At 58.9% G+C, this 55,748-nt stretch carries 58 protein-coding genes (2 of these 58 cut by a window edge); 30 read left to right on the top strand and 28 right to left on the bottom strand.

Annotated elements, in window-relative coordinates; genetic code table 11:
• From ACR3E6_RS09100 to ACR3E6_RS09085, 4 genes are all read right to left on the bottom strand, one after another.
• Positions 1–970: the 5' portion of a trimethylamine methyltransferase family protein gene (locus ACR3E6_RS09100; RefSeq protein WP_480486810.1), read on the bottom strand. Its footprint begins 575 nt before the window's first position; the window shows 970 of its 1,545 coding nt (coding positions 1–970); the start codon lies at positions 968–970; its stop codon lies beyond the left edge, outside the window.
• 2 nt (positions 971–972) lie between these two features.
• Entirely contained in the window at positions 973–3,375 is a 2,403-nt protein-coding gene (locus tag ACR3E6_RS09095; RefSeq protein ID WP_209834859.1) for a GcvT family protein, read from the bottom strand.
• Between the two features lie 111 nt (positions 3,376–3,486).
• A complete protein-coding gene (locus ACR3E6_RS09090) occupies positions 3,487–4,116 on the bottom strand; it encodes a glutathione S-transferase family protein (protein WP_480486808.1) in 630 nt (209 codons plus the stop codon).
• A gap of 18 nt (positions 4,117–4,134) precedes the next feature.
• Positions 4,135–4,656, bottom strand: a complete 522-nt coding sequence (locus ACR3E6_RS09085) for a class I SAM-dependent methyltransferase (protein WP_171636701.1) — start codon at positions 4,654–4,656, stop codon at positions 4,135–4,137.
• 209 nt (positions 4,657–4,865) lie between these two features.
• Here ACR3E6_RS09085 and ACR3E6_RS09080 point away from each other — a divergent pair, with 209 nt between their 5' ends.
• The 5 genes from ACR3E6_RS09080 to ACR3E6_RS09060 are packed head-to-tail and all read left to right on the top strand — an operon-like array spanning position 4,866 to position 12,090.
• The gene (locus ACR3E6_RS09080; RefSeq protein WP_171636699.1) at positions 4,866–6,638 is read left to right on the top strand and encodes an ABC transporter ATP-binding protein; all 1,773 of its coding nucleotides are present in this window, start codon (positions 4,866–4,868) and stop codon (positions 6,636–6,638) included.
• A complete protein-coding gene (locus ACR3E6_RS09075) occupies positions 6,631–8,544 on the top strand; it encodes an ABC transporter substrate-binding protein (protein WP_171636697.1) in 1,914 nt (637 codons plus the stop codon). The genes ACR3E6_RS09080 and ACR3E6_RS09075 overlap by 8 nt, the downstream gene beginning before the upstream one ends.
• Positions 8,545–8,558: 14 nt before the next feature.
• Complete coding sequence (locus tag ACR3E6_RS09070; RefSeq protein ID WP_152457137.1) at positions 8,559–9,587, top strand: ABC transporter permease; 1,029 nt, start codon at positions 8,559–8,561, stop codon at positions 9,585–9,587.
• Positions 9,584–10,738, top strand: coding sequence for an ABC transporter permease (locus ACR3E6_RS09065; RefSeq protein WP_171724500.1), 1,155 nt, complete (start codon positions 9,584–9,586; stop codon positions 10,736–10,738). The genes ACR3E6_RS09070 and ACR3E6_RS09065 overlap by 4 nt, the downstream gene beginning before the upstream one ends.
• On the top strand, positions 10,735–12,090 hold the full coding sequence (locus ACR3E6_RS09060) for a CoA transferase (protein ID WP_480486804.1): 1,356 nt from the start codon (positions 10,735–10,737) through the stop codon (positions 12,088–12,090). The genes ACR3E6_RS09065 and ACR3E6_RS09060 overlap by 4 nt, the downstream gene beginning before the upstream one ends.
• 23 nt (positions 12,091–12,113) lie before the next feature.
• On the opposite strand, the gene ACR3E6_RS09055 is transcribed toward ACR3E6_RS09060, so the two are convergent.
• Positions 12,114–14,489 (bottom strand): mechanosensitive ion channel family protein, encoded by a 2,376-nt coding sequence (locus tag ACR3E6_RS09055; protein WP_171636692.1) that lies wholly within the window; start codon positions 14,487–14,489, stop codon positions 12,114–12,116.
• Positions 14,490–14,875: 386 nt separating this feature from the next.
• On the opposite strand from ACR3E6_RS09055, the gene ACR3E6_RS09050 reads away from it, so the two are divergent.
• The 7 genes from ACR3E6_RS09050 to ACR3E6_RS09020 are packed head-to-tail and all read left to right on the top strand — an operon-like array spanning position 14,876 to position 21,369.
• Positions 14,876–16,090, top strand: coding sequence for a glycosyltransferase family protein (locus tag ACR3E6_RS09050; RefSeq protein ID WP_480486802.1), 1,215 nt, complete (start codon positions 14,876–14,878; stop codon positions 16,088–16,090).
• A complete protein-coding gene (locus ACR3E6_RS09045; protein ID WP_171636688.1) occupies positions 16,087–17,334 on the top strand; it encodes a glycosyltransferase family 4 protein in 1,248 nt (415 codons plus the stop codon). Before ACR3E6_RS09050 ends, ACR3E6_RS09045 begins: the two co-directional genes overlap by 4 nt.
• Positions 17,334–18,410: a glycosyltransferase family 4 protein gene (locus ACR3E6_RS09040; RefSeq protein ID WP_480486800.1), complete on the top strand. Its 1,077-nt coding sequence runs from the start codon at positions 17,334–17,336 to the stop codon at positions 18,408–18,410. Before ACR3E6_RS09045 ends, ACR3E6_RS09040 begins: the two co-directional genes overlap by 1 nt.
• Entirely contained in the window at positions 18,407–18,991 is a 585-nt protein-coding gene (locus tag ACR3E6_RS09035) for a histidine phosphatase family protein (RefSeq protein ID WP_171636684.1), read from the top strand. The genes ACR3E6_RS09040 and ACR3E6_RS09035 overlap by 4 nt, the downstream gene beginning before the upstream one ends.
• Entirely contained in the window at positions 18,988–20,130 is a 1,143-nt protein-coding gene (locus ACR3E6_RS09030) for a glycosyltransferase family protein (protein ID WP_480486797.1), read from the top strand. Before ACR3E6_RS09035 ends, ACR3E6_RS09030 begins: the two co-directional genes overlap by 4 nt.
• On the top strand, positions 20,127–20,882 hold the full coding sequence (locus ACR3E6_RS09025; protein WP_480486795.1) for a polysaccharide deacetylase family protein: 756 nt from the start codon (positions 20,127–20,129) through the stop codon (positions 20,880–20,882). The genes ACR3E6_RS09030 and ACR3E6_RS09025 overlap by 4 nt, the downstream gene beginning before the upstream one ends.
• Before the next feature lie 10 nt (positions 20,883–20,892).
• Positions 20,893–21,369 carry a class I SAM-dependent methyltransferase gene (locus ACR3E6_RS09020; protein ID WP_171229514.1) on the top strand — a complete coding sequence of 159 codons (477 nt, stop codon included), beginning with the start codon at positions 20,893–20,895 and terminating at the stop codon, positions 21,367–21,369.
• Here the strand turns inward: ACR3E6_RS09020 and ACR3E6_RS09015 are convergent, their stop codons facing one another.
• On the bottom strand, positions 21,370–22,512 hold the full coding sequence (locus tag ACR3E6_RS09015; protein WP_480486793.1) for an alpha-D-ribose 1-methylphosphonate 5-triphosphate diphosphatase: 1,143 nt from the start codon (positions 22,510–22,512) through the stop codon (positions 21,370–21,372). It abuts the gene before it with no gap.
• A 52-nt stretch (positions 22,513–22,564) separates the two neighbouring features.
• Here ACR3E6_RS09015 and ACR3E6_RS09010 point away from each other — a divergent pair, with 52 nt between their 5' ends.
• Positions 22,565–23,248, top strand: a complete 684-nt coding sequence (locus ACR3E6_RS09010) for a DUF1045 domain-containing protein (protein ID WP_480486791.1) — start codon at positions 22,565–22,567, stop codon at positions 23,246–23,248.
• Here ACR3E6_RS09010 and ACR3E6_RS09005 read toward each other — a convergent pair.
• Genes ACR3E6_RS09005 through phnG form a run of 8 tightly spaced genes read right to left on the bottom strand, consistent with a single transcriptional unit; the run spans position 23,230 to position 28,823 of the window.
• On the bottom strand, positions 23,230–23,778 hold the full coding sequence (locus tag ACR3E6_RS09005; protein ID WP_171636676.1) for an AAA family ATPase: 549 nt from the start codon (positions 23,776–23,778) through the stop codon (positions 23,230–23,232). The two genes, ACR3E6_RS09010 and ACR3E6_RS09005, sit on opposite strands and share 19 nt — an antisense overlap.
• Positions 23,775–24,458, bottom strand: a complete 684-nt coding sequence (gene phnL / locus ACR3E6_RS09000; protein ID WP_209834838.1) for a phosphonate C-P lyase system protein PhnL — start codon at positions 24,456–24,458, stop codon at positions 23,775–23,777. Before phnL ends, ACR3E6_RS09005 begins: the two co-directional genes overlap by 4 nt.
• A 22-nt stretch (positions 24,459–24,480) precedes the next feature.
• Entirely contained in the window at positions 24,481–25,251 is a 771-nt protein-coding gene (gene phnK, locus ACR3E6_RS08995) for a phosphonate C-P lyase system protein PhnK (protein ID WP_171636672.1), read from the bottom strand.
• A complete protein-coding gene (locus tag ACR3E6_RS08990; RefSeq protein ID WP_171636670.1) occupies positions 25,248–26,108 on the bottom strand; it encodes an alpha-D-ribose 1-methylphosphonate 5-phosphate C-P-lyase PhnJ in 861 nt (286 codons plus the stop codon). The genes phnK and ACR3E6_RS08990 overlap by 4 nt, the downstream gene beginning before the upstream one ends.
• Positions 26,105–26,701 carry an HAD family hydrolase gene (locus ACR3E6_RS08985; RefSeq protein ID WP_480486788.1) on the bottom strand — a complete coding sequence of 199 codons (597 nt, stop codon included), beginning with the start codon at positions 26,699–26,701 and terminating at the stop codon, positions 26,105–26,107. Before ACR3E6_RS08985 ends, ACR3E6_RS08990 begins: the two co-directional genes overlap by 4 nt.
• Positions 26,698–27,786 carry a carbon-phosphorus lyase complex subunit gene (locus ACR3E6_RS08980; RefSeq protein ID WP_480486786.1) on the bottom strand — a complete coding sequence of 363 codons (1,089 nt, stop codon included), beginning with the start codon at positions 27,784–27,786 and terminating at the stop codon, positions 26,698–26,700. The genes ACR3E6_RS08985 and ACR3E6_RS08980 overlap by 4 nt, the downstream gene beginning before the upstream one ends.
• A 3-nt stretch (positions 27,787–27,789) precedes the next feature.
• Complete coding sequence (gene phnH, locus ACR3E6_RS08975) at positions 27,790–28,365, bottom strand: phosphonate C-P lyase system protein PhnH (protein WP_480486784.1); 576 nt, start codon at positions 28,363–28,365, stop codon at positions 27,790–27,792.
• Positions 28,365–28,823: a phosphonate C-P lyase system protein PhnG gene (gene phnG, locus ACR3E6_RS08970; protein WP_480486782.1), complete on the bottom strand. Its 459-nt coding sequence runs from the start codon at positions 28,821–28,823 to the stop codon at positions 28,365–28,367. Before phnG ends, phnH begins: the two co-directional genes overlap by 1 nt.
• A 103-nt stretch (positions 28,824–28,926) precedes the next feature.
• On the opposite strand from phnG, the gene phnF reads away from it, so the two are divergent.
• The 3 genes from phnF to ACR3E6_RS08955 all read left to right on the top strand — a co-directional run bounded on the left by phnF (position 28,927) and on the right by ACR3E6_RS08955 (position 31,385).
• Positions 28,927–29,646 (top strand): phosphonate metabolism transcriptional regulator PhnF, encoded by a 720-nt coding sequence (gene phnF, locus ACR3E6_RS08965; protein WP_210093582.1) that lies wholly within the window; start codon positions 28,927–28,929, stop codon positions 29,644–29,646.
• 160 nt (positions 29,647–29,806) lie between these two features.
• On the top strand, positions 29,807–30,496 hold the full coding sequence (gene rpe / locus ACR3E6_RS08960) for a ribulose-phosphate 3-epimerase (RefSeq protein ID WP_480486780.1): 690 nt from the start codon (positions 29,807–29,809) through the stop codon (positions 30,494–30,496).
• Positions 30,497–30,860: 364 nt separating this feature from the next.
• On the top strand, positions 30,861–31,385 hold the full coding sequence (locus ACR3E6_RS08955; RefSeq protein WP_480486778.1) for a hypothetical protein: 525 nt from the start codon (positions 30,861–30,863) through the stop codon (positions 31,383–31,385).
• A gap of 122 nt (positions 31,386–31,507) precedes the next feature.
• On the opposite strand, the gene tuf is transcribed toward ACR3E6_RS08955, so the two are convergent.
• The 3 genes from tuf to parC form a co-directional block, all read right to left on the bottom strand.
• A complete protein-coding gene (gene tuf, locus ACR3E6_RS08950) occupies positions 31,508–32,683 on the bottom strand; it encodes an elongation factor Tu (protein WP_171725214.1) in 1,176 nt (391 codons plus the stop codon).
• A gap of 112 nt (positions 32,684–32,795) precedes the next feature.
• Entirely contained in the window at positions 32,796–33,389 is a 594-nt protein-coding gene (locus ACR3E6_RS08945) for a hypothetical protein (protein WP_171637519.1), read from the bottom strand.
• 96 nt (positions 33,390–33,485) lie between these two features.
• Positions 33,486–35,834, bottom strand: a complete 2,349-nt coding sequence (parC, locus tag ACR3E6_RS08940; protein ID WP_171724866.1) for a DNA topoisomerase IV subunit A — start codon at positions 35,832–35,834, stop codon at positions 33,486–33,488.
• 203 nt (positions 35,835–36,037) lie between these two features.
• Here parC and ACR3E6_RS08935 point away from each other — a divergent pair, with 203 nt between their 5' ends.
• From ACR3E6_RS08935 to ACR3E6_RS08910, 6 genes are all read left to right on the top strand, one after another.
• On the top strand, positions 36,038–36,667 hold the full coding sequence (locus ACR3E6_RS08935) for an SH3 domain-containing protein (RefSeq protein ID WP_245218198.1): 630 nt from the start codon (positions 36,038–36,040) through the stop codon (positions 36,665–36,667).
• Between the two features lie 69 nt (positions 36,668–36,736).
• Entirely contained in the window at positions 36,737–37,564 is an 828-nt protein-coding gene (locus ACR3E6_RS08930; RefSeq protein WP_480486775.1) for an SDR family NAD(P)-dependent oxidoreductase, read from the top strand.
• Between the two features lie 78 nt (positions 37,565–37,642).
• Positions 37,643–37,846 carry a twin transmembrane helix small protein gene (locus ACR3E6_RS08925; protein ID WP_152457110.1) on the top strand — a complete coding sequence of 68 codons (204 nt, stop codon included), beginning with the start codon at positions 37,643–37,645 and terminating at the stop codon, positions 37,844–37,846.
• Positions 37,847–38,419: a cob(I)yrinic acid a,c-diamide adenosyltransferase gene (locus ACR3E6_RS08920; protein ID WP_152457109.1), complete on the top strand. Its 573-nt coding sequence runs from the start codon at positions 37,847–37,849 to the stop codon at positions 38,417–38,419. It abuts the gene before it with no gap.
• Positions 38,420–38,610: 191 nt separating this feature from the next.
• Positions 38,611–39,369 (top strand): electron transfer flavoprotein subunit beta/FixA family protein, encoded by a 759-nt coding sequence (locus tag ACR3E6_RS08915; RefSeq protein WP_171637528.1) that lies wholly within the window; start codon positions 38,611–38,613, stop codon positions 39,367–39,369.
• Positions 39,369–40,298 carry an electron transfer flavoprotein subunit alpha/FixB family protein gene (locus ACR3E6_RS08910; RefSeq protein WP_210093766.1) on the top strand — a complete coding sequence of 310 codons (930 nt, stop codon included), beginning with the start codon at positions 39,369–39,371 and terminating at the stop codon, positions 40,296–40,298. The genes ACR3E6_RS08915 and ACR3E6_RS08910 overlap by 1 nt, the downstream gene beginning before the upstream one ends.
• Before the next feature lie 50 nt (positions 40,299–40,348).
• Here ACR3E6_RS08910 and ACR3E6_RS08905 read toward each other — a convergent pair whose 3' ends face one another.
• Positions 40,349–41,152, bottom strand: coding sequence for a DUF6473 family protein (locus tag ACR3E6_RS08905; RefSeq protein WP_480486772.1), 804 nt, complete (start codon positions 41,150–41,152; stop codon positions 40,349–40,351).
• A 162-nt stretch (positions 41,153–41,314) separates the two neighbouring features.
• Between ACR3E6_RS08905 and ACR3E6_RS08900 the strand changes: the two genes are divergently transcribed.
• Complete coding sequence (locus ACR3E6_RS08900; protein WP_171637532.1) at positions 41,315–42,190, top strand: 3-hydroxybutyryl-CoA dehydrogenase; 876 nt, start codon at positions 41,315–41,317, stop codon at positions 42,188–42,190.
• Between the two features lie 74 nt (positions 42,191–42,264).
• Here the strand turns inward: ACR3E6_RS08900 and ACR3E6_RS08895 are convergent, their stop codons facing one another.
• The 8 genes from ACR3E6_RS08895 to ACR3E6_RS08860 are packed head-to-tail and all read right to left on the bottom strand — an operon-like array spanning position 42,265 to position 48,032.
• Positions 42,265–43,164 carry a lysophospholipid acyltransferase family protein gene (locus tag ACR3E6_RS08895; RefSeq protein WP_171637533.1) on the bottom strand — a complete coding sequence of 300 codons (900 nt, stop codon included), beginning with the start codon at positions 43,162–43,164 and terminating at the stop codon, positions 42,265–42,267.
• Between the two features lie 39 nt (positions 43,165–43,203).
• A complete protein-coding gene (locus tag ACR3E6_RS08890) occupies positions 43,204–43,473 on the bottom strand; it encodes an HPr family phosphocarrier protein (RefSeq protein ID WP_152457104.1) in 270 nt (89 codons plus the stop codon).
• Between the two features lie 16 nt (positions 43,474–43,489).
• On the bottom strand, positions 43,490–43,882 hold the full coding sequence (locus ACR3E6_RS08885) for a PTS sugar transporter subunit IIA (protein WP_152457103.1): 393 nt from the start codon (positions 43,880–43,882) through the stop codon (positions 43,490–43,492).
• A complete protein-coding gene (rapZ, locus tag ACR3E6_RS08880) occupies positions 43,879–44,760 on the bottom strand; it encodes an RNase adapter RapZ (RefSeq protein ID WP_480486769.1) in 882 nt (293 codons plus the stop codon). Before rapZ ends, ACR3E6_RS08885 begins: the two co-directional genes overlap by 4 nt.
• Positions 44,757–45,227: an HPr kinase/phosphorylase gene (locus ACR3E6_RS08875; protein ID WP_480486767.1), complete on the bottom strand. Its 471-nt coding sequence runs from the start codon at positions 45,225–45,227 to the stop codon at positions 44,757–44,759. The genes rapZ and ACR3E6_RS08875 overlap by 4 nt, the downstream gene beginning before the upstream one ends.
• Before the next feature lie 4 nt (positions 45,228–45,231).
• Positions 45,232–46,950 (bottom strand): ATP-binding protein, encoded by a 1,719-nt coding sequence (locus tag ACR3E6_RS08870; RefSeq protein ID WP_171724862.1) that lies wholly within the window; start codon positions 46,948–46,950, stop codon positions 45,232–45,234.
• A gap of 32 nt (positions 46,951–46,982) precedes the next feature.
• Positions 46,983–47,687, bottom strand: a complete 705-nt coding sequence (locus ACR3E6_RS08865) for a response regulator transcription factor (protein ID WP_171169148.1) — start codon at positions 47,685–47,687, stop codon at positions 46,983–46,985.
• Between the two features lie 21 nt (positions 47,688–47,708).
• Positions 47,709–48,032 (bottom strand): hypothetical protein, encoded by a 324-nt coding sequence (locus ACR3E6_RS08860; protein ID WP_171229123.1) that lies wholly within the window; start codon positions 48,030–48,032, stop codon positions 47,709–47,711.
• Between ACR3E6_RS08860 and ACR3E6_RS08855 the strand changes: the two genes are divergently transcribed.
• The 3 genes from ACR3E6_RS08855 to ACR3E6_RS08845 all read left to right on the top strand — a co-directional run bounded on the left by ACR3E6_RS08855 (position 48,031) and on the right by ACR3E6_RS08845 (position 50,857).
• Positions 48,031–49,629 carry a phosphoenolpyruvate carboxykinase gene (locus ACR3E6_RS08855; protein ID WP_209835297.1) on the top strand — a complete coding sequence of 533 codons (1,599 nt, stop codon included), beginning with the start codon at positions 48,031–48,033 and terminating at the stop codon, positions 49,627–49,629. The genes ACR3E6_RS08860 and ACR3E6_RS08855 overlap by 2 nt on opposite strands.
• Positions 49,630–49,987: 358 nt before the next feature.
• Entirely contained in the window at positions 49,988–50,278 is a 291-nt protein-coding gene (locus tag ACR3E6_RS08850) for a hypothetical protein (protein WP_152457096.1), read from the top strand.
• 24 nt (positions 50,279–50,302) lie between these two features.
• Entirely contained in the window at positions 50,303–50,857 is a 555-nt protein-coding gene (locus ACR3E6_RS08845) for a hypothetical protein (protein WP_480486763.1), read from the top strand.
• A gap of 4 nt (positions 50,858–50,861) precedes the next feature.
• Here the strand turns inward: ACR3E6_RS08845 and ACR3E6_RS08840 are convergent, their stop codons facing one another.
• The gene (locus ACR3E6_RS08840; protein ID WP_480486761.1) at positions 50,862–51,626 is read right to left on the bottom strand and encodes a sulfite exporter TauE/SafE family protein; all 765 of its coding nucleotides are present in this window, start codon (positions 51,624–51,626) and stop codon (positions 50,862–50,864) included.
• Positions 51,627–51,770: 144 nt separating this feature from the next.
• Between ACR3E6_RS08840 and ACR3E6_RS08835 the strand changes: the two genes are divergently transcribed.
• From ACR3E6_RS08835 to ACR3E6_RS08825, 3 genes are all read left to right on the top strand, one after another.
• Positions 51,771–53,462: an acyl-CoA dehydrogenase family protein gene (locus ACR3E6_RS08835; RefSeq protein ID WP_171724858.1), complete on the top strand. Its 1,692-nt coding sequence runs from the start codon at positions 51,771–51,773 to the stop codon at positions 53,460–53,462.
• Positions 53,463–53,713: 251 nt separating this feature from the next.
• Positions 53,714–54,268, top strand: a complete 555-nt coding sequence (locus tag ACR3E6_RS08830; protein WP_171637548.1) for a hypothetical protein — start codon at positions 53,714–53,716, stop codon at positions 54,266–54,268.
• Positions 54,269–54,308: 40 nt separating this feature from the next.
• On the top strand, positions 54,309–54,701 hold the full coding sequence (locus ACR3E6_RS08825; RefSeq protein WP_171637551.1) for an META domain-containing protein: 393 nt from the start codon (positions 54,309–54,311) through the stop codon (positions 54,699–54,701).
• Here ACR3E6_RS08825 and recO read toward each other — a convergent pair.
• Complete coding sequence (gene recO, locus ACR3E6_RS08820; protein WP_171169330.1) at positions 54,685–55,410, bottom strand: DNA repair protein RecO; 726 nt, start codon at positions 55,408–55,410, stop codon at positions 54,685–54,687. The two genes, ACR3E6_RS08825 and recO, sit on opposite strands and share 17 nt — an antisense overlap.
• 194 nt (positions 55,411–55,604) lie before the next feature.
• Here recO and ACR3E6_RS08815 point away from each other — a divergent pair, with 194 nt between their 5' ends.
• Positions 55,605–55,748 carry the 5' portion of a hypothetical protein gene (locus ACR3E6_RS08815; protein WP_171637553.1) on the top strand. The gene runs 108 nt beyond the window's last position, so the window shows 144 of its 252 coding nt (coding positions 1–144); the start codon lies at positions 55,605–55,607; the stop codon falls past the right edge of the window.

Below are 55,748 nucleotides of genomic sequence, written 5' to 3'. Positions count from 1 at the left end.
GCGACGGCGTCCCAAAAGCGGGCGCGCCGGACTTCATGTCCACGTTACTGGTGAACGTGCCATAGCAGACCGGCGCTCCAGGATTGGCAAGTTGGGTCAAAGTCAGCGCGGCAAGGGCCTCGGCATGAGACAAGGTGATCGCCCCGGCCACAGTAATCGGCGCCATCGCGCCCATCAGGGTAAACGGCGTGATGATCGACATCTGACCGTGGCGGGCAAAGTCGATCAGACCTTGCGCCATCGGGATGTCCAAGGTGCGCGGGCTGTTGGTGTTGATGATAGTATAGCAATGCGCATGGCCCCGGAACGCATCATCCGAAAGACCGCGGGCCGTGGTCAGCATCTCAAAGCAGTCCATCACCTGCGGGGTTCCGCGCGAAAAGAAGAACGGAAACTTGTCTGTCAGTTCCATCTGGGCCCGAGTCGTGAAGTAATGACGCAGATGGGTCGGCACATCTTGCGGCTCGACCTGTGGCGAAATCATCTGGAACACGTCGAAATGATGCGTGAGCTTCAAAAACTCCAGATAATCCTGACCTGTCGCCGGGCGCCGACCACGCTCAAGGTCGGTTGCGTTCGGCGCACCGGCTCCGGGTTGAAACACCAGCGAGCCCAGTTCGAGAGTAAAATCGCGACGCCGCGAGCCGGCGCGGCAGGCGATGGATTTGGGCGCTGACGCGACTGCGGCTTCAACCATCTCGCGCCCGATAAACACCATCTCAGTGTCTTCATCCACCCGCGCGCCGCCCTGTTTGAACAGTTTCCGCGCCTCGGGCAGCAGGGTCTTTACCCCCAACTCTTCCAGTGTCCGCAAGGCGGTGTCATGCATATCCGCGATTTGATCGGCCGGGAACACTTCCATCTGTGGGAAAGGGTTCCTGAGCTGGCGATAGTTCACATCGCGACCGGGCTGCGGGGCGGCTTCAGCCCCCCGCCCCCGCCGTCGGCGCCCGCGCTCTGCAGCAGTCATGATCAGCCTCGCATCGCTTTGCCTTTGGGGTCATAAGGTGACGGCGCGATCACACGCGCCGGACGTTCAACCCCCACCACGTGAACGGACAGTTCCGTGCCCGGTTCCGCCTTGTCCCGATCGATCAGGGCCATCGCCAGTGACTTACCGGTATAGTGCCCGTAGCCGCCCGAGGTTACGAACCCAACGCGTTCGCCATTGGCCCAGACCGGTTCGTATCCGCTGGCATCTGCGTCCAGAGCATCGATTTCCAGTGTCGCCTGAATTTGCGCGGGGCCGTTGCCGTCACGTTCGGCAAGCGCGCCCGCCTTTCCAACAAAGTCCTTGTCCCAGTCGATCCAGCGGTCCATTCCGGTCATGCCCGGTGTGTAGGCCTGCGTGAACTCCGCCGACCAGATGCCAAAGCTTTTCTCAAGCCGCGTGGACAGCATCGCGTTGAAACCGCATTCGCGGATGCCTTCCTCGGCCCCCGCTTCCAGCAGGAGGCGGCGCAGCTTGATATGGTCGCCATAGCGGCAGTTGATCTCGTAGCCCTTTTCTCCGGTCACCGACATGCGGGCGACGCGGGCGCGCACGAGGCCGATATCGAAATCGCCGCACCCCATGAACTTCAAGCCCGAGATATCCTGTTCCGCCAGTTTTTCCACAACCGCCTGTGACTTCGGCCCGACCACGGCAAAGCCGCAATATTCCTCGCCCAAATCACGGATATTGACGCCATCCATCATGTGATCGTCGAACCAGCGCATATGCCAGGCCCGCAGGTAATAGCTGCCCATGATCCACCAGGTCCCGTCGCCCCAATTCAGCACCGTCAGATCACCCTTCAGGCGTCCATCCTCACCCAACATCGGGGCCAGTTTCGCACGACCCGGGCCGGGGAGCTTGGAGGCCATGACATTGTCCAGCCAAGCTTCTGCGTTCGGACCGGAAACCTCGAACCGCGAAAAGCCCGAAATATCCAGCAGGCCCGCACCTTCGCGGATCACTTTGCATTCCTCGGCCACGATGTCATGCGCGTTCGAACGCTTGAGTGTCGGGGTTTCCTCGAACCCTTTCGGCGCGAAATAAAGCGGTACTTCGAGATCCCAGCTGACGCCCCATTTGCACCCTGCCTCGGTCATCGCATCATGCGCCGGTGCCATTTTCAACGGGCGTCCGGCGGGCAGTTGCTCGTTCGGATAGGTCATCACGAAGCGGCGGGAATAGAACTGGCCCGTCGTCTCGCGGATGTAGCGCTTGTTCTGTGCAAAATCGCCATAGCGCGCCACATCCATCGGCCACGCGTCGGCCTCGGGTTCGCCATGGATCATCCATTCGGCCAGCGTCTTGCCGACGCCGCCGCCTTGCAGGAACCCGGCCATCACCGCGCAGGCGGTCCAATAACCGCGCTTGCCCGGCACCGGACCGACCAGAGGGTTGCCGTCGGGCGAGAAGGTGAACGCACCGTTCACCCATGTCTTGATGCCCACGTTCTGGATCGCCGGATAGCGTTCGAACCCCAGCGTCAGTTCGTTTTCGATACGGTCCAGCTGCTCCTGGAACAGCTCTTCGCCATAATTCCACGGCGCGCCGTCCATGGCCCAGTGTTCGTGATCGACCTCGTAGATTCCGACCAGAACACCCTTCTGATCCTGCCGCATATAGGTGAAGCCCTCGAGATCCACGGTCATCGGCATCTCGAAATCGGCCGCTGCGACCTCGGGCACCGTGTCGGTGATCAGGTAATGGTGTTTCAGCGGCGAGACCGGCAGTTCGACCCCTGCCATGCGTCCCACCTGCTTGGCCCACAGGCCGGCGGCGTTGACCACATGTTCGCAGGTGATCGTGCCCCTGTCGGTCACCACCTGCCAGCCATCCGCCGTCTGGATCAGTTCCTCGACCTTGGTTTCCTCGTAGTATTCCGCCCCGCGCTTTTTCGCGGCGGTAGCATAGGCCTGCACGGTGCCTGTGGTGTCGATATAGCCTTCGCGGTCGGCCCACATCGCGCCCAGAATGCCGTCGGTGGACATGATCGGGCAGCGTTTCTGCGCCTCTTCAGGGCTCAGCAGTTCACAGTCATCAATGCCGATGGACTGGAAGATACGGTAATTGGCCTGCAACCACTCCCACCGCTCGGGGGTTCCCGCCAGCGTCAGACCACCGGTCATGTGCAGGCCGATATTCTGGCCTGATTCCTTCTCGATCTCGCTGAGCAGATCAATGGTATAGGCCTGCAAAGACGCCATGTTCGGATCGGCATTCAAAGCATGAATGCCTCCCGCTGCGTGCCAGGACGACCCAGACGCCAGCCGCCGCCGTTCCAACATGACGACATCCGACCAGCCAAACTTGGCCAGGTGATACAGAACCGAGGCCCCGACAACGCCTCCTCCGATGACCACGACGCGATATTGGGATTTCATCCCGACCTCCCCTGAACAGAATCTGAGGAGACGCTAGTGGCACTGTTCACATCTGTCTAGACATTTCTGTACAGTGCTGATCACAACGCAACCCGGCACGGTTCAGCAGGTTTACAGACTTGCGCTTGGACGAGATTGGATGGCTCGAAACCACGCCAGGGTGGCCGCGTTGTCTTCCGGGATACGCATCTTGATGACGCGGGCGAAATCGACAAAAACGAAAGCCGAGATATCCGCCAGGGAAAACACGTCACCGGCCACAAACGGGCTTTCCGTCAGACGTGTTTCCAGCATTTCAAAGAAGGACGCCACACGCTCGCGCCCGCGCTGTGCAAGTTCGGGAATCTGGGCATGATTGGAAGGGCCCGGAATGGCGCGATCCTTGAAGGCGGGATGTCCATTGCGCAATGCCTCGGCAATCGGTGCCCCGCCCTGATGTTCGACGATCGCGTTCCACATCAGAACCAAACCTTTTTCCTCGGGGGTTCGGCCCATCAAAGGCGGTTCCGGAAACTGTGCCTCCAGAAAAGCCGCAATACCCAGATTTTCTGTCAGAACGGTTCCGTCATCCGTTACCAGAACCGGGATCGTGGCCCGTGGGTTCACAGCGCGAAAGGCTTCGCTCAACTGTTCACCTTTCGCAATCGAGACCTCACGCGTTTCGATATCCAATCCTTTTTCGGCAATGAACATCCGCGCACGACGAGGGTTTGGAGCAGTGGAGCAATCGTAGAAAATCATGCCGTTACTCCTTTTCGGTCAGCGGCGATATATGAAACAGCGCCCTTCGACGGCGCCTTCGGGCAACGGCATCTCGGTCAGCCCTTCGAAATACATCCGATCACTCGAGACCATCAGCCCGCCCGGAGCAAGCAAAGGCTCGATGAGCGGAGATACAAACCGCGCGAATTTGTCATTCTTTTCGCGATTGTGCCCGCCAAGATCCGCGTGGATCAGGCTGGCTGACGCACCGAACCGTTCAACCGATGCAGGTAGGGTATCCCGCACATCACCCAGAATCACGCGATCTTCGGGCGGGGTCGAGTCGGGGTGCGAGGCCACCGCGCGTTCGAACACATAGACCGGGCGACCATCCATGTGCTGCACAAGATGGTGATACGTACGCCCGTTGCCCAAACCCAATTCGAACACCGGACCTGTCATGCCCGCAGTGTGCCGGATTGCGTGATCCAGACAAGCGCGCTGAGACACCATGCGATCGATGAACAGATCCAGACGGCTTTGATTCTCGGACACCGGAAAATATCTCCTTGATACCATTCGAGAGCATAAATGCGCCCGATGCCGTCCTTGATGGCAAAATCTCAAGACTTTGTGTAGCGACGAAGCCCATAGTTTCACGATTTCGCGACATTTCGGCCCAAGAACGGGTTTGACTAGTCGGGCGGAACCGCGCGACACTGAACAAAAAATCACGGGGAGTTGAAGTAACCGATGTCATCGAACGGTCAAACGGGTGGAAAACCCGCATGAGCGCGTTGTTGTCCGTAAGAGACCTCAGCATCGGCTTTGGTACGGGCAATTCCGTGGTCACGGATGTGAACTTCGATGTCGAAGCCGGACAGACGCTTGCCCTTGTCGGAGAATCGGGATCGGGAAAAACAATCACATGCCGCGCAGCCTTACGTATCCTGCCCCGCACGGCGCAGATTCGAAGCGGCACGATTACCCTGAACGATTCCAAGGGCATGTGCGAGCTCACCACGGTTTCCGAACGTGAGCTGCGCGACATCCGCGGCAATCGGGTTTCAATGATCTTTCAGGAGCCCATGAGATCGCTGTCCCCGCTGCACAAGATCGGCAATCAGGTCAGCGAGGTTTTGTGGCTGCATCGTGGGCTGTCCGAGTCCGCGGCGCGCAAAAAGGTCCTGACGCAATTCGAACGCGTCGGTTTCCCTGATCCACAGCGTGCCTATGACTCCTACCCTTTCGAGTTGTCAGGCGGTATGCGCCAACGTGCCATGATCGCCATGGCAATGGTGTCCAAACCCGAATTGCTGATCGCGGACGAACCGACCACCGCACTGGATGTGACCACGCAGGCGCAGGTTCTGGGCCTGATCAAGGAATTGCAGCGTGAAACCGGCATGGCGCTTATTCTGGTGACTCATGATCTGGGCGTCGTCGCCAACATGGCCGAGCAGGTCGTCGTCATGCACAAGGGACGTATCATGGAGGCCGGCCCCGCCGCCCCGATCCTGACCGCGCCCGCACACCCGTATACCAAGCAGCTTTTTGATGCCGCGCCGGAAATACCGGATCAGGATGCGGTGGGTATACCGATGCCCGACACGGATCTGATCCTGCAGATGAAGGATGTGTCCAAGACCTATACCATGCGGTCCAGCAAAGGATGGCAATCCGACAAAGCAATCTATGCCTGCCGAGGAGTCGACCTGAACCTGGCGCGCGGCAAGACTTTGGCAATTGTCGGTGAAAGCGGATCTGGAAAGACAACGGCGGCCCGCATCGCCTTGGGGGCTGAATTGCCCGACCCCGGTGGTGAAGTCCTGTTTCGTACCGCCCCCGACGCCGACCCGATCACGGTGCACAAAATGACCCGAGCCCAGCGCACAGCGTTTCAGCGCAAGGCGCAGATGGTGTTTCAGGACCCTTACAGTTCGCTCAGCCCGCGGATGCGCATCCAGGACGCCATGACCGAGCCACTGGAAATCCATCGCATCGGCACAACAGCCGAACAGCGTGACAAAGCCGCCGAGATGTTGCAGCGCGTCGGCCTGACGGGTGATATGCTCAAACGCTATCCGCACGCGTTTTCCGGAGGGCAGCGACAACGCCTTTCAGTGGCGCGGGCCATGATGCTGGACCCGCAGTTGATCGTGTGCGACGAACCGACCTCGGCATTGGATGTGTCTGTTCAGGAACAAATCCTGACTTTGCTGGAAAACCTGCAAGACAGCCTGAACCTGTCCTACCTGTTCATCTCACATGATCTGGCCGTTGTTGCACGGATCGCTGACGAAGTTGCCGTCATGAGGCGGGGTCTGATCGTCGAACAGGCACCGCCCGAAACTCTTTTCTACAATCCGCGCCATCCATACACCAAGGCGCTGATTGCCGCTCAACCCGAACCCGACATCAATCGCCCGATTGACCTTCAATTGGTTTCTCTGGGTGCCGGCGCGCCGGACAGTTGGGATGAAGCCTTTCGTTTCTCGGACACCGTGATACCCTCATTGGTGGAATTGGAACCGGGCCATAAGGTACGTTGCCATGTTTAATACCATTCGCCCTCTGCTGCTGGCCGCAATGCTGGCGTTTTCAGGGACCCTGCCCGCCGCGGCAGAGACAATCCCGACACCTCAGGAAAGCGCATTCTGGAGCGCCGAGGTTGAAAGCGGCAATCTTCCGCCAGTGCAGGAGCGTTTGCCCAAGGACCCTCTGATTGTGGATCTGGCCGCAAAAGGAAGAGAATTCGGGAAACCGGGTGGCACTCTGCGCACCATGGTCACACGATCCAAAGATATCCGGCAGATGGTTGTCTACGGCTATGCAAGGTTGGTCGGGTTCAACCAAGATTACGAATTGGTACCCGACCTGCTAGCCTCGTATGAAAACGAGGGCAATCGCAAATTCACCCTGAAACTGCGCGAAGGACACAAGTGGTCGGACGGCTCACCCTTTACCTCGGAAGACTTCCGCTATTGGTGGGAAGACGTCGCCAACAACGAGTTGCTCAGCCCGTCAGGCCCACCCGATTTTCTGATCGTCGAAGGCAAATTGCCCACGGTCACGTTTCCTGATGAGACCACAGTGATCTTCGAATGGGATGATCCCAACCCGAACTTTCTGCAATCTCTGGCACAAGCACGACCGCCGTTTATTTACCGGCCGGCCGCCTTTCTGAAACAGTATCACGAGAAATACGCAGATGCGGAAGAGCTTGCCTTTCAGGTTGAAGATGCCCGGGTCAAAAGTTGGGCAGCGCTGCACAACAAGCTGGATAATCTTTACAAGTTCGACAACCACGAACTTCCCACGTTGCAGCCATGGCTGAACGCCAGCTCGGGCAAGAAAATCCGTCACAGCTTTGTGCGCAACCCCTATTATCACCGCATCGACAGCAAGGGGGTGCAGCTTCCCTATATTGACGTGGTCGAGATGGAGATCGTCGCCCCCGGTCTTGTTGCCGCCAAGACCAACGCCGGTGAAAGCGACCTGCAAGGCCGTGGCCTTGCCTTCCGAGACGCGTCGATCCTCAAGAAAGGCGAAGCACAGGGCGGATACAAAACGCTGTTGTGGAAAACCGGCGTGGCCTCGCAGGTCGCGATCTACCCGAACCTGAACTTCTCTGATGACGTCTGGCGCAATGTACTGAGGGACGCTCGTGTTCGGCGCGCCTTGTCGCTGGCCATCGACCGGCAGACCATCAACCAGGCGCTTTACTTCAAACTCGCACACCCTGCCGCGAACTCGGTTCTTCCCGCCTCGCCCTTCTACAGTGAAGAAAACGCTGCGGCCTGGGCACAATACGATATTGATCAGGCCAATGCACTTTTGGATGAGGCTGGTCTGGATCAGCGCGACAAGAACGGCATTCGCCTTTTGCCTGACGGCCGTCCGATGGAGCTGGTTATCGAAACCGCAGGTGAGCGGCAGGAAGTCGAAAACGCGCTTCAGATCGTAACCGATACCTGGCGTGAAATCGGTGTCAAACTGGTCATGCGCCCGCTGGACAGGGACATCCTGCGCAACCGCGTTTTCGCGGGCAATTCCATGGCGTCCGTCTGGTTCGGTTGGGATGACGGTATTCCACAGGCGCATACATCTCCGGCTTATCTGGCCCCGACAGATCAGGTGTTTCTGGCCTGGCCAAAATGGGGGCAGCACTATCAGACCGGTGGCGAAGCGGGTGAGGCCCCCGACATGCCAGAGGCGCAGCGCCTGATGGAATTGGCGCATGAATGGCAAATCGCCGCGACCGATGAAGAACGCGCAGCTGTCTGGACCGAGATGTTGAAAATCCATGCCGATCAGGTCTATGCGATTGGCATCCTGAACGGCGCCCCCCAGCCCATTGTGGTGTCAAACCGCCTGCGCAATGTTCCGGAACAGGCTATGTGGGCTTGGGAACCCGGTGCACATTTCGGCATTCACCGCCCGGACGAATTCTTTTTCGCCGACTGAGCAGGAGCAGCTAAATGATCATGCTGCGCTACGTGGTGTATCGCTTTTTCACGATGCTGCTGACTTTGTTGGTGGTCTCGGTTCTGGTTTTTGTAATCATCAACCTTCCGCCCGGCGACTATCTGAGCAACCAGATCGCTGAACTTCAGGCCTCGGGCCAGTCCGCAGGTGTCGCAAAGGCAGAGTTTCTGCGCGCTGAATACGCTCTGGACCGTCCGATGTGGGAACAATACCTGATCTGGATGGGATTCTGGCCCGGACCGCACGGGTTTTCCGGGTTGATTCAGGGCAATTACGGGTGGTCCTTTGAATTCGACCGTCCCGTTTCCGAAATCGTCGGTGACACGCTTTGGTTGACAGTTGTGGTCAATCTGGCTGCAATCCTGTTTGTTTATGCCGTCGCATTGCCACTGGGCGTTATCGCCGCCGCGCGGTCCCGGACATGGATCGACTATACCTCGGCCTTCGTCGGATATCTGGGGCTAGCAACGCCGAACTTTTTGCTGGCGCTGATCCTGTTCTATTATGGCCACCAGTATTTCAACCTGCCGATCGGGGGCTTGATGGATCCGAGTTTCGAAGGCCAGCCGATGAGTTGGGAGAAATTGAAGTCCATCCTCATCCACCTGATCGTACCGACCTTCGTCATCGGTACTTCAGGGGCATCGGCGATGATGCAGCGTCTGCGCGCGAACATGCTGGACGAACTCGGCAAACCCTATGTGGAAACCGCCATCGCGAAGGGCATGGCCCCGTCACGAATGCTGACCAAGTATCCCCTGCGGGTGGCCTTCAACCCCTTTGTCGCCGATATCGGCAACCTGCTGCCGTCGATGGTGTCCGGCTCGGTTCTGGTATCGGTCGTTCTGGGCCTGCAAACCATCGGCCCCACACTGCTGACTGCTTTGAAGACGCAGGATCAGTTCTTGTCGGCGTTCATCCTGATGTTCGTCGCCCTGCTGACGCTGATCGGCACGATGATTTCGGATATCCTGCTGGTGATGCTGGATCCGCGCATTCGGTATGAGGGGCGCGAGGCATGACTGATCGTCCTGACAACCGCTATGTCGATGACGCGCCGTTTGATCCGCAGGCCTCGATTCAGCAGCTGGAACGCGCCGATCTGGATGCCCCCAACTGGGTTCTGGTCTGGCGCAAGTTCAAAACCCACAAGCTGGGCCTAATCTCGGGCATTTTCCTGCTGTTTTGTTATCTAATGCTGCCCTTTGCCGGGTTTATTGCGCCTTACGGGCCAAATGACCGAAACGGAGAGCACCTGTACGCGCCGCCACAATCGGTAAACTGGTTTCACGAGGGCGAGTTCATCGGCCCACATGTCTATCCGATCGTCGCCGAGGCGGACCTTGAAACCTTCCAATGGAAGTTCGTCCCCGACACCGAAGACCCGCGCCCAATCCGGTTCTTCTGCGAAGGCTCTGAATACAAGCTGGCCGGTTTCGTACCGTCGGACACACACCTGTTCTGCCCGCCAGAGGGGACAACGCTGTTCCTGTGGGGATCCGACCGGCTGGGCCGAGACATCTTCAGCCGTATTCTCTATGGCGCACAGCTGTCTTTGACGGTGGGGCTGATCGGCATCTCGGTGTCCTTCTTTCTTGGCATCCTGTTCGGTTCGATGGCCGGCTATTTCGGCGGACGTATCGACTGGACCATCAACCGTGTCATCGAAATCCTGCGTTCGTTGCCGGAACTGCCTCTGTGGCTGGCCCTTTCCGCCGCCGTGCCTTCGAACTGGAGCCCGGTCGCGGTGTTCTTCATCATTTCGATCATTCTGGGCATCCTCGACTGGCCGGGCCTGGCGCGCTCGGTTCGCGCAAAATTCCTGTCTTTGCGGGAAGAGGAATATGTCCGGGCCGCAGAGATGATGGGGGCAAGTTCGGGCCGTGTGATCCGCAAGCACCTGCTGCCCAACTTCATGTCGCACCTGATCGCGTCGGCCACTTTGTCGATCCCGGCCATGATCCTTGGGGAAACAGCGCTCAGCTTTCTTGGCCTCGGCCTGCGCGCACCTGCGGTCAGTTGGGGCGTGATGCTGAATGACGCGCAGAACCTCGCGTCGATCGAGATCTATCCCTGGACGGCAATCCCGATGCTGCCGATCATTGTCGTGGTCTTGGCGTTCAACTTCCTTGGTGACGGGCTGCGCGACAGTCTCGACCCCTATCAGCAATGAGTCTGCTGGCCACTCTTCCCGCTGCCGGCAGCTATCACAGGGTCGGTGCCGGTATGCTGCCAAGCGCCTTTGCCGTTTCCGAACTGGCCACCGCCAGTTTCGCAGCCGTGGGGCGGGAAATGGCCCAGCTGATCCAGGCGCTCAACCTGTCCACGAAGGCACCCGAAGTCTCGATCGATCATCGGCTGGCATCTCTGTGGTTCGGCTATTCCTTCAAGCCGGATGGTTGGGACATGCCCAGTTTGTGGGATGCGGTCGCGGGCGACTACAAAGCCGCTGATGGCTGGATCAGGCTGCACACAAACCTGCCCCGCCATCGCTCTGCCGCGTTGAAAGTCCTTGGCACCCGGCCAGAGCGTGAAGCCGTGGCAAAAGCCGTCAGATCTTGGTCAGTATCGGATCTGGAAACGGCGGTTGTTGCCGAAGGTGGGGTGGCCGCTGCCATGCGCAGCCGGACGGAATGGCTTGATCACCCACAAGGCCGCGCCGTGTCGCGCGACCCTTTGATCGGTTGGCAGGGACCGCGCTATGTCAACCTGCGCGACAGACCTCGGGCCACCGCTGATCGGCCTTTGGCCGGGTTGCGGGTGCTGGATCTGACGCGCGTTCTGGCCGGCCCGGTTTCTACGCGAACGCTTGCAGGGTTCGGAGCCGAGGTCTTGCGCATCGACCCACCTGGCTGGGATGAACCGGGGGTGATCCCCGACATATCTCTGGGAAAGCGCTGCGCCTATCTTGATTTGAAATCCGAAACCGGCCTTGAACGATTGCATGGGTTGCTGGCTCAGGCGGATGTGTTCGTACACGGGTATCGACCCGGCGCGCTGGAGGCACTGGGTCTGACCCGGGCCAAACGTGACGAGCTGGCTCCGAACCGGATCGAAGTCACGCTGGATGCCTATGGCTGGCAAGGTCCATGGTCGACCCGGCGCGGGTTTGACAGCCTTGTCCAGATGAGCGCGGGTATCGCCCATGCCGGGATGGAGTGGGCGAACGCGGACAAGCCGACCCCGTTGCCTGTTCAGGCTCTGGACCACGCGACCGGCTATCTGATGGCTGCTGCCGTCCTGTCCGCACTGGCCGAGGCCGCGTCAGGCAATTCCATCATGCACGCGCATCTCTCTCTGGCGCGCACCGCCGAACTTCTGGCCGTGCTCGGCAAAGACGACGCAGAAGCTTCACCCGTCAGCCCGGCAACAACGGATTACGGCACGGCGACAGAGGCGTCCGGCTGGGGGCCGGGCCATCGCCTCAACCCTGCGCTGAGGGTCGGCGAAGCGACGATGCGCTGGGATTTGCCCGCGTCGAAACTGGGCAGATCAGAACCTGTCTGGCCGCTCGACGCCTACTGACCATCCGGTACGCAGCCGCGCCCCTATCGATCATCGCCCCCAGGGCCGATATCGTCCAGGTAATCCTCATCGATCGCTGCCTGCACCGCGCCTGTTACCGCCTCACGCTGTTTCGGCGTCAGGTCATCGGCGTCTTTGCCGTCTGCCAACCTCACGGTGACTTCGCGATGCGCGAATTTGATGCCTTCCCGCGCGAACAATTCGCGAATTTCCTGATAGACCTTCTTGCGCACCAGCCACTGATCGCCCGGTTTGGTCATGAACTTGACCCGGATGATCATCGCTGAATCCTGCATTTCGATCACGCCCTGGGACTTCAGCGGCTGTATGAAGTTTTCGCCGATCACAGGATCGCTCAGCAACTCCTGCCCCAGCTTCTTGATCAGCTTTCGCACCTTTTCCACGTCCGTGTCATAGGTCACGCGCAGCGGCAGCTTCATGATCACCCAGTCACGGGAATAGTTCGTCAGAACCTTGATTTCGCCAAAAGGAATCGTGTTCAACGCGCCAAGATGGTGACGCAGCTGGAAGGACCGGACCGAGATTTTCTCGACCGTTCCCTTGACGTCTCCGATATCGATGTACTCACCCTTCCGAAAGGCATCATCCATCAGGAAAAACGCCCCTGAAAAGATGTCTCGCACCAGTGTTTGAGATCCGAAACCGACAGCCAGACCAACCACACCAGCACCGGCAAACAGCGGGCTGACATTGATACCAAGTTCCATGAGAACGATCAGCATGATGGTCACGACCACAACGGCCAGAATTGCGCCGCGGAACAATGGCAGCAGCGTCGCCAGCCGGCTTTGCCCGCCTTCCCCGCCCTCATCGCCCAGTTCGGCCTCGGTGCCATCATCGACTTCTTCCGCTATCTTGCTGTCGATCCAGATGCGAAAGAAATGAAACAGGATGTAGCCGATGAAAATGATGACCATTACATCCAGCACGCGTGCAACTGGCAGGTCCTCGCTCCATTCCGCATCGGGGTACCAAATCACCACAAGGGCATAGACACCAATCACAAAGGCCAGAATTCCGGCCACCCGGCGCGCCAGATCTTCATAGGTCAGAAGATACTGTTTGCGCTGTTCTGCTTCGGGCGTTTCCACGGGCTCGGCATCCGCTTCGGCAGCGGCAGTTTCTTCGTTTATCTCGTTGATCTTGCGCGAACGGTCAAAATACCGCTCCAGCACGTAGTTCATCGCACCATAGGCAACGACGACAGACATGAAGATCATATAGCTGCTTGCGATCAGCGGCAGCGGCGTTGGGTTCTCCAGTGCAAGATCAACCGCCAGACGGAACCAGCTGAACACGACATAGACGATCAGTGCAGGTGCCCAGCCGAAGGATACGAACCGCAACAACCACGAGACCTGATCCGGCGCTCTTCCGCCCCGGATGGCATTTGAAATAGCCCGGGCATTGAACAGGATCATCAGAATATTGCCGAAAGCGCCCACCATTGTCAGACAGCCATAGACCATGGCGTAGACGTTGTAGTTCAGCCCGAAATCCGCAACCCAGGTCGAAAACAGGACAACCGTGATGTCATAGGTCGCGAGTGCCGAAGCCCACAGATACAGCCGCTTGGCGTCCCGGTCCGAGAACGGTGGCAGCCGGTATTGGCTCAGGTAAGGTGACAATACCATCCGCCACAGATCGGACACCGTGCGCGACAGGAAGAACGCCGTGAAGATCGCCGTGACCGTGAACTGGATCGAGATATCGTCCGCTTCGCCAAAAAACAGGTATCCGACGATCAGGGCCATGAGCATGGCAAATATCGTCGCTCCGATCCCCATCAGGAACCGGAACAGAAGGAAGGGCATCTTTTCTCGGTAACCCTGCGGTTCATCCTTGATCCGCGCCACGACCCAGCGACGCGCGATGCGTTTCCCGTATATCTCGATAGACAGCCAGCGGCCCAACAACAGGAACAGGATGTTCCAGCCCAGAACTTCCACATAGGTCTGAATGCGACCGTCCGGACTGGTCTGGCGCAGGATATACTTCACTTCGAACACCGAATACGGCAGCGCCTCAAGCCGTGACTGCATGGACTCACGGAATTTCGAGAACCGCTCCTGCGCCTTCATCAGCTGCGATCCCTCACCCATGGGATTGTTCGAATCGCCCGCCGCATCATTCGTACCCGCATCCGTGCCGCCTGCCGTTGTCACAACCTGCCCGGCGCTGTCGATGACGATCACACTGGCCCCGGCTTCGCTGGCGGCGCGAATTGCGGCAGCCAGGTCACTTTCCGGCGAGGACGCAGACGAACTGTCCGCGTTGTATCCCGGAATCAAGGATGTTTGCGCTGAAACGCTTACCGGAAGCGCCAGTACAAAAGCCCACAAAGCCAGAAGTGTTGCGGCCAGAAAGGTATGTTTCATGGGGTTTTGCATCCAGTTTTTCCGATAGCGATCAGATTACAGAAGGGTTTTAGGCAGTTCAAACACTCGGGTGCACCCTGCTCAATATCGTGTTCGGGCGTGTTCTTGGCGCACTGCGTAATTCCGGATGTTTTCAATCTGGCGAAAATTGAATATGAACGGCAGTTGAAGGCCCTGCCCCTTTGCCAGTTCATCGGTTCTTTTGCGATCCCTCTCAAGCTTTGGTGCGACATGACGCGAAACCGTCAATATGCTGTTGCCAAATCGCAATGCTTGGAACATTTGCTGAAGAGCAATTCCTCCTTTGGCAAGCGCGACGGGGATATATACAGTAACGCTTGCATACGCGCGGATTTCGAACCGGGATCAAGAAGACAGGCAACACTATGAGCCTAGGCAAAACCAATTCCAAACCGGGCCGCGCACCGCGTATCCTGTTTTACAGTCACGATACGTTCGGGCTGGGCCATCTTCGCCGGTCTCGGGCTTTGGCGGCCGCGATCACGCAGGCGGACCAAAGCGCATCCGCGCTGATCCTGACGGGATCACCCGTGGCCGGACGGTTTACCTTTCCCCGTCGCGTTGACCACGTGCGCCTGCCCGGTGTCACCAAACGCGCAGACGGGTCTTATGCTGCACGCACGATCGGGATGGGCATCGAAGAAGTGACCGAGCTGCGGTCAGGTCTTATTCGAACCGCCGTTCAGCAGTTCGACCCTGACGTGTTGATCGTCGACAAGGAACCGACGGGGTTTCGGGGTGAGCTGCTGCCGACACTGAATCATCTGCAAAAGAACTGCGGAACCAAAATGGTGCTTGGGTTGCGCGATGTTCTGGATGAACCCGAAGTCCTGGCCGCCGAGTGGGCGCGCAAGGAGGCCGTTGAAGCCACCGAACGGTTTTATCACGAAATCTGGGTTTACGGCTTGCAGTCGATTTATGACCCGACGCAGGGGTTGCCGCTGAGCGCTTCGGCGCAGTCCCGCATCCACTGGACGGGATATCTGCGCCGCGATCTTGGTCCGGTCGGCGAGCCTCCGCAACAACCCTACATCCTGATCACGCCCGGCGGTGGCGGCGACGGCAAGGCGATGGTCAACCTCGTCCTGTCCGCATATGAAAAAGACCCGGATCTGTCGCCGCGCGCGGTTTTGGTCTATGGCCCCTTCCTGTCCGGTGAGTTGCGCGAAGATTTCGAAACCCGCGTTGCCGCGTTGAACGGCCGCGTCACTGCCGTTGGGTTCGAATCCCAGATCGAAACGCTGTTTGCAGGGGCCGAAGGCGTCGTCTGCATGGGCGGCTACAACACGTTCTGCGAGGTTCTTTCCTTTGACAAACGCGCTGTCATCGTCCCGCGCACCACGCCCCGTCTGGAACAGTGGATACGGGCCTCGCGCGCAGAAGGGCTGGGCCTTGTCCGAATGCTGGATGAAAACCGGGATGGCCTGACGCCGGACGCGATGATCCGCGCCATTCGGGAATTGCCGCACCAGTCCCTACCGTCGCAGGCGATACAAAGCGGATTGCTGGACGGGCTGGATTATGTCACCGACCGCATCGAGAGCCTGCTGACCTGGGAACAGGAACGAGCCACCGGATGACCTCAGATTCTCCTCGATTGGCGGTTGTGGTCAAAGGTTGGCCACGACTGTCCGAAACGTTCATTGCGCAGGAACTTGTCGCCTTGCAGGAGGCCGGGCATCGCTTTGACATCTGGTCTTTGCGGCACCCGACCGATACGAAACGTCATCCCTTGCATGACCGGTTCACAGGACAGGTCCGATACCTGCCCGAGTATCTTCATGATGAACCCAAACGGGTCTGGGCGGCACGGGCCCTGGCCCAAACGCTTCCCGGTTACGACAGGGCCTATCGGACCTGGCGTCAGGACTTGAAGCGCGACCCGACGCCCAATCGCATCCGACGGTTTGGGCAAGCCTGCGTTCTGGCCGCGGAATTGCCTGCCCGGACGCAAGGGTTGTACGCTCATTTCATGCACACGCCGTCATCCGTTGCCCGTTACGCCGCCATCATGCGCGCATTGCCGTGGAGTTTTTCGGCTCATGCCAAGGATATCTGGACGTCGCCGGATTGGGAAAAACGTGAAAAGCTGCAAGCCGCCTCCTACGGGGCCACGTTTGGCGCCACCTGCACAGCCATCGGAGCGGAACATCTGCGCAGCCTGGCCGATGACCCCAAGCGCGTGGACCTGATCTATCACGGTTTGGACCTGTCTCGCTTTCCCAAGCCCCCAACGCGACAGCTGCGTGCTGTGAATGATCCTTTTCACATGATTTCTGTCGGGCGGCTGGTCGAGAAAAAAGGCTTCGATCGTCTGATCGCGGCTTTCGCATTGCTGCCCGATGACCTGAACTGGCACTGGACCCATATCGGCGGCGGCGCATTGGATGACGTTTTGAGGGCACAGGCGAACGCAGCCGGCATTGCGAACCGGATCACCTGGAAAGGGGCTTGCGACCAGCCCGAGGTCATCGCAGCAATGCGTGATGCCGACCTGTTCGTTCTGCCCAGCCGTATCGCGAAGGACGGAGACCGCGACGGGTTGCCGAATGTGCTGATGGAGGCCGCGTCTCAGTTGTTGCCAATCCTGTCGACACCGGTCTCGGCGATCCCCGAGTTTATCGAAACCGGAACACATGGGGTTTTGTCCGATGACGCCCCTTTTGCACTTGCGGAAGCCGTGGAACGTTTGTCAGCCAATCCGCAGCAAGCGTCAAAGATGGCGCATGCGGCCTATGACCGTCTGATCGCTGAGTTCCGGATGGCTCCCGGCATCGCACGGCTGTCGGAACGCCTCAACTCCATGTGCATGGAAAACGCCTAATGGCGCGGGTCGCGTTTTATGCCCCGATGAAATCTCCTGACAGCCCGAAACCTTCGGGCGACCGTGAAATGGCCCGGAATCTGATGCAGGCGCTGACCGCCGAGGGTGATACGGTCGATCTGGCGACCGACTTGCGCATCTATGACAAAAGCGGCGACGAAGACCTGCAACAAGCCCTGAGGCGCGCGGCAGAAGATGAAGCGAAGCGACTTGTCTCTGACATGCCTTCAGATACCGATTTGTGGGTGACCTACCACAACTATTACAAGGCACCTGACCTGCTGGGCCCTCGGGTTTGCAAGGCGCGTGGCATTCCCTATGTGCAACTGGAAAGCACCCGCGCATCCAGTCGGTTAAACGGGCCGTGGGCTGAGTTCGCCAATGCGGCGCATCAGGCCTGCGATGCAGCGGATGTGATCTTTTATCATACGGCCAACGACCTGATCACTTTGCGGCGGGATCGCTTTGGCGATCAGGCTTTGGTCGAATTGCCTCCGTTCCTGCCCATCTCGGAACTGCCTCCGGCCGCCACAGGTGGCGCACCCATGCTGACCGTCGGCATGATGCGGCATGGGGACAAGCTGGCGTCCTATCAGATATTGTCCGAGGCCCTGGCGCATTTGACCGGGGACTGGCACCTGAACATCGCAGGAGACGGCCCGGCTCGCAGGCAGGTTGAGGCGCTGATGGCGCCGTTCGGACAGCGGGTGCGTTTTCTGGGTCAGCTTGACCGGGAAGAACTGCAACGCGTCTATCAACAATCATCTCTGCTCGCATGGCCCGGAGTGAATGAGGCTTACGGCATGATTTACCTCGAGGCGCAGGCTGCGGGATTGCCTGTGGTCGCTCAGGATCGGCCCGGTGTACGCGATGTTCTGTCCCCGGCGGCCTATCCATCCGTCGAAAGCGGCGCCAGGGGATTTGCGGATGGCATACAGGCCCTTTTGTCGGATTCCATGCTGCGCCACACTCTGGGCGCTGCGGCACGCAACTACGTGGCAGAGCGCCACCTGATGCCACAGGCGACCGAGCGCTTGTGGGCAACCCTCCGACCCCTGCTGAAGGACGTATCATGACCCGGCTTGCACTGCTCCGCCACGGGCACACCCATTGGAACCGCGCGGGACGGATCCAGGGGCGCAGCGACATACCGCTGGACGATGACGCCCGAGCCGAATTGGCGGGCTATGGATTGCCGCAGGACTGGGCCAAGGCTGACATCTGGTCCAGCCCCCTGCACCGCGCCAGTGAGACGGCGCAAATCGTGACCGGTCGCGACCCGAACACCTCGGACGCGTTGACCGAGATGAACTGGGGCGATTGGGAAGGTCAGCGCGGGGTCGACCTGATCGCGGACGCATCCAGCGGATATCGTCATATCGAGCATTGGGGCTGGGATTTCCGCCCACCAAACGGAGAAAGCCCGGCCGAGGTTCGGGACAGGCTTCGCCCCTGGCTGTCCGCGCTGCGGCAGGATACGGTCGCAGTCTGTCATATCGGTATCATGCGGGTCATTCTGGCTTGGGCATGGGGTTGGAATTTCGAAGGACCTGCCCCCTTTAAGATCAAACGCAATCGGCTGTATATCGTCGACATGAAGACCATGACCGCCGACGCCGACCCCGTTCGCCTGATCAAATACGAGGCCCCGCAATGAAGGTGATGATCATCGTCACGCACCTGTTGGGCACCGGGCATCTCAGCCGGGCGCTGACATTGGGGCGGGCCTTTCGGGATGATGGCCACGACGTCATGGTCGTGACGGGTGGCATGCCCGCGCCGCAATTGGACAGCACGGGCATGACCCTGTTCGGCTTGCCGCCGCTCAGGTCAGACGGAACCAACTTCACCCGTTTGCTGACCGAAAGCGGCGACGAGGCTGACGCGGCCTATCACGCCACGCGCGAGGCCGCCCTGGTGCAGGCGGTGAACAGCTTCCAGCCGCAGATCCTGATCACCGAGCTTTACCCCTTTGGTCGCCGATCACTGTCGGCCGAGTTCGATGCGGCCTTGAATGCGGCAAGCGCGTTGCCTGAGCGTCCCGTCATTCTCGGATCCATCCGCGACATTCTGGCTCCGCCCTCCAAACGCGCCAAGGCCGAGCGCGCGGATGAAATCGTGTCTCGGCATTATGACGGCATTCTGGTGCATTCCACCGAAAGCGTTACACCCCTGTCGGTCAGCTGGCCGGTGTCGGACCGATTGGCCAAGCGACTTCACTACACCGGCTTTGTGGCGCCTGCATTGCCCCAACCTCACCCCGACGCAGCGGGCCAGGATGAAATCCTGGTCAGCGCTGGCGGCGGATCCGTCGGGCAACCGATCTTTCGCGCGGCCATCGAGGCCGCCCGAAAGATGCCCAACAGGCGCTGGCGCCTGCTGGTCGGTGGAACGGATGCAAAGGCACGGATCGCGGAATTGTCCCGGATGGTCGAAGGTGCTTCGGTTGTTCTGGAACCTGTGCGGCCGGATTTCCGCCAGATGCTGCCCCTGGCAGCGGCATCGGTAAGCATGTGCGGCTACAACACTGCCATGGATATCCTTCAAAGTGGCACCCCCGCCGTGTTTGTACCTTTCGACGACGGCAAAGAGGTGGAACAAGGGCTGCGCGGGCAGAGCCTGTCCGATCTGCCCGCAATCGAAGTTCTGGAAAGCCGAGCGTTGAGCGGGGCGACATTGGCTCGGGCGGTGGAGCGTGTCGTGGCCGACGGCCCCCGTGTACAACAGGATTTCGGTTTTGACGGGGCCATCCAATCCGTCCACATCGCCAAGCGCCTGCTGGAGCAGCGCACATGAACCCCGACTGGCGCCCACTTGACGTCGAGTTGAATCATTGGCGCGCCGAAAGCTTGCCCTTGCCTGTGTGGTGGCGCGATGATGATGCCATTGCGCCAACACCGCAATTGGACCGCCTTTCCGAGCTGGCCGACAAACTGGGCCTGCCCGTGCATCTGGCCGTCATTCCACGCGACGCGACGCCCGCGCTGGCGGAATACGTCGCCGCGCGCGCGTCTCTTGTTCCGGTCGTACACGGGTGGGCGCATACAAACCATGCGCCCCGCGGCGAGAAGAAGGCCGAGTTTCGGCTCGACCGTCCGCTGGACATGATGGTGACGGATGCGGAGGCCGGGATGGTGCGTCTTCGGTCCCTGTTTGGTGACAATATGCGACAAATGTTCGTGCCCCCCTGGAATCGCATTGCACCCGAAATGGCCAAACAGTTGCCAAAGCTGGGATACCGCATCCTGTCCACCGCAACGCCCCGCAAATCATGCCTGGCCGCACCGGGTCTTGAGCAGATCAATACCCACCTTGATCCGATCGACTGGCGCGGGTCGCGTGGCTTGATCTCAGCCGACGCCCTGATCGCGCAGACTGCTGGTCTTCTGCGAGACCGACGCGAAGGCCGTTCAGACAACACCGAGCCCTTTGGCATATTGACCCATCATCTGGTCCATGATCAGGACATCTGGACCTTTACCGAGGCCCTTCTGAGCAAACTGCTGAGCGGGCCCGCCACAGCCTGGGTCGCGCCAGAGAACGAATGAGGACATCACCATGAGCCGATTGGATTCCATGCTGCGCCGACTGACGGCCCAACGCGACGGATTGAACTGGGCGGCCGAGCGGATCAGCGGCCAGCCGGGGGATGTGCTGGATATGGGCCTGGGCAATGGCCGCACCTATGACCACCTGCGTGAAATCCTGCCAGAGCGCCGGATCTGGGTGATGGACCGGATCCTGCAATGCCATCCGGACAGCACCCCCCCGGCCGAGGATTTCCTGCAAGGTGAGGCCGAACCGATGCTGCTCAGACTGGCGGCCGACGGGCATAGAATCGCGCTGGCGCATTACGATTTCGGACGCGGCATCAAGCACGAGGACGTCGCCGAAGCAGAGCGTCTCAGCCCGCTGATCGCAAAAGTCATGCAGCCCGGCGGGTTGTTGATTTCAGGTCAGCCCCTGGTCGGCTTTGCCCAGATCCAGGGGCCCAAGACAATCGCCCCGGACCGTTACCTGTTCTACACCGCCTGATCACGCCACGCGTCGACCGCGCGCCCAAACCGAACTCGGGACGGGTACACCCGCGCGCATCCGGAAGCGGATGACATCGGCGCGGGCGTCGACGCGCAACTCGCCCCGCTCCTCCAACCCTGCGGCCCGAGCCGGTGCCAGCGTAACCGTCTTCATCCCCCGCGCCAGGTCGCCCCAAATCTCGCCCAGCCTAACCGCCGACAGCAACAAGGCCGACGGCACATAATCCGAAGACAGGATGTCCAGATACCCAAGCTGAGCCAGCTCGTAGGCAGCAACATTGCCTGAATGCGACCCCCCGCGGATTATGTTCGGCGCGCCCATCATGACCCGAATGTCGTTCTTGTGGCAGGCGCGTGCCGCTTCGACGGTTGTGGGGAACTCGGCCAGACGGATGCCGTGACCTACGGACACTTTCACCTGATCTTCAGTCGTGTCGTCATGGCTGGCCAATACTGCTCCGAAACGGCGGGCAGCTTTGACAGCTTCGACCTCGTGCAGTACGCCATTGCGATCTCGAAGCCCTTTCAATTGCGCCACGTGCTGAAAGAACGTGTCATCATCCATGGCATATTTGCCCTTCAGAAAGGTCTCCAGCTTGCCCATATCGCGAAACTGACGCTGACCGGGTGTGTGATCCATTATGGACACAATGCCAACCCTGTCTTCCGGTCCAAATTCGCTCAGCTCTTCAACCAGAGTTTCCGAACACACCTCGGCCCGCAAGTGCAGAAAGTGGCTGATCTTAAGCGCATCCTGTTCGTGCAGATCCCACAACTCCTGCGACAGGCCGCGGGCGTATTTCCCATACCGCCGGGCGCCCGACGGGATCGATCCAACCCGCATGGCATCGAACACTGTCGTGATCCCGGCGCCGGCCAATTCCGCATCATGCGCAAGAATTGCGGCGGCATGGGGCCAGTTCACCTGTGGGCGCGGTTGTATGTGACGTTCAAGGTTGTCCGTGTGCAACTCGACAAGGCCGGGGCTGACATAGTCGCCTTCGCAATCTATCGCGCCCGCGGGGACCCCGTTTCCGGTGTCGATTTCAGCGATGGCCTCACCCACAATCCGGACACTGCCGGTTACGGTTTCATTCGGCAAAACAAGCGTGGCATTGGCAAGGATCAAGTCTTCTGTCATCTGAGCTTCACGCATGTTGAGACCGAGGAAGGCCACGCAAGAGGAGGCCGACATGACATTCACGCGATACGCGATCTATTTTGCGCCGCCTGCGGGAAAGGAATGGGCGAAATTTGCAACCAGTTGGCTGGGTTGGGACATGGAGGCGGGAAAGCCGGTTGCCCATCCGATTGTCGAAGGCATCGACGTTGCCGCTGTCACGGAGGTGCCGCGCAAGTACGGGCTGCACGCGACACTGAAGCCACCGTTCAGACTGCGCGACGGCAAAACGTTCGAAGCCCTGCAAGAGGCGTGCAGCTCGCTCGCCTCCCGCCAACCACCTGTGTCGCTGGATGGCCTCGAGATCGCCCGGTTTGGGCGCTTTCTGGCCCTGCGTCCGTTGGGTGAGACGCGGGCACTGAATGCGCTTGCCGCGGCCTGTGTTCGGGAACTGGACAGCTTTCGTGCGCCTACCTCCAAGGCCGAACTGGCCCGCCGTCGCGCCGCCGGGTTGACCCCAGAGCAAGACGCCAACCTGGTTCAGTGGGGCTATCCTTACGTACTGGACGCGTTCCGCTTTCACATCACGCTGAGCGGCAAGCTGGACAAACCAACCCTGAGAGCAACTCGGAACGCGCTGCAAACCGATCTGGTCCCACTGCTGCCGCAGCCCTTCCAGATCACGGATCTGGCCCTTACGGGCGAGGCTGAGGACGGGCGCTTCTACCTTATCCATCGCTACGGGCTTTCCGGTTGAAGGTGCGACAGGATTTCGGCAACCGTATCTTCCATCGCACCGGAGTTGTCGAATTCCAGGACCTGATTCAAACCGTTGGGCAAAGACGTTTGGGCCCGGTCCAGACGCCGCGTCTGTTCCGCCTTGCTTTCCCGCCCTCTTAAGGACAAGCGTTCGGACAGAACCTCGGGCTTGGCCGTCAGGGAAATCACGATCAGATCACCAAACACCTCCTGCGCCTCAAGCAACACCGTTCGTGACAGGTTGACCAGAACGGCCACGGCCACCTGCCGCTGCCGCGTGATCGTCTTCGGCACGCCGTAACACAGCCCATGCGCATGCCAACTCAGCGCAAACGCACCATCCCGTTCCATTCGCTGAAATGTATCGACCGAGACCCGGTCGAAATCTTCGCCGTCTTCGCCTTCGGGACGGGTAATCACCCGCCGCTGCCGCTGAACACCCGGCGCCCGGGCCACCAACGCGTTCATTACGCTGTCCTTTCCGACCCCCGAAGGACCCACGACCGCTATGACCGGAGCAAGCGTCATGCAGCCATCCCCGGCGTGAAGTCCGAGACATCGACCTCGCGATCGCAGACCCGTTCGCGTGCGTCGAGATCGTGAAAAATCCCGACAATCGTCACGCCCTTGTTCTTGGCCTCTTCGATCAGGGACAAAACCGTTTCCCGGTTCTGCGCATCCAGGCTTGCGGTCGGTTCATCCAACAGCATTGCCGGATATTCATGCGCAAAGCCCCGCGCAATGTTCACTCTCTGCTTTTCGCCGCCCGAGAAAGTCGTCGGGCTGAGGGTCCACAGACGTTCGGGAATATTCAGCCGTTTCAGCAATCCGGCTGCCCTGTCCATTGCCACTTGCCTGTCACAGCCCGCTGCCAGCAGCGGCTCTGCCACAACGTCCAGCGTCGGCACCCGAGGCACGACCCGCAGGAACTGGCTGACATAGCCCAACGTGTCACGACGCAGCAACAGGATCTGCCGCGGTTCAGCCCGGGCCACGTCCAACCCTGCGACCAGCACCTGACCAGTGGCCGCCAGATAGTTGCCGTAGATCACCCGCATCAGCGTGGATTTGCCTGCACCCGACGGCCCGGTCAGGGCGACGCACTCACCCGGTTCCACTTTCAGAGACGCGCCTTTCACCACCGGGATCGCGGCGCCGCCCTGATTGTGCAGGGTGAAGCTTTTGCTGACATCGACAAGTTCAATCATGGCTTCATCTTTCCCCAAAGCCTCAAACCTGCAAAACGCTGGACACCAGCAACTGCGTATAGGCATGTTGCGGGTCGTCCAGTACCTGATCCGTCAGCCCGGCCTCGACCACGCGACCGCTTTTCATCACCATCAACCGATCCGCCAGCAGACGCACCACGGCAAGATCATGGGTGACGATGATCGCACTCAACCTCATCTCACGCACAAGTCCGCGCAACAAATCCAGTAAACGCGCCTGTACCGACACATCCAGACCACCGGTCGGTTCGTCCATGAACACCAGCCGAGGACCTGTCACCAGATTGCGCGCGATCTGCAAACGCTGCTGCATCCCGCCCGAAAACGCGCTTGGGCGGTCATCGACGCGGCTCTCGTCAATCTCGACCCGGCCCAACCAGTCAATGGCCTTGCCCCGAATGCTGCCATAGTGGCGTCCGCCGACGGCCATCAGCCGCTCGCCAATGTTGCCTCCGGCGCTGACAGACATCCGCAACCCGTCGCGCGCATGTTGATGGACAAAGGCCCAATCGGTGCGGCTCAGCATCCGGCGCTCTGGCTCGGACATTGTGACCGTATCGACCGGGCCGTCTGCACGGGTATCAAAGATCACCTGCCCGGCATCCGGCTTCAGAAGGCCGGCCATACAGTTGAGCAAGGTCGACTTGCCCGACCCACTTTCACCAACGATTCCCATTACTTCTCCGGGGAAGAGATCAAAATTCACATCCGCGCATCCGATCCGGCGGCCATAGCTTTTTTCAATGCCTTTGACTTGCAACAGAGGGGTCATTGCGCGTTCTTTCCGGCCAATTGGCCTGCATGCCCCGCCTCACGCCGTGACCGGCAGTAATCCGTGTCAGAACAGACAAACATCCGGTTGCCCGCGTCATCCATGATAACCTCGTCCAGATAGCTGTCTTCGGCCCCGCACAGATCGCAGGGATGATCGGCCTTGGTGGCCTCGAACGGATAATCCTCGAAATCGAGGCTCACGACTTTGGTATGCGGAGGCACCGCATAAATACGCTGCTCGCGCCCGGCTCCAAACAGCTGGATCGCGTCCATCTCAAGCTTTGGATTGTCGAATTTCGGAATCGGGGACGGGTCCATGACATAGCGTCCAGCCACGTTCACCGGATAGGCATAAGCGGTCGAAATTGCCCCATGCTGGCTGATATCCTCGTACAGTTTCACATGCATCAGCCCGTATTCCTCAAGACTGTGCATCTTGCGCGTCTCAGTCTCGCGCGGTTCCAAAAAGCGCAGAGGTTCGGGAATCGGCACCTGATAAACGATGATCTGATCTTCGCGCAGTTTTGCTTCGGGGATGCGGTGGCGGGTCTGAATGATTGTGGCCTGTTCCGTCTTTTCCGTGGTGGCGACGCCTGCGGTGTTTTCAAAGAACTTGCGGATGGATACGGCGTTGGTCGTGTCGTCTGCGCCCTGATCGATCACCTTGAACGTATCCTCGGGCGTCAACGTCGCGGCTGAAACCTGTACGCCCCCGGTACCCCAGCCATAGGGCATCGGCATCTCGCGGCTGGCGAACGGCACCTGATACCCCGGTATGGCCAGACCTTTGAGGATCGCCCGCCGGATCATCCGCTTGGTTTGTTCGTCCAGATAGGCGAAGTTGTACGCGCTCATAAGCAGCCTCTTTCTGCAAGAGCGCGTTCAAGCGCGTGCGGCGCGGTGAAGTGGATCCCATCCATGCCCACCGCACGCGCGCCTTCGACATTGTGCAGCCCGTCATCGATGAAAATACAGTTCTCGGGTGAAAGCCCGGCCCGCTTGCACAACAGATGGAAAATCTCTGGCTGAGGCTTCAAGAGCTTCTCCTGCCCCGACACGACGGTGACACCAAACACTTCGCCCAATTCGGGATGTGCCCCCACGCCGACAGGCCAGGTTTCCGCTGACCAATTGGTGATCGCGTGAACCGGAGTGCCTTTCTCTTTCAGGCGGTAAAGCAGCCGCCAGCTTCCCTCGATCTTTTGCGGAACGGTTCTGGCATAACGTTCAACGTAAACACTGAGGCGCTGCCGATCTTCCGCATTTTCCAGTTCAGCGGCCAGATCGGCGAACATCTCTCCTCCATCGGCCCGCAGGTTGCGTTCGGGGAAATTGATGCGCGTCAGGAACTCTGCCACCGCCTCGCGGCTACCCATCTCCTCCAGCCATGCCAGATGCGGATCCCACTTGACCAGAACGTTTCCGATATCAAAAACGACGGCTTTCATTCCATGGCCTCCTCTGACATGCGCTCTTGGGCCTTTCGGCGCAGTTTGCGGACCAGTTCCAGCTCGGACTGGAAATCGACATAATGCGGCAGCTTGATATGTTCGAGAAAGCCGGTAGCCTGAATGTTGTCCGCATGGCTCAGAACAAATTCTTCATCCTGCGCGGGCGCGCCCACGTTGTCTTCACCCAACTCTTCCCACCGCAAGGCCCGATCGACCAGCGCCATCGCGATGGACTTTCGTTCAGACTGGCCAAAGACCAGCCCATAGCCCCGCGTGAACTGTGGCGGTTCCGTTTTCGAACCGGTGAACTGGTTCACCGTCTCACATTCGGTCAGCTCGACCTCGCCTATATCGATGGCAAAGCCCAGCTCGGGGATGTCCAGCTCAACCACGACCTTGCCGATACGCAATTCTCCGACAAAGGCGTGGTTGCGGGCGTAACCGCGCTGGGTCGAATAAGCCATGCCCAGCACAAATCCCTCGTCCGCACGGGTCAGCGACTGAAGGCGCACCGGGCGGGTGGACGGGAACTCCATCGGTTCACGGGTCAGATCGCCCGGAACGTCATCGCGGGCCGGTTCATCCTGAATGATACCCTCATCCTTCAGGAATGCGGTAACATGTGGCGTTGATTCCAGCCGCACAGGGCCTTCAGGCGCCTTTGGAACTTCGCTCTCGGCCGCCAGCTTGAAGTCCAGCAATCGGTGGGTGTAGTCGAAGGTTGGCCCCAGAACCTGACCACCGGGGGCATCTTTGAACGTGGCCGAGATCCGGCGATCACAGGCCATGTCGCCGGTTTTGACGGGGTTGGAATAGCCGAAACGAGGCAGGGTCGTGCGGTAAGCGCGGACGAGGAAAATCGCCTCGATCAGATCGCCGCGCGCCTGTTTGATTGCCAGCGCAGCAAGGTCGGGATCGTATAACGACCCCTCAGCCATGACCCGGTTCACCGCAAGGCCCAACTGTTCACGGATCTGCGCGAAGCTCAGTTCCGCGACATCTGTCGCACCGCGGCGTTCTTCGGCAAGCCACGCATGGGCGTTTTCGATGGCTTTTTCGCCCCCTTTGACAGCGACATACATGGCTTACCCCCTGGACCTGATTTGCGTGCTACGCGGCAGGGCCGCGACCGCCTCACCGCAGGTGAAGAAAAAATCACACCCCAAAGGGTAAAGCAGCGTATTGTTCTGAAGAGCCGGAGCATCCGGCAGAGAAAGCCGCGCCGTGTCCCGGATACCGGGGCCGCTGAGAACCGCACCGTTCTGCTCCAGCCGCCTGCATTCCACAACAAGCGTCGCGGACCGGTCCGGGTATTCCGGCGTCCCGATACGATAGGTGTTGAGCGGCGCCAGTGCTTCCCACGTACCAAGGGCAAAATCAGCCTCTTCCGCCGCCACCATCGGTGCACCCGTGTGAAAGGTCAGCCATTCGCGCACCACATCGGTGTCGGCTTCACCCGCCAGATGAACGTTTGTCTCGGCGTCGCAAAGCGTCAGGAGCAGCGTGCCAGCCGCGACGGACAAGGGCGCAGGTGGTGCGCAGCCAGTCAGGGTGCGGAGTTCACCCGGGCGCGCCATGGCGGTCATGGCCGCGCGGAATGCATGTGCCGCGTCGACAGGTGCGTCTTGAAAGCCCCCCGAGTACCGCATTTGAACAGGCATCAGTCTTCCCCCCGAGCCAGCGTGAAAAACTCGACCTTGGTGGCCGCTGCCTTTGCGGCGCGCGCTGTCTTGATCGACTGCATTTGCAGCCTCAGCGGATCAAGCAGCCGTTCCTGCAAATCACCAGCAGCGGCCGTCTGCATCATCGCATCAATCAATGCCGCCGCTTCTGCCTTGGATTTCGACCTGCCCTGAATATATCCGTGACCGACCGTACCATCCTGCAACACGACCGAGCAGCGCGTAACGGTCATTTCACCCAGGTTGAACAAGGCGCCGGTTCCTCCGATGCGGCCACGCACCATGACACCACCCACTTCGGGCCTGCGCAGCCATTCGAAACTCGGGCAGTCCTGAATGCCGTCCCACAGCGCCATTAGGGCAGTGTCCGGCGCGCGCGCCAGCAGACCCATCCATTCCTTCCGTGCCTTGATCCCGATTTTCGTCTGGTTTGCCATCAAAGCCTCTTGGATAGGTTGTCTACATGAACTATACAACTAGACAAATGTTAACCGACAGGTTGTCAAAACGCAATCTGCGACCGTTTGAAGGTTTGGTGGAATGAGCAAAACGCCGATCTGGAAAAGTATTGCCCTGCGCCTGACCTCGGACATCGCCGAGGGGCGCTATCAAACCGGAGATCGCCTGCCGACCGAAACCCAGCTGGCCGCCACCCATGGCGTCAACCGCCACACGGTACGGCGCGCTTTGGCTGACATGTCTGATCAGGGGCTGGTGCACGCTCGGCGCGGTGCGGGCGTTTTTGTTGCGGCACGGCCAACGGATTATCCGATCGGCAAAAGGGTGCGCTATCACAAGAACATCTCGGCCAGCGGCAAGATACCGGGTAAGAAAATCCTAGCTTTGACCACGCGCGTCGCCGATGAAGCCGAAGCCGAAGCTCTGGGCCTTAACAAGGGTGATCCAGTGCACGTCTATGACGGATTATCCCTGGCGGACGGGCAGCCCATAGCCCTGTTTCAAAGCGTTTTCCCCGCGGAACGATTTCCGGATATCTTGCAGACATTGACCGAAACCCAATCCGTCACCAAAGCGCTGCAAGCCTGCGGCATCAGGGATTACGTCCGCGTCTCGACTCGCCTGACCGCGCGCGGGGCGACCGCAACGCAGGCGCTGCAACTTCAATTGTCAGAAGGTGCTCCTGTTCTCTTTTCGGTCGGCGTCAATGCCGACCCGGATGGACGGCCAGTCGAGTACGGCCGCACGGTTTTCGCGGGTGAGCGTGTAACGCTGACCCTGAACGAGGCATCAGCGAACTAGGATTCTCAGCCGCATCCGACCTCCGGGCCGAGGCCTCAACCCATTGGGTCAGATGCTACGCGGTAAGAGTTTTGTGGCGGCACAGCGTTTGCGGGGGCTATCCATCCCACCGGCTCAGGGGTATACGCATCCGCGACTCTTCAGCTGATACGAGGCCACCATGAGCTTTGACCGCACCATCAAGATCGCGCCGTCTATCCTGTCCGCCGATTTCGCCAATTTTGGGCAGGAAATTCAGGCCATCGAAGCGCAGGGCGCCGACTGGGTTCATGTTGACGTGATGGATGGCCATTTCGTTCCAAACCTGACCTTTGGCCCTCCGGCCGTGAAAGCCTTTCGCCCGCATGTGAAAACGGTGATGGACGTTCACCTGATGATCACGCCGGTCGATCCCTACATCCAGGCCTATGCCGATGCCGGAGCGGACATTCTGACCGCACATGTCGAAGCCGGCCCCCACACCCATCGCACCTTGCAGGCCATTCGCGGCGCCGGAATGAAAGCCGGCGTTGCCCTGAACCCCGGCACCCCAGCCGAAGCGGTCGAGCATCTGTTGGACCTCACGGATCTGGTTTGCGTGATGACCGTGAACCCCGGCTTTGGGGGCCAGAAATTCATCGACATGACTGGCAAGGTCAAAAAACTGCGTCAGATGATCGGTGATCGTCCGGTGCATATTGAGATTGACGGTGGCGTCGACCCGAATACCGCCCCGCTGGTGGCAGCGGCGGGTGCGGATGTGCTGGTGGCCGGTTCGGCTGTATTCAAAGGCGGTTCGGTTTCAACCCCACAGGTCTACGGAAACAACATCCGCGCTGTCCGGGCGGCGGCTGAATCAGCACTGTCCTGATTTGCAATCACCAGCGGCTGACGGCAAGACCGTCAGCCGCCGGTATGGATCACAGCCCTTGTCAAGTAAGGGCTTCAGTCCGTGCGGACCGCGCCCACATGAGACGCTCTGCCCGTTTCCTTGACGTCGCAGCAGGGAGGAGGACAGACGCGCATCGCCAATCCACGTCACGCCTCAAAAGCTGGGATCACCCCACCGTGACGTTCTTGTTGAGAACGCGCGTAAAGTGGGGTTGGCGGGGTTTGGCAAGGGGGAATCCATGCTCTGCAAACGGAATCATCGCGCGTTAAAGTTGCTTTCGGTATTGGGATTTCTCCTTAAGGATTATACCAACCGTCGACTAGCGTCATTCGAAGGAAACAATATGAAACACCTATTAGGTGCCTCCATTCTAATCATCGTAGCTTGTCGCGCGGTTTTAGCTGGCGAAACCGACTATGAGAGCCTGACTCACAAAATCGCCAAGATGTCTTTGACATCACAGCCGCAGGCAGCCGGACGAAAGAAAACCCAGCAGATCTCCTTTCCACAGAAATGTATGTTTTTGATCGGCACGGAAACTTCAGATCAAAACGGTATCTTGCATCAGGGAACCTATTTGAAAACTCCGATTGTAGACCTCCGCATCCTGAGAGCGGATGACCATTACGTTGTATTTAGTGGTGGGGGTGACAATGCAGAAAACTACTCGATTGCGTTCATGGAAACCTACAACAACGATGAAGCTCTTCAGCCTGCTGGCCAGCTCATTCGGGAGACAGCCATCGAATGCAATGAAACGCATTGCACAAGTGATTTGGGTAGCTCACACGCCGAACACTACAATTCAGCAGATAACAATTCACCTCTGTTAGAAGCGCTGGAAGAATTGGTTAATATTTGTAAATAGCCAAGGTCTTCACACAAAATAAAAAAGGCCGCCCCGGTGTGGAGCGGCCTTCTTTGGTTCGACGGTGTGGGCTCTCATTGCTCTTTCAGAGCAACTGCCGCCCACCAGTCGGCAAAGCCGACTTACTCGATGATTTTCGACACGACGCCGGCGCCGACGGTGCGGCCGCCTTCGCGGATGGCGAAGCGCAGGCCGTCTTCCATCGCGATCGGAGCGATCAGCTCGACGGTGAAGCCGACGTTGTCGCCAGGCATAACCATCTCGGTGCCGGCCGCCAGGGTCACGGTGCCGGTCACGTCAGTGGTCCGGAAGTAGAACTGCGGACGGTAGTTCGCGAAGAACGGGGTGTGACGGCCGCCTTCTTCCTTGGTCAGGATATAGGCTTCGGCTTCGAACTTGGTGTGCGGTGTCACCGAACCCGGCTTACACAGAACCTGGCCACGCTCAACGCCGTCACGGTCGATACCGCGCAGCAGGGCGCCGATGTTGTCGCCCGCTTCACCGCGATCCAGCAGCTTGCGGAACATTTCAACACCGGTACAGGTGGTTTTCTGAGTGTCGCGGATGCCGACGATTTCGATCTCGTCGCCAACATTGATCACGCCACGCTCGACACGGCCGGTCACAACGGTACCACGGCCCGAGATCGAGAACACGTCTTCAACCGGCATCAGGAACGGCTTGTCGACTTCACGCTCAGGGGTGTCGATGTAGTCATCAACAGCCGCCATCAGTTCGCGGATCTTCGCTTCGCCGATTTCCGGGTTGTTGCCTTCCATCGCGGCCAGAGCCGAACCTGCAATGATCGGAATATCGTCGCCAGGGTATTCGTAGCTGGACAGCAGTTCGCGAACTTCCATCTCAACCAGTTCCAGCAGCTCTTCGTCGTCGACCTGGTCAACTTTGTTCATGAACACGACCATCTTCGGGATGCCAACCTGGCGGCCCAGCAGGATGTGCTCGCGGGTCTGCGGCATCGGGCCGTCAGCGGCGTTCACAACCAGGATCGCGCCGTCCATCTGAGCGGCACCGGTGATCATGTTCTTGACGTAGTCGGCGTGGCCGGGGCAGTCGACGTGCGCATAGTGGCGGTTGTCTGTCTCGTATTCCACGTGGGCGGTCGAGATGGTGATGCCGCGCGCTTTCTCTTCCGGCGCACCATCGATCTGGTCATACGCTTTGAAGTCACCGAAATACTTGGTGATTGCTGCGGTCAGCGTGGTCTTGCCGTGGTCAACGTGGCCAATCGTGCCGATGTTGACGTGCGGTTTTGTACGCTCAAACTTTTCCTTTGCCATTCCTCAGGCGCCCTTTTGCGATTTGGGGGACCCTTGGTCCCGTGGTTACATCTGCGCGCGCGAGATATTTGGTTCAAAGGGGAAAATCAAGCACATCCTGAGGGAAAAGCGCTTATCCTGCCGGATTTTGCGTGACCTCGACAGATTCCAACGGCTGGATAAGGTCCGGCCGTTTGTCGAACCAGCCATTTTCCTTGTGCTCTTCAGCCAGCCATTCCTCGACCCGGTCGGCTATCTTGAGGGCCAGACCGCTCATCTGTTCTTCTTTTGTGCGCTCATGCCCCGATCCTTTGAGGGCACTTCCGCCGGTGGTGTCTTCCAGCACCTGGAATTGCTTACCCTTGGCCAGAAACTCTTTTTTCTTCACGTCATAGACGTTGACCAACACAATCGCAGTGCTTTTGGGGTTGTAGATCACAGGGATCCCCGGCGGGGCCAGCATGTAACCCTCGAGGCTGATGCCAAGGTCATATTCCTGTGAGCCTTCGTAACGCCCCAAACGAATATCAACCGCGTTCTGGATCGCTTTTGTCCATTCGTCAGGTGTGGCGTCCCGCGACACAGGTCCCTGAACGGCCTTGTCCGCAAAGGCATAATTCACGCGAAGCTTGAATTCTCCGAGGGATTCAGGCGGCTCATACACCTGTGTCTGTGTGCAAGCGGCCATCAGGGCCAGTCCGGTGATCAGCGTCAGAATGCGCAACATGTGTCGTCTCGATAGGCCTGTTTTTTGTTGATCTAGCGCACCGATACGGGTTGTGCAAAGCCGTATCGGCGGAAATTCACCCGCGCAGCAGCGCGATCACGAAAACTTATAGTCGCGCGGGAAGCCATAGGGCGGTTTTTTCCCGACACTGGCGCGTTTTGCCAGCCATTGCGTCATATCCGCCTCATGTCGGGTCTTGTCGCCGCCCATGGACCATTTGAGACCGTCTTCCCAGTTGAACGTCGTGATGTCGGACAAGCCCCCATCCAGCTCAAGCGTTCCCTGACGGCCCCGCGCCATATTGTATTTCTGCAAACGCACGCCCTTGCCGCGACCCATCTCTGGCAGTTCTTCCGTGGGGAAGACCAGGAATTTGCCGTTTTGGGACACGACAGCGACATGATCGCCTTCCACAGGCTTACAGATCATGGCCGTCTCATCACCCTTGACGTTCAGCACTTGTTTGCCGTTGCGCGTCTGCGCCAGCACGTCATCTTCCGGCACCATAAAGCCGTTGCCCGCGTCCGAGGCCACCAGCAGCTTGCGCCCCGGCTTGTGGATCAGAATGTCGATGATCTGCGCCTCGTTGGGCAGATCCACCATCAGGCGCAAGGGCTCGCCCATGCCGCGCCCGCCGGGCAGGTTGGCTGCGCTGACGGTATAGAATCGGCCATTCGAGGCAAAGACCAGCAACCGGTCGGTCGTTTCCGCGTGGAAGATGAAACGCGGGCCGTCGCCGTCCTTGAACTTCAACTCTCGCTTCAGGTCGATATGGCCGGTCATGGCGCGAATCCAGCCCATCTGCGAGCAGACGACCGTGATCGGCTCTTTGTCGATCATCGCCTCAAGCGGAACTTCTTCAACCTGTCCGGCCTCGGCAAACCGGGTGCGGCGCGCACCGCCTTCATAATCTTTGCCAAAGGTCTTTTTCGTCTCTTTCAATTGCTCGGCAATCTTGGCCCATTGCAGGGCGGGATCGGCCAGCAGATCTTCGAGATTGGCGCGTTCTTCCATCAGCGCGTCGCGTTCGCGAACCAGCTCCATCTCTTCCAGACGGCGCAAGGAGCGCAGGCGCATATTGAGGATGGCGTCGACCTGAACTTCCGACAGCTCGCCCTCGCCCGGCTTAGGCGTGACGTAGTCAGATTCGTCGGTGGCGCGAACGTGGTCGATGCCCCAATCCTCGCGCATCAGCGCGGCCTTGGGGTCGTCGTCATAACGGATGATGTCGATCACACGGTCGAGGTTCAGGAAGGCGACGATAAAGCCTTCGAGCACTTCCAACCGGTGGTCGATCTTGGCCATGCGGTGACGCGAGCGGCGCAGCAGCACCTCTTGCCGGTGATCAAGGAAGGCTCGCAACACTTCCTTCATCGAACAGACCTTGGGCGTCACCCCATCGATCAGCACGTTCATGTTCAGGCTGAACCGCACCTCGAGGTCCGAGTTGCGGTATAACATGCCCATCAGCACCTCGGGGTCCACGTTCTTGGAGCGTGGCTCGAGGATCAGACGGATATCGTCGGCGGATTCGTCGCGCACATCTGCGAGGATCGGGATTTTCTTGGTCTGGATCAGTTCCGCGATCTTTTCGATCAGCTTGGATTTCTGAACCTGATAGGGAATCTCGGTGACCACGATCTGCCACTGGCCACGGCCCAGATCCTCGACCTCGAACTTGCAGCGCAGTCGGAACGAGCCGCGCCCGGTGCGATAGGCTTGCGCGATGTTCTCGGGCGGTTCGACGATCACGCCACCGGTCGGAAAATCCGGGCCGGGGACATAGTTCAGCAACGTGTCGTCCCGCGCGTCCGGTGTTTTGATCAGGTGCAGGCAGGCGTCGCAAAGCTCCGAGATGTTGTGCGGCGGGATGTTCGTGGCCATGCCGACGGCGATACCGCTGGCGCCGTTGGCCAAAAGATTCGGAAACTGCGCAGGCAGCACCACAGGTTCGGTCAGCGTGCCATCATAGTTGTCGCGGAAATCCACGGCGTCTTCGTTCAGACCTTCCAGCAGCGCCTCGGCCACGATGGTCATCCGCGCCTCGGTATATCGCGAGGCCGCCGGATTGTCGCCGTCGATATTCCCGAAATTCCCCTGCCCGTCGACCAGCGGGTAACGCACGTTGAAGTCCTGCGCCAGGCGCGCCATTGCGTCGTAAATCGCGGCGTCGCCATGCGGGTGGTAATTACCCATCACGTCGCCGGAAATCTTGGCGGATTTGCGAAAACCTCCGGTTGCGCTGAGTCGCAGCTCTCTCATCGCAAAGAGGATTCGCCGGTGCACCGGCTTCAATCCGTCCCGCGCGTCCGGCAGGGCGCGGTGCATGATTGTGGACAGCGCATAGGTCAGGTAACGCTCGCCTATCGCGCGGCGCAGCGGTTCTGCAACCTCACCCCCGTGGTCGGGGGCCTCCATGTTGGGGTCGTCGATCGTATCGTTCATATATGATGTGATACGACGCAAGAACGCCTTGGTAAAGCAAGCAACGCGTATTTTACTGGGGACAAGTCGGGCTTTTTGCAACAGGGGGAGGCAAGTCGGTGTTTTCCCCGAATTTTCGACTCTGCCCTTCTATTATGCTACCATTCCAACAATTGAATGATTGCTGCCTTTTTTGTTGTTACGATTGAATTGGGGGATGCGCCATGACGCGCCTTGTACTTGTTACTTTCGCCGCACTCGGCTGGGCTTTTTACGTGATGAGCGGAGGTCCGGACTTTGAGCCGCGCGGGGTCCGCACAGCGGAGCCCGAGCGTGTTGCCATTGTCCCGAAACCTTCAAGACCAGCTATCGAACCCGCGCCCGCGGAAACGTTGGTCGTGCGCGCCGCGGTGAAGCCTCCGGCGCCGGTCGCACCGGTCACTGAACCTGTCGCCGAATTGGACGAAGCAGAAACCAAAGCGCTGTTGTCGCAAGTCGCGGCTGGTCTGAAGGCAAACCCCTCACTGTTCGCTGACGAAAACGTCACTCTGACCCTTGCGTCGCTGGAACAGGGTCTGGCCTCCCTCGAACAAGTCACCACCGACGCCGAGCTGCCAACGGTCGAACTGCCCGCCCCTGTTGAAGCCGCCAAGGATATCCGTGAAATTTCGGGAACCCGCGTGAACCTGCGCGATGGGCCGGGGACGATCTATCCGATCATCGGCAAAGCCAGGATCGGCCAGCAGGTTGAGGTATTTGGGGATTCAGGTACCGGCTGGTTGCGCCTGCGCGTGTTGCCGGGGCAACAGGTTGGGTGGGTTTCGGCATCACTCGTCCGGAAAACAACGAACTGACATCGAAGTGTCATTGCCCTGCCGCAAACCCCGCCATAGCTATGGGCGGGGATTAGGCTCGGAAGGCATATGCAGAAATCGATTCTTATCACGGGATGCTCGTCAGGCATCGGTCTGGACGCAGCACACGGGATGCGTGCACGAGGCTGGCGCGTTTTTGCATCCTGCCGCCAGCAACGCGACTGTGATCGCCTACGCGCACAAGGCTTTGAAAGCCCCAGAATCGATTACACTGATGCAGAGAGCATTACATTGGGTTTGTCCCACGTTCTCGAGGCTACAGGCGGCTCTCTGGATGCCCTTTTCAACAATGGCGCACATGGCTTGCCCGGCGCGGTTGAGGATGTTCCGACGGATGGCCTGCGCCATATATTTGAGACCAATGTCTTTGGTTGGCACGAGCTGACCCGACAGGTCATTCCCGTCATGCGGGAACAGGGTCATGGCCGGATTGTGCAGTGTTCCTCGGTTCTGGGGCTTGTCGCCTTCCCGTGGCGCGGCGCATATGTCGCCACGAAATACGCGATCGAAGGGCTGACCGACACGCTGCGGCTGGAACTTCGGGATACCGACATTCACGTCGTCTTGATCGAGCCCGGCCCCATCACCTCAAAACTCCGGGAAAAGGCGATCCCATTGTTCGAGAAATACATCGACTGGGAAAACTCGGCCATTCGGGGGAAGTACGAAGACTCGTTACTGAAGCGCCTTTATGAAAGCAGTGGGCCAGACCGATTTGAATTGCCCGCCTCTGCCGTCACGGACAAGCTGGCCCATGCGGTCGAGGCCCGACGCCCCAAACCACGTTACTATGTGACCACTCCGACATATATCGCCGGGATACTGCGCCGCATTCTGCCTACAAACGCCTCTGATCGAATCCTTTCGGATATCTGAGACGATATTTCCCGTTCGCTTTTCGACGCCCTGACGCTAGATGGGTGGTAATCGAAAAAAACCGGACGGTGACTTCAAATGGACCTTGTGATGGTCATTCTGCTTCTGGCTATGGCGGCAGTTGTCGTAGTGCTGGCCTTAGGCATCGCGAATTTCGGCAAAGGCGGCATGGAAGCGGCCAAGAAAAGCAACAAGATGATGCGCCTGCGCATTCTCTTTCAGTTCATCGCCGTGTTGCTGATCGTGCTTTTCGTGTATCTGCGCGGACAGGGAGTTCAATAAATGGTCGTACTCAACAAAATCTACACACGCACTGGCGATGACGGGAAAACCGCCCTGGGCAACGGAGAGCGCGTGGCAAAATATTCGGGCCGCGTTGCAGCCTATGGCACCGTGGACGAACTGAACGCTTTTGTCGGCGTGGCACGGACCGAGGCCGAAGGTGATGTCGAAACCGCGCTGTCGCGCATTCAAAATGACCTGTTCGATCTGGGTGCCGACTTCTGTCGCCCCGACATGGAAAAAGACGCCGAGGCCGATTATCCCCCCCTACGCATCGTGCCTGCCCAGATCGACCGGCTGGAAGCCGAGATCGACGCAATGAACGAGACGCTGGAACCTCTGCGCAGTTTCATCCTGCCCGGTGGCTCGCGCTTGGCAGCACATCTGCATGTCTGCCGGACCGTTTCGCGCCGGGCGGAACGGCTTGCGGTCGAGCTGACGAATATGGAGCCCGTCAACGACGTGGCGGTCAAATACCTCAACCGTCTCAGCGACTGGTTCTTTGTTGCAGCACGCTGCGCAAACGCAAACGGCAAAGACGACGTGTTGTGGGTTCCGGGCGCGAACCGCTGATCGCGAAATACAGAGTCGCGGGTAATATTCTTTCGCCACTTGGCAAAAAAATTGCAAAACGCGACGTCCCGACGCCATGACGTGACGATTTTGCTCTGTTGTGCCACTGCGGCAGGCGCTATCTAGTCGGTCGAGAGCATTGGTGGAGTCGCCTGCGCGGCTTACCGTTTTTTTGAGGAGAAAGCGCTACAATGAAGGTACTGGTGCCTGTCAAACGCGTGATTGACTACAATGTGAAGGTCCGCGTGAAAGCGGACGGTAGCGGTGTTGATCTCGCCAATGTCAAAATGTCGATGAACCCGTTCGACGAGATTGCGGTGGAAGAAGCTATCCGCCTGAAAGAAGCCGGCAAGGCCGACGAGGTCGTTGCTGTTTCGATCGGCGTGAAGCAGGCGCAGGAGACGCTGCGCACGGCGCTGGCCATGGGGGCTGACCGCGCAATCCTGGTTGTGGCGACTGACGATGTACACACCGATATCGAGCCTCTGGCCGTTGCCAAGATCCTGGCCAAAGTGGTCGAAGAAGAGCAGCCCGGCATTGTTCTGGCAGGCAAGCAGGCGATCGACAACGACATGAACGCCACCGGCCAGATGCTGTCGGCGCTGTTGGGCTGGTCCCAGGGCACCTTCGCGTCCGAGCTGGACATCGAAGGCGACACCGCCAAGGTCACCCGCGAGGTCGATGGCGGCCTACAGACCATCAGCGTCAAGATGCCCGCCATCATCACCGTCGACCTGCGTCTGAACGAGCCGCGCTATGCCTCGCTGCCCAACATCATGAAGGCGAAGAAAAAGCCGCTGGACGAGAAAACCGCCGCCGATTACGGCGTCGACGTCACCCCGCGTCTGGAAATCGTCAAGACCGAAGAGCCGCCGGCGCGCGCGGCGGGCATCATCGTGGGCTCGGTTGACGAGCTGGTCGAGAAACTCAAAGAAGCGGGGGCTGTGTAATGGCTGTACTTCTGCTTGCCGAAGTGAACAACGGCGAATTGGCGATGGATGCGACCGCAAAGGCCGTGACCGCCGCGAAAGTGCTGGGCGACGTGACCGTTCTGGCCGCTGGGGGGTCTGCCGCTGCTGCCGGTGAGGCCGCCGCCAAGATCGACGGCGTATCCAAGGTTCTGGTCGCCGAAGACGCATCGCTGGGCCACCGCCTGGCGGAATCGACCGCAGCCCTGATCGTGGGCCTGGCCGATGGGTATGAGCACATCGTTGCCCCTGCCACCACCGACGCCAAGAACGTGATGCCGCGCGTTGCAGCGCTGCTGGACGTGATGGTGATCTCGGATGCCTCGGGCGTGGTCGATGGCTCTACGTTTGAGCGCCCAATCTATGCGGGCAACGCGATCCAGACCGTGAAGTCGAACGACGCCAAGAAGGTCGTCACCATCCGGACCGCCAGCTTTGACGCTGCCGGCGAAGGTGGTTCGGCCGCGGTCGAGACCGTGTCGGTCGGCGAGAACCCCGGCCTGTCGTCCTGGGTTGAGGACAAGGTTGCCGAAAGCGACCGTCCAGAGCTGACCTCGGCCGGCGTTGTTGTTTCGGGCGGCCGCGGTGTCGGCTCGGAAGAAGACTTCAAACTGATCGAAACCCTGGCTGACAAGCTGGGCGCTGCGGTTGGTGCGTCGCGTGCGGCCGTTGACTCGGGCTATGCGCCGAACGACTGGCAGGTGGGTCAGACCGGCAAGGTTGTTGCCCCAGATCTGTATGTCGCCGTCGGTATTTCGGGCGCGATCCAGCACCTGGCCGGCATGAAGGACTCGAAGGTCATCGTGGCGATCAACAAGGACGAAGAGGCGCCGATCTTCCAGGTCGCCGATTTCGGCCTGGTCGCAGACCTGTTCCAGGCGGTACCGGAACTGACCGAAAAGCTCGGCTGAACCGGATATCCGGATTGATCTGTAAAGGCCCGCCAACAGGCGGGCCTTTTTCAGTTCAGGTTCCGCAAGGCGTTTAGCAGGTGTTCGGCAATTTCTCGATGCGCGGACGGGCCGATCATATGTTCCGCAATTGGCTGCTGAAGCGTTCCGAACATTACGTCTTCGAGAGCATCCGATCGCGCGGATACAGCGACCGAAACCTCGACGACATCTGCGCATAGCGGGCGTAGCTTTTCGATCATGGCGGCGTCGGGCACGATATGGTCGACATGCGATCCGGTTTGCCGCTGCACATGCAGCCAAAGCAGAACCACGCCGGGTTCGATCCGTTCTATCAAGTCCCCGGTGGCGCGTATCCAGACCTCTCGCAGCTCCTGCGTTACGACTTCGAATCGTGCGTCTTCTGTTGCGCTCAGCTGCTCCAACAAATGGCGCACAAAATGGATTTCCGTGAAGTCAACATCCGGGTACAGCCCCAGCAAGTCCGCGGTGGGTTCAAGGAACCGATCGTTGCGACGCGGGTGCACGCGGTAAAACCGGTTCGATTGACGCAGAAGATCGGGCACCTGCAACACGCACAGGTCTGACTGATTGACCAGATTCAGCACCCCCGGATCAGTGGACAACGCTTCGATTCCGCAAAACAGGCTGCCGAAGTTTACGCATGGCTTTCCCAATCGCTTCTCAAGCACGGCAGGAAACGGGTAATCGACGAATCTGCCGAAAGTTTCCTCTCCTCCCAGACAGGCCACATAGGGCTGGTTCAACGTGCCGGGTGGACCCCGGAACCAAAGTTTCGAGTTGGCATATTGGCAGGCGGACTCCCCGCCGCTGTTTGTCTGATGAAAGCTCATATCAAGCCCCCGTTTTCTCACCCGGTGCCATCTTGCGGCCTTAGATATTGAGATTTTCCTAATGCGCGCATTTGAAGCGAAATTGACCGCCTTGATCCTCTTGCCGCCTGCCCCGGTCTGCCGATACTGTCGCGGTATCCTACAGGGCAAAGGCAGCTGAACATGGAAGTTAAATCGGTCGGGGTGATTGGCGCGGGGCAAATGGGCAACGGCATTGCCCATGTTATGGCGTTGGCGGGATACGACGTCTTGCTGAACGATGTCAGCCAGGATGCTCTGGACAACGCCATTGCCACAATCGAAGGTAACCTGGCGCGGCAGGCGTCGCGTGGCAAAATCACCGAAGAGGCGATGAAGGCTGCACTGAAACGGATTACGACCACGCTTGAGTTGCCGAAACTGGGCCAAACCGATCTGGTTATCGAGGCAGCAACCGAGCGGGAAACGATCAAGCAGGCGATTTTCGAGGACCTGCAACCTCACCTGCTGCCGCATACGATTCTGACGTCAAATACATCCTCGATTTCCATCACCCGCCTGGCAAGCCGCACGGATCGGCCCGAACGGTTCATGGGTTTTCATTTCATGAACCCTGTCCCTGTTATGCAGCTGGTGGAATTGATCCGCGGCATCGCCACGGATGAAGAAACTTTCAAGGCCTGCAAAGCGGTGGTGGATCGGTTGGGCAAAACGGCGGCCAGCGCCGAGGACTTTCCGGCCTTTATCGTGAACCGGATCCTGATGCCCATGATCAACGAGGCTGTCTACACACTCTATGAAGGTGTGGGGAACGTTCAATCCATCGACCAGTCCATGAAACTTGGGGCGAATCATCCCATGGGCCCGCTGGAATTGGCGGACTTCATCGGGTTGGATACCTGTCTGGCGATCATGAACGTGTTGCATGACGGGTTGGCCGATACCAAATACCGCCCCTGCCCCCTGCTGACGAAATATGTCGAGGCCGGGTGGCTAGGGCGCAAGACCGAGCGCGGCTTTTATGATTACCGTGGTGAAGTTCCGGTACCGACACGCTGAAGGGGGCCAACCCCCTCGCCCGGACTTTGTCCGGGCTCACCCCCGGGATATTTTTGGCCAGATGAAGACGCGGGTCAGGTCTGTTCCGACTTGCCCAGAGACATGGTGTGATTTCTGAGCCAGGCCATGAAACCGCGCGGGTCGCGTTCCAGCAGTTCCATGTCGCGGTCTGAAATCGGTTCGCCGATCACCGGCGACTGAGGTTTGTTGCAGGATCGGACGATCTCGTGCAGCAACAATCCCTGCCGGAGAATTGCAGAGACACGGTTGGCGATCTGATACCAGCGCGAATTGCTGCCCGGAAAGAAAATCGGCACCACACGCGCGCCTGAACGGCGGATCATCTTGGCGGTGAACACGTTCCATTCCCGCTCGATCGCAGGCCCGAACCAATCATCCGAGGACATCACAACACCGGATGGGAACAGCGCCACAACGCCGCCGTTTTTGAGATGTTCCATGGCTTTGCCGCGCATTTCCAGCATCTTGGCCTGCGCCTCGGGGTCATGTGGGAACGGAACCGGAATCATGAATGACGTGGCCGCTTCGTCCAGCCCTGTCAAGACCGAACGGGTCAGGATGCGGTAATCGCTGCGTACCCGGCCGATCAGTTCTGCCAAAATCATGCCATCGACCATACCGTGCGGGTGGTTCGCGACAACAACAACCGGGCCGGTCTTGGGAATGCGGTCAATCTGTTCCTGCGGTGTGGTCAGGTCGATTCCCATAGTCTTGAGGGCACCGCCCCAGAACCGCTGGCCGCGATAGTATTCGTTCTTTTTTTCGAACTTGTTGACCATGCGCAAAATGGTCAGCTTGCCTGTGCACCACTCGATGGCCCGAATGGCGGTCGCTGTCCAGGCATCGTCGAATGAATTCGCATAGGTCAGCGTTCTACGGTCGTAGATCTCACCCTGATCTGTGGTCCCATCCACCACCGGGTTTGTCTTGGTCTCGTGCGTCGTTTCCGCCAATTCCTGGTCTTCCCGTTCTTCCTGTCCCGGCGGGGTGGCTTAGAACCCCTCTCCGAACTTGTCGTTCACAAGCGTTTCCAGAGCTTCTGCCAATGCCTCAGCATCCGGCCCGGACGTCTCGACGTCAATAGTTGTTCCGCGCGATGCTGCCAACATCAAAAGGCCCATGATGCTGTCGCCCGATGCAGAAAGTCCGTCTTTTGACACCTCAGCATGTGCATCAAACCCCTCGACAACCTCAACCAGTTTTGCCGAGGCGCGTGCATGCAGGCCCTTTTCATTGATAATTTTCAGGCTTCGGCTCGTCATATTCAATAATCCGTTTTTAATCCAATGTCACATTCTGCGCATTGATGTACTTCCGTCCAGCCTCCATTGCCTGACGGACGGCATCACCAATGGGCAAGTGGCGACTTTTGGCCAATTTGATCAGCATCGGCAGGTTTGCCCCATACAGAATACGCCGATCCTGAGGCGCGCAGGCACGCAGGCTGAGATTCGAGGGGCTTCCGCCAAAGAGGTCGGTGACAACAACGACACCATCTCCGGTGTCCACTTCGTCCGCGGCACGGCAGATTTCGGCCTGTTTTTCGTCCCGATCATGGTCAGCCTCGATCGCGACCGCCACGAGGCTGGCCTGTGGTCCGACCACGTGTTGTGTGGCGGCCAGGTATTCCTGAGCCAACCCACCATGTGCAACGATCACAATTCCGATCAATCCGACCTCACATTCAACGACCGACGTTCCATCTCGCGATGCCTAATTGCCACCTGCTGCCCGTCTTCCGCAAGGGCCTTTGCAACGGCCTCTGCCAGGGCAACTGATCTGTGCTGGCCCCCTGTGCACCCAAACGCCACGGAAAGATGCGCTTTGCCCTCGGCCTGAAAAGCCGGCAGCAACAGGGTCAGCAAGTCCAGCACACGTTCAAAAAACGGTAAGTAGTTAGCGTCTGAATGCACATAGTGCGCAACGTCAGGGTTTCGACCATCCGCTGCGCGAAATTCCGGGCGCCAGTACGGATTCGCCAGAAATCTGCAATCGAACACCATGTCCAATCCGCGCGGCAGCCCGCGTTTGTAAGAAAAGGATTCGATGGAAACCGCCAGATGCCGCCCGCCTTGCGGGGCGAACCAGTTCTCGACCTCTTCCCGCAGCTGATGCACGTTCAGAAGGCTGGTGTCGATCAGTGTATCCGCAATCTCACGTATCGGCGCCAGCAGCTCTTTTTCGCGCTGAACGCCGGTTTCCGGGCTGGCATTCTTGGCGACGGGATGCCGCCTTCGGGTTTCTGAAAACCTACGCACCAGAACATCATCACTGCAATCCAGGTACAGAACCGTCAGATCGACCTGCGCCAAGCGGCCCAGCTTTTCAGCCAATTCTATGAAACCGATCGTCGAAAAATCACGGTTGCGGGCATCTATACCCAAAGCCATCGGACGGTCGCTGTCAGCACTGTCGAGCAAGCGCGACAAAAGACCCATCGGCAGATTGTCGATGGCTTCAAAGCCCAGATCTTCCAGCACATGAATGGCTGTGGATCTGCCTGCCCCAGAGGGCCCCGTGACAAGTACGATCCGTCTTTGCGATGTCATGTGTTCGGCCATTCCGGGTTTACGTGCCCATTTCCTAGAAGCTGCATCATCGCTACAGCCAAGTTGGGCACGCCTTCACCCCGAAGCAAGGGAACAGTTTGCCTCAGCACGGAAACCGTCAAAGGGTCGGGCAGACGCTCGGGCTCAGGCTGATCCAGATCCACCACGTAATCCAGCGGAACCGGACCACTGGGTTCGGCTTTGATCAGGCCAATTTGGCGCGCCTCGATCAAACCGCGGATCTGCGATACGGCCGAAGCGATCACCCGATTCTGCTGCATCTCTAGATTGACTCGGTCATCGGCGACCAGTCTCGCGCCGAACGCCATCATTTGCAACGCCAGCCCGGATTTCCCTGTGCCGGACGCACCGATGATCAAAAGCCCGCGTCCGGCAACCGAAACGCAGGAGGCATGAACACAGGCGCTGTCCTGATCTTTCGCGAGTGACAACGAATCAATATGCATGGATTTAGACGGGCAACCCCACGACAAAGCGGGCACCCAGCGGATCCGATGTGATATCGGCCTCTGTCGGGCGGATGTTCTCAGCCCAGATCACCCCGCCATGCGCTTCGACAATCTGCTTGGAGATCGCCAAGCCGAGACCCGAGTTATTGCCGAAATGTTCCGCCGGACGCTGCGAGTAGAAACGCTTGAACACTTTGGTAAGCGCCTGTTCGGGAATCCCCGGGCCAGTGTCTTCGACAACCACCAGCACGCGGTTGTCCCGCTGCCGGACCCAAACGCGAATTGCGTCATTTTCCTCGCAGAACGAAATGGCGTTGGTGATCAGATTGACAAAGACCTGCGCAAGACGCGCTTCCAGCCCGTTGATCACAATTGGCTCAGAGGGCAGATCCGTAATGTAATCGATGCCCTTGGAGCGTGCATCTTCACCCAGATACTGGCCGAGATTGCCCAGCAGCTTAAGCAGGTCAAAGGGCTGCTCTTCTTCCTTGACCAGTTCCGCATCCAGACGCGACGCATTTGATATGTCGCTGACCAGCCGGTCCAGACGCCGTACGTCATGCTCGATCACGTCCAGCAGCTTGTCGCGCTGATCCTCGCGCTTGACCATCCGCAGCGTTCCCACGGCGGATTGCAGGCTGGCCAGCGGGTTTTTGATTTCATGGGCGACATCGGCGGCAAACTGTTCGTTTGCGTCGATCCGGTTGTAGAGCGCGGTCACCATACCCCGCAAAGCGCGGCTGAGACGTCCGATTTCATCAGGACGGGCGCTGAGGTCGGGAATGCGGATGCGCCCGGGATTGACACCCGTGCCCCGGTCTTTGCCCATCTCTGCCGCGGATGCCAGATCGGCCAGCGGGTTCGCAATGGTCGAGGCCAGGACAAGGCTGAGGCCCACGGAAACCAGCAGGGCCACGACAAACATCTGAAGAATGCGCTCCTGCTCGCGGCGGGCAAGCGCGTCGATTTCACCAGCCGGGCCGGTAATCGCCACCGCGCCGGCGGGTACATCCTGATAAAGAACTGGTGCCGCAGCCACGATGACCGTCTCACCCGCGCCATCTTGTACCGCCTGCACCTGGCTTTGACCGGCAATCGCTTGTGGAATAATGGTCTGAACACGCTGCGCCAACGTCGGTGCCTCGGTGTCAGTCGACCAGTTCAGCAGGTTTGACAAACCCGTCCAAACGGCATTCAGCGTGTCGCTGATCACCGTACTGCCGGTCTGCATCTCGGCCTCGGATTGCAGAAGAACCGGCATGTCAGAGGCTTGCGGGGCACCACGTGTCCAGCCGATCAGCGTGCCACTGGCGTCATAAACAAAAACCTCGCCCCCTTCGGGTAAGGTGAGGCCAGACAGGGTATCCTTGACGTCCAGGTTCCCGGCATTCTGCCCGGATTGCTGTGCGCCCTGACGCAACTGGGTTTCAAAAACGTTGCTGACAAGTTGCGCATCGCCCAGCAGATTGCGGGCGGTCTGCTGAACCTTCTCTTTTCGCGAGTCGTCCAGATACAACAACCCAGTGACCAGGATCACCAGAGCGATCAGATTGAACGTGATGATTTTGCGCGCCAGAGGAGAACCACGCAGCGAAAACAGGTTTCTCCGCGATCGCTTTTCCCTTAGCTCCGCTGACTCGGGGTCCTGGGGAATGACCCAGTCATCCCCAAGAACGACGTCACCGTCGCGCAATTCGCTGGCTTGTTCGGTGTCGCGCACGAGACCCCATTACCTCTTGCAGGCGGCCGCGCCTATTCTTCGTTGTAACGGTAACCGATACCATACAAGGTTTCGATCGCCGAGAACTCGGGATCAGCCGCGCGCATCTTTTTCCGCAGACGCTTTATGTGGCTGTCGATCGTCCGGTCATCCACATAGACCTGATCATCATAGGCGACATCCATCAGCTGGTCGCGGCTTTTGACGAATCCCGGACGTTGGGCCAGCGCCTGAAGCAGCAGGAACTCGGTCACGGTCAGGGACACATCATTACCTTTCCAGCTGACCGCATGGCGCAGCGGGTCCATCCGCAAGTCGCCGCGCTCCATGACTTTGGTGTCATTGCTGTTGGATGCGACCGCATCGCCGCTTGTCGCCTCTTGCCGGCGCAGCAAGGCCCGAATGCGTTCGACCAGCAGACGCTGCGAAAAAGGTTTCTTTACATAGTCATCCGCGCCCATGCGCAGGCCCAAAACCTCGTCGATCTCATCGTCTTTCGAGGTCAGAAAGATCACCGGCATCTGCGTCTTCTGACGCAGCCGTTGCAACAGATCCATGCCGTCCATCCGCGGCATCTTAATATCCAGAACAGCCATGTCCGGCAGTTTCTTGTTGAACGCATCCAACGCGGCCTGGCCATCATTATATGTTTCAACCTCGAAACCTTCGGCTTCGAGGGTCATGGATACAGACGTCAGAATGTTTCTATCGTCATCCACAAGTGCAATCTTTGACATCGGGCTCACCCCTATTCCTGCTCACTCGCGCAATAATTCGCTTATTTGTAAGGCATTGTTGGCGGTTTTAAGACGCCGAATCAATCCGTAACTGCGAATCATGCCTTTGTTGCGGCAGGTCTGCGGCAAATTTGCCTTTATGCCCGCAAAAATCTGCCCACTTTTCCGACATTGAATTTCTGATGGCGCTAAACCCGGACTTGGTTGCGCTAACTGCGTCAAACCCGCCTGTTCATGCCATGAACGACCGTGATAAGACGCGCTCAGCCGCCGGTTTTCCCGGCTCACTGCCCCAAAGGCGCAACGGCCAACGACCTTCGCGCCGCCACAGGAGAAGACACACATGACATCTGGACGGGTTAACCCGCAATTCCGCCTCGAAGATCAGGGCATCGAGGGTCTGGGCAATGTCTATTACAACTTCATGGAGCCGGCGCTGATCGAAGAGGCGCTGAAGCGCGGCGAAGGCACACTTGGCAATGGTGGAGCGTTCCTGGTTACCACAGGCAAGTTCACCGGCCGGTCGCCAAAGGACAAACACGTCGTCAAGACCGACACCGTTGCCGACACCATCTGGTGGGAAAACAATGCCGAAATGAGCCCCGAGGGCTTTGACGCGCTGTACGAAGACATGCTGGCTCACATGAAGGGCCGCGATTATTTCGTGCAGGACCTCGTCGGTGGTGCGGACCCGGCTTACGCAATCAATGTACGAATGGTTACCGAGCTGGCGTGGCACAACCTGTTCATCCGCCACCTTCTGCGTCGCCCGGACCGCGAAGATCTGGATGAGTTCACGGCCGATTTCACTGTCATCAACTGCCCCAGCTTTCAGGCCGACCCGGCAAAGCATGGCTGCCGCAGCGAGACTGTGATTGCGATGAACTTCGACCGCAAACTGATCCTGATCGGCGGCACTGAATATGCCGGTGAAAACAAGAAGTCCGTTTTCACCCTGCTGAACTACATGCTTCCTGAAAAAGGCGTGATGCCGATGCACTGCTCGGCCAACCATGCTGTTGGCAACCCGGTCGATACGGCCGTGTTCTTTGGCCTGTCCGGCACCGGAAAGACCACCTTGTCCGCAGATCCTTCGCGCATACTGATCGGGGATGACGAGCACGGCTGGTCCGATCGCGGCACCTTCAACTTCGAAGGCGGTTGCTATGCCAAGACCATTAACCTGAATGCCGAGGCAGAGCCGGAAATCTATGCCACCACTTCGAAGTTCGGAACCGTGATCGAAAACATGGTCTTCGACCCCGAAACCAAGGAACTGGATTTCGACGATGACTCGCTGACCGCCAACATGCGCTGCGCCTATCCGCTTGAATATATCTCGAACGCATCCAAAAGCGCACTGGGTGGTCACCCGAAGAATATCATCATGCTGACCTGCGACGCGTTTGGCGTTCTGCCTCCGATCGCGCGGCTGACGCCGGCACAGGCCATGTATCACTTCCTGTCGGGTTTCACGTCAAAAGTCGCCGGGACCGAACGCGGCATCACCGAGCCGCAGCCGACATTCTCGACCTGTTTCGGCGCGCCGTTCATGCCCCGTCGCCCTGAGGAATACGGCAATCTGCTGCGGGACAAGATCGCCCAGCACGGCGCGACCTGCTGGCTTGTGAACACCGGCTGGACCGGCGGCGCCTATGGCGTGGGCAGCCGGATGCCGATCCGCGCGACACGCGCCTTGCTGACCGCCGCTCTGGAAGGGTCCCTGCGCGACGCCGAGTTCCGCAAGGATGCCAATTTCGGCTTTGACGTTCCAGTCTCTGTCCCGGGGGTTGCCGAAGTTCTGCTGGACCCGCGCCGTACCTGGGACGATCAGGCAGCCTTTGACAAACAGGCCGAAAAGCTGGTGCAGATGTTTGCCGAGAACTTTGAACAATATCTGCCCTTCATTGACGATGACATCAAAGCCGTCGCAATCGGATAAATCAGGAAAAGGGGCCACAGCGCCCCTTTTTTACTACACTCACTGTGCTTCTCCCTACGGTTGTTTGTCGCAATAAGCACATACAATTGCGTTGTTTCAAAATGAAATTTGCGCTAGCCCTGATAATCGCTGAGACGAAAAAACCCGGCACTTTTGCGCCGGGCACTGACTGAAATTAAATTGGGGGTCGCTCATGTGCGCACACTCACAACGCTGGATTGAGCAACCTAATCAGTCACCTAGTCTAAGTAATTGGGGATGAGTGTCAACACGAGACCTGCTGACTTGCGCGTCATTCAGCATGGCTCAAACAGTCGCAATTAGGCGGCAAATGACACGGCAAACGATAGGTAACATTATGACTGAGATCTCGAAACTCACCGAACTGCGCAAATTGATGCAAAGCATGGAGCGCACTTTAGGCCTGGAAAAACTATCTCCGGTTGAACGCGACATCTACTATGCCGCCGAAGAGCTTTCCAAGTCCGATCAGGAAGTGCGCACATTCGGCCTGATCGAGCACACGTTGGTTCAAAGTGTTTCGCGCCCAACATTCTTTCGCGCACTGAAGTCGCTGGTCGAAAAAGGCTATCTTTCTCAAAGCGGCAGCGCCAACCGGGGACGGTATATCGTTCATGCACCCAAATGATGCGATCCACCCGCGCAAGAGGCCGTGATTACTTTGCGCGGGTGGGCTACTGAAACGCTTCTGGCCTCATTGGCCTATGTGCTGGCGTCGTTCCTTACATTCGCCGTCCTCATGCCGTTGCAGAACGTGTTTTTCCCGGAATACCCAAGCAGGGCGAGCCTTTTGTTTCTGCCGCATGGCGTGCGGGTTCTGTCGGCGTGGCTGTTGGGGTGGCGCGCCGTTTTCGCATTGTTGCCCGGCGTGTTCATCGTTTTTGCCTATTTGGGTCAAACGGATGTGTTCCTGCCCAGCCGCCTGATGGCCATGGCGATTGCGGTTCTGACGGCCCCGGTCGTGTTCTATCTTCTCAAGGCAATCGGGTGGGATCTGTTTCCCCGCCCGGATCGCAAACCCTGTTGGATATGTGTGATGGGCATCGGAATCGTAACGTCCTTCCTTGTCTCCGGGTTGACCAACCTGGCTTTTGGCAGCGCGACGGTGGAATATATCGCATTCCTGATCGGCGATATCTCGGGTTTGTTCTTTCTGATGCTGGGCCTGTATTTTGCTTTCCGGTTTGCCGACAAGCGCTCGGGCTGACGTGTTACCCCACCAAACCGCGTCGAAGCAGGTTCAGGCCCGCGATCAGCAATACCAACAAGGTCGCCTTGCGAAAGCTTGCCTGATCAATACGGTCCTGCAGCTTCATGCCGATCCACATCCCGGCCAGGGCCGGAATGATCAGGGCTGCCGAAAACTCGAGTGTTTCTGCATACAGAATGCCTGATCCAAGATGTGCGACCAGCAACAAAACCGCCCCCAAACCGTAGATTACGCCCTGAATTCGTATCTGTTCGGTCTTGGGGGTGTTCAGCGCCGTCAGATAGGCAACTGTCGGAGGCCCCCAAACTCCTGACATGCCGCCAACAAACCCAGCCAAGCCACCAACCACAGCCTCGACTGCGGTCGAGGGTTGGTTCAGCGCCATTCTGAACCCCAGAACCTGTAACAGCGCAAAAACTGACACAAAGCCGCCCATCAGAACCAGAAAGACAGACCCTGGGATCAATGCGACCAACTGTGCGCTCAGCAGCAGAAGAAGACCGCCAACAACAAGGAAGACCCGAAAGCGCCGAATCGAGGCAAACGCGGCGACACGGCCACCGCGAAGGGCCTGCAGCCCATTGGTCACCAGCGTCGGCAGGATAAGTCCCGCCAGGGTCAGATCCGGCGGCAGAAATGAATTCAACCCTGATACCAAAATCATGGGCATCGCGAAACCAACCATGCCCTTGACCCAACCAGAGGCAAACGCGATTGCCATGGCCAACAACAGTTCCTGCGGGGAAAGAATGGAAAACAGGGTCATGCCCCCTAGATATCATCTGGATTTTCTTCTGCATTGCAAAAATGGTGGGGTAATTTTTGAACTTTTTCGCAGCGTAATAAGTATTTTTGTTGCGCTGCACGTGCAGCATGATATGACCAGACGACCGAGGAAAGGACGCGATTCATGGCCCACGACGGACAGGATATGACCGAGATGACAACTGCTGCAGTTTTGCCCGATCTTCTGAATTTGACCCGGGCTGCCCTACCCGCGGTAGAAGCTGTTTTTGAAAAAGCCCGTGAATCCGTGCGCGACATGGTCTCGGCGGATGGCCGTATCTCTGGCGCTCTGATCGAGGCAAACCAGACCGCCGCGCATGGGCTGGCATGGCTGGCCACGTATAATCAGTCGCTGCAACAGATGCAGCGCTGGGCCGAAGCACTTCAGGCCGAAGGCAAGTTCGGTGAGGTCGAGCAGTTGCTTCACCAGATCGCTTTTGGCGAGTACCTGCATCAGGTCGCAGGTGGCATCCCGATGAACCAGGGCGAGGTCGTGCGCCTTCAGGACATGGGTCTCGGCTGGGATGCGCTGTCGGGCTTTCAGTCGTCCGAAGTACAGACCTTGATGGCGCAGGCGAATTCACAAGCCGCACGCAGCCGTTTGGTCGAGCTGATGCAAGATCAGGCCGGCGCCACAATGTTCGGCGCGTCGGGCCTGGACGAAGAACTGGAAATGATCCGCGACCAGTTCCGCCGCTATGCGCAGGAAAAGGTCGAACCGTATGCCCATGAATGGCACCTCAAGGATGAGCTGATCCCGCTGGAAATCATCGAAGAACTAGCGGAAATGGGCGTTTTCGGGCTGACCATCCCGGAAGAGTTTGGCGGTTTCGGACTGTCCAAAGCATCCATGTGCGTCGTTTCCGAAGAACTGTCGCGTGGCTATATCGGCGTCGGCTCGCTGGGCACGCGTTCGGAAATCGCGGCCGAGTTGATCATTGCCGGCGGTACGGACGAGCAAAAAGCCAACTGGCTGCCAAAACTGGCCAGCGCTGAAATTCTGCCGACGGCTGTCTTCACTGAACCCAACACCGGCTCGGATCTTGGCAGCCTGCGCACCCGTGCCGTGAAGGACGAGAACGGTGATTACCGGATCACCGGCAACAAGACCTGGATCACCCACGCCGCGCGGACCCATGTCATGACGTTGCTGGCGCGGACCGATCCCGACAGCACTGATCACCGCGGCCTGTCCATGTTCCTGGCGGAAAAGACACCCGGCACGGACGACAATCCCTTCCCCACCCCCGGCATGACCGGTGGTGAGATCGAGGTTCTGGGATACCGCGGCATGAAGGAATACGAGCTGGGCTTTGACGGCTTTCACGTCAAGGGTGAAAACCTGCTGGGCGGTGAAGAAGGCAAGGGTTTTAAACAGCTGATGGAAACCTTTGAAAGTGCCCGTATCCAGACCGCCGCGCGCGCCATTGGCGTGGCGCAAAGCGCGCTGGATATCGCCATGCAATATGCCATCGACCGCAAGCAATTCGGCAAATCGCTGATCAACTTCCCGCGTGTCTCGGGCAAGCTGGCAATGATGGCGGTCGAGATCATGATCGCGCGCCAGCTGACCTATTTCAGCGCATGGGAAAAAGACCACGGCCAGCGCTGTGATCTAGAGGCCGGTATGGCCAAGCTGCTTGGCGCGCGTGTGGCCTGGGCTGCGGCGGACAACGGGCTGCAAATCCACGGCGGAAACGGCTTTGCACTGGAATACAAGATCAGCCGCGTTCTCTGCGACGCGCGTATTCTCAACATTTTCGAAGGGGCGGCCGAGATTCAGGCACAGGTCATCGCACGACGTCTGCTCGGGTGACCCATTCCGGCAGCCCTGTTTCCCCGACTGGCCCGGCGCTTGCGCCGGGTCTTTTTCCTGTTTTGTACAATCTGTACGCGGTCCGAACCATGCAGAGTGTGTTTTGTACAAAACATACCATCGCCCCTCGTAGCCCGCGTGACGGTCACAAATGACCCACGTGTTTCAAAACTTCCCCCTTTGATCCCGCCCCTTTCACCGGTAGAGCATCAGCCGAACACGAGACGTCGAATTAACTTTTGGGATACCGCATGACCCGATCTTTCCTTGCCATGTGTGCTGTTCTTGCGGCTCTTGCTCTGGCGGCTTGCACCACGTCTCAACCGACGGTGAGCCGGAACGATATTGATGCGCTGGCTCAGTCGATCCAGGCGCTCGGGTCGGATGTCGATCCGGCCGAGGCTCAGAGGGCGGCCACAATCGCCTATTCCTACTCGCAGCAGTTGGCACGGGATTGGAATGTCACCGACCCGGCTATCATCCACAACGCCAAGGTCATCAACGGGTTCCGCGAAAAGGGCCTGTGCAATGACTGGGCCGAAGCGATGACCAAACGCTTGCGGCAGGAAAATTTCCAGACGCTGGACCTGAACTGGGCCACGTCGCCGCCGACCCCGTTTCGCATCATCCACCATTCGGCATCGATCAGCGCCAAGGGGGACACAATGTATGACGGTATCATCCTCGACCCATGGCGCAACAGCGGTGCCTTGTTCTGGGCGCCGGTGCGTGAAGATACGCGCTATAACTGGAAACCCCGGCAGGAAGTGCGTGCGCAACTGCTGAACGGGTCTCTTCCTTACTGATCCGGTTCCAACAACATCCCCTATGCGCTAAGACCCAGCCATGACTCGTCTGATCCTGACCCTGCCCTTGTTGGCACTGTTCCAATGCGACAAGGACGAAACCGTCGCCGCCTATGGTGCGGCGGACCAGATTTGGGTGCTGCAGGAGATCGATGGTCAGCCCTATGAGGCGAGCGCTCTGCTGCGGTTTCCGGAAGAAGGCAGGATTGCCGGCAACGCTCCGTGCAACAGCTATGACGGAACACTCAACGCGCCTTACCCTTGGTTTGAGGTTCAGAACCTCAACGCGACGCGCGCCGCCTGCGCGGGACTCGAGGCGGAAGGGGTCTACTTTGCCGCCCTCATGGCCATGACCCAATCCGAGGTGTCAGGCAATGTTCTGATTCTGCGCAATGAGGACGGGCACGAGATGGTGTTCACAGCCGCCGAGTGACCTGATCCACGAACCGAGCCCGCGCTTCGGGCAGCGGATTATGCCCCAAAGACGGAGCAACGCGGTGCTCCAGGAAATATCCGGTTGTGCGCAGGGCCTCTGCGACCTCGGCATCGGGCGCAGTGCCCTCACCTCGCAGACAAGGCGGCAGAGGCAATAGCTTGTCCGCCCATTCCCCGGCGCCATTGGCGCTGACGGAACGGCCTGTTTTGGGGGATACATAGATCAATCCTTCGGTCACACCGGTCACGGCGCAGGCTGTCAGATCAAGGCCAAAGCCAAGTTCGTCAAGCAACGCGAGCTCCCATCGCAGATAGGCCAGAGGCCAGACCTCGTCCTGCCCCAACAGATCCATCAACTGTTCCGTCCGGGAATAAAGCGCGGGGTGTGGTTCCCGTTCGGGCAGACAAAAGGACAACAGCGAAACGACCGCGTTCAGCCCGGACAAGGCCAGCCGCCCTGAAAAAGCGGCTGCCGCACGGGACCGCAGGGGTTCGACCTGAAAGGTGCCGATATGTTCTTCCAGCCGCGCACGCCACAGCACGTCCAATTGCGCCCCAGGTTGCAGGATCGGCGCGATCTTGCGGCTGGTCCCGCCGCGCACCACACCTGCGTGGCGCCCGTGGCCTTCGGTAAAGACCTCGATGATCGCCGCTGTTTCACCATGGCGGCGTAATGTCAGGAGTATTCCGTGATCGCGCCAGTCCAAAACCTGACCCTGTTGCTGGTTTGGTTGGTTCGCAGAAAATCCCAAGCGACGTTGGCACGCAAGAGCGGAAGTGCTTCAACCCCTTTTCAGCGCGTGTTCTTTTCCGAAGCTGCCATAGTTTTGTGACTTCGCGCCACCCGGCTTGTACGTGTTTTTACAACCCCCAACTGCGCTTCAACAAAAGGGGCCGCAGCATGATCGATGACGAACCGAAACCCGCCACATATTACGACGAACTCGAAATCTGGACACCGGATCCAACGGCGGCAGACATGCAGGTCTATGAGACATTTGCGTCAGCCATCGTCGAACTTGTGCAGGTTTTGGATGACAACAAG

This window comes from Ruegeria sp. AL3 (assembly GCF_056536065.1).
Note: the sequence above shows the minus strand (reverse complement) of the source record. Positions and strands in the feature narration are given on the sequence as shown.

Bases quoted from the DNA above. Each gene is read 5' to 3' on its own strand.
- ACR3E6_RS08830 (WP_171637548.1), top strand. From the start codon at position 53,714: ATGACCCGATCTTTCCTTGCCATGTGTGCTGTTCTTGCGGCTCTTGCT.
- ACR3E6_RS08860 (WP_171229123.1), bottom strand. From the start codon at position 48,032: ATGTGTGTCTTCTCCTGTGGCGGCGCGAAGGTCGTTGGCCGTTGCGCC.
- ACR3E6_RS09085 (WP_171636701.1), bottom strand. From the start codon at position 4,656: ATGGTATCAAGGAGATATTTTCCGGTGTCCGAGAATCAAAGCCGTCTG.
- ACR3E6_RS08990 (WP_171636670.1), bottom strand. From the start codon at position 26,108: ATGAGCGCGTACAACTTCGCCTATCTGGACGAACAAACCAAGCGGATG.
- ACR3E6_RS09075 (WP_171636697.1), top strand. From the start codon at position 6,631: ATGTTTAATACCATTCGCCCTCTGCTGCTGGCCGCAATGCTGGCGTTT.
- ACR3E6_RS09060 (WP_480486804.1), top strand. From the start codon at position 10,735: ATGAGTCTGCTGGCCACTCTTCCCGCTGCCGGCAGCTATCACAGGGTC.
- ACR3E6_RS08920 (WP_152457109.1), top strand. From the start codon at position 37,847: ATGGTCGTACTCAACAAAATCTACACACGCACTGGCGATGACGGGAAA.
- ACR3E6_RS09065 (WP_171724500.1), top strand. From the start codon at position 9,584: ATGACTGATCGTCCTGACAACCGCTATGTCGATGACGCGCCGTTTGAT.
- ACR3E6_RS09025 (WP_480486795.1), top strand. From the start codon at position 20,127: ATGAACCCCGACTGGCGCCCACTTGACGTCGAGTTGAATCATTGGCGC.
- ACR3E6_RS09070 (WP_152457137.1), top strand. From the start codon at position 8,559: ATGATCATGCTGCGCTACGTGGTGTATCGCTTTTTCACGATGCTGCTG.
- ACR3E6_RS08835 (WP_171724858.1), top strand. From the start codon at position 51,771: ATGGCCCACGACGGACAGGATATGACCGAGATGACAACTGCTGCAGTT.
- ACR3E6_RS09050 (WP_480486802.1), top strand. From the start codon at position 14,876: ATGAGCCTAGGCAAAACCAATTCCAAACCGGGCCGCGCACCGCGTATC.
- ACR3E6_RS08850 (WP_152457096.1), top strand. From the start codon at position 49,988: ATGACTGAGATCTCGAAACTCACCGAACTGCGCAAATTGATGCAAAGC.
- ACR3E6_RS08900 (WP_171637532.1), top strand. From the start codon at position 41,315: ATGGAAGTTAAATCGGTCGGGGTGATTGGCGCGGGGCAAATGGGCAAC.
- ACR3E6_RS08890 (WP_152457104.1), bottom strand. From the start codon at position 43,473: ATGACGAGCCGAAGCCTGAAAATTATCAATGAAAAGGGCCTGCATGCA.
- ACR3E6_RS09030 (WP_480486797.1), top strand. From the start codon at position 18,988: ATGAAGGTGATGATCATCGTCACGCACCTGTTGGGCACCGGGCATCTC.
- ACR3E6_RS09045 (WP_171636688.1), top strand. From the start codon at position 16,087: ATGACCTCAGATTCTCCTCGATTGGCGGTTGTGGTCAAAGGTTGGCCA.
- rapZ (WP_480486769.1), bottom strand. From the start codon at position 44,760: ATGACATCGCAAAGACGGATCGTACTTGTCACGGGGCCCTCTGGGGCA.
- ACR3E6_RS08855 (WP_209835297.1), top strand. From the start codon at position 48,031: ATGACATCTGGACGGGTTAACCCGCAATTCCGCCTCGAAGATCAGGGC.
- ACR3E6_RS09080 (WP_171636699.1), top strand. From the start codon at position 4,866: ATGAGCGCGTTGTTGTCCGTAAGAGACCTCAGCATCGGCTTTGGTACG.
- ACR3E6_RS08825 (WP_171637551.1), top strand. From the start codon at position 54,309: ATGACTCGTCTGATCCTGACCCTGCCCTTGTTGGCACTGTTCCAATGC.
- ACR3E6_RS08910 (WP_210093766.1), top strand. From the start codon at position 39,369: ATGGCTGTACTTCTGCTTGCCGAAGTGAACAACGGCGAATTGGCGATG.
- phnL (WP_209834838.1), bottom strand. From the start codon at position 24,458: ATGATTGAACTTGTCGATGTCAGCAAAAGCTTCACCCTGCACAATCAG.
- ACR3E6_RS09035 (WP_171636684.1), top strand. From the start codon at position 18,407: ATGACCCGGCTTGCACTGCTCCGCCACGGGCACACCCATTGGAACCGC.
- ACR3E6_RS08945 (WP_171637519.1), bottom strand. From the start codon at position 33,389: ATGTTGCGCATTCTGACGCTGATCACCGGACTGGCCCTGATGGCCGCT.
- phnK (WP_171636672.1), bottom strand. From the start codon at position 25,251: ATGACCCCTCTGTTGCAAGTCAAAGGCATTGAAAAAAGCTATGGCCGC.
- ACR3E6_RS08875 (WP_480486767.1), bottom strand. From the start codon at position 45,227: ATGCATATTGATTCGTTGTCACTCGCGAAAGATCAGGACAGCGCCTGT.
- phnF (WP_210093582.1), top strand. From the start codon at position 28,927: ATGAGCAAAACGCCGATCTGGAAAAGTATTGCCCTGCGCCTGACCTCG.
- ACR3E6_RS09040 (WP_480486800.1), top strand. From the start codon at position 17,334: ATGGCGCGGGTCGCGTTTTATGCCCCGATGAAATCTCCTGACAGCCCG.
- ACR3E6_RS09010 (WP_480486791.1), top strand. From the start codon at position 22,565: ATGACATTCACGCGATACGCGATCTATTTTGCGCCGCCTGCGGGAAAG.
- ACR3E6_RS08955 (WP_480486778.1), top strand. From the start codon at position 30,861: ATGAAACACCTATTAGGTGCCTCCATTCTAATCATCGTAGCTTGTCGC.
- phnG (WP_480486782.1), bottom strand. From the start codon at position 28,823: ATGGCAAACCAGACGAAAATCGGGATCAAGGCACGGAAGGAATGGATG.
- ACR3E6_RS09095 (WP_209834859.1), bottom strand. From the start codon at position 3,375: ATGAAATCCCAATATCGCGTCGTGGTCATCGGAGGAGGCGTTGTCGGG.
- ACR3E6_RS08905 (WP_480486772.1), bottom strand. From the start codon at position 41,152: ATGAGCTTTCATCAGACAAACAGCGGCGGGGAGTCCGCCTGCCAATAT.
- ACR3E6_RS08915 (WP_171637528.1), top strand. From the start codon at position 38,611: ATGAAGGTACTGGTGCCTGTCAAACGCGTGATTGACTACAATGTGAAG.
- ACR3E6_RS08935 (WP_245218198.1), top strand. From the start codon at position 36,038: ATGACGCGCCTTGTACTTGTTACTTTCGCCGCACTCGGCTGGGCTTTT.
- parC (WP_171724866.1), bottom strand. From the start codon at position 35,834: ATGAACGATACGATCGACGACCCCAACATGGAGGCCCCCGACCACGGG.
- ACR3E6_RS08925 (WP_152457110.1), top strand. From the start codon at position 37,643: ATGGACCTTGTGATGGTCATTCTGCTTCTGGCTATGGCGGCAGTTGTC.
- ACR3E6_RS08865 (WP_171169148.1), bottom strand. From the start codon at position 47,687: ATGTCAAAGATTGCACTTGTGGATGACGATAGAAACATTCTGACGTCT.
- ACR3E6_RS09020 (WP_171229514.1), top strand. From the start codon at position 20,893: ATGAGCCGATTGGATTCCATGCTGCGCCGACTGACGGCCCAACGCGAC.
- ACR3E6_RS09090 (WP_480486808.1), bottom strand. From the start codon at position 4,116: ATGATTTTCTACGATTGCTCCACTGCTCCAAACCCTCGTCGTGCGCGG.
- ACR3E6_RS08840 (WP_480486761.1), bottom strand. From the start codon at position 51,626: ATGACCCTGTTTTCCATTCTTTCCCCGCAGGAACTGTTGTTGGCCATG.
- ACR3E6_RS08985 (WP_480486788.1), bottom strand. From the start codon at position 26,701: ATGAAAGCCGTCGTTTTTGATATCGGAAACGTTCTGGTCAAGTGGGAT.
- rpe (WP_480486780.1), top strand. From the start codon at position 29,807: ATGAGCTTTGACCGCACCATCAAGATCGCGCCGTCTATCCTGTCCGCC.
- ACR3E6_RS08930 (WP_480486775.1), top strand. From the start codon at position 36,737: ATGCAGAAATCGATTCTTATCACGGGATGCTCGTCAGGCATCGGTCTG.
- ACR3E6_RS09015 (WP_480486793.1), bottom strand. From the start codon at position 22,512: ATGACAGAAGACTTGATCCTTGCCAATGCCACGCTTGTTTTGCCGAAT.
- ACR3E6_RS08980 (WP_480486786.1), bottom strand. From the start codon at position 27,786: ATGTATGTCGCTGTCAAAGGGGGCGAAAAAGCCATCGAAAACGCCCAT.
- tuf (WP_171725214.1), bottom strand. From the start codon at position 32,683: ATGGCAAAGGAAAAGTTTGAGCGTACAAAACCGCACGTCAACATCGGC.
- ACR3E6_RS09055 (WP_171636692.1), bottom strand. From the start codon at position 14,489: ATGAAACATACCTTTCTGGCCGCAACACTTCTGGCTTTGTGGGCTTTT.
- ACR3E6_RS09005 (WP_171636676.1), bottom strand. From the start codon at position 23,778: ATGACGCTTGCTCCGGTCATAGCGGTCGTGGGTCCTTCGGGGGTCGGA.
- phnH (WP_480486784.1), bottom strand. From the start codon at position 28,365: ATGCCTGTTCAAATGCGGTACTCGGGGGGCTTTCAAGACGCACCTGTC.